57 protein-coding genes and 1 tRNA gene (1 of these 58 cut by a window edge) are annotated in these 54,697 nt (G+C 67.5%); 22 read left to right on the forward strand and 36 right to left on the reverse strand.

The features are described 5' to 3' along the window. From DWF00_RS00005 to rimP, 7 genes are all read right to left on the reverse strand, one after another. On the reverse strand, positions 1-1,432 hold a 1,432-nt coding region (locus DWF00_RS00005; protein WP_114852983.1), incomplete at its 3' end, for a HAMP domain-containing protein. Positions 1,433-1,569: 137 nt separating this feature from the next. Then, entirely contained in the window at positions 1,570-2,517 is a 948-nt protein-coding gene (gene truB, locus DWF00_RS00010; RefSeq protein WP_245973679.1) for a tRNA pseudouridine(55) synthase TruB, read from the reverse strand. Further along, complete coding sequence (gene rbfA / locus DWF00_RS00015; protein WP_114828491.1) at positions 2,510-2,938, reverse strand: 30S ribosome-binding factor RbfA; 429 nt, start codon at positions 2,936-2,938, stop codon at positions 2,510-2,512. The genes truB and rbfA overlap by 8 nt, the downstream gene beginning before the upstream one ends. A gap of 218 nt (positions 2,939-3,156) precedes the next feature. Next, positions 3,157-6,048, reverse strand: coding sequence for a translation initiation factor IF-2 (gene infB, locus DWF00_RS00020; protein WP_114828492.1), 2,892 nt, complete (start codon positions 6,046-6,048; stop codon positions 3,157-3,159). After that, positions 6,045-6,788: an RNA-binding protein gene (locus tag DWF00_RS00025; RefSeq protein WP_114828493.1), complete on the reverse strand. Its 744-nt coding sequence runs from the start codon at positions 6,786-6,788 to the stop codon at positions 6,045-6,047. The genes infB and DWF00_RS00025 overlap by 4 nt, the downstream gene beginning before the upstream one ends. Positions 6,789-6,808: 20 nt before the next feature. Continuing rightward, positions 6,809-8,401, reverse strand: coding sequence for a transcription termination factor NusA (nusA, locus tag DWF00_RS00030; RefSeq protein ID WP_114828494.1), 1,593 nt, complete (start codon positions 8,399-8,401; stop codon positions 6,809-6,811). Between the two features lie 5 nt (positions 8,402-8,406). After that, entirely contained in the window at positions 8,407-9,087 is a 681-nt protein-coding gene (rimP, locus tag DWF00_RS00035; protein ID WP_181832559.1) for a ribosome maturation factor RimP, read from the reverse strand. 239 nt (positions 9,088-9,326) lie between these two features. Between rimP and DWF00_RS00040 the strand changes: the two genes are divergently transcribed. Beyond that, positions 9,327-10,418, forward strand: a complete 1,092-nt coding sequence (locus tag DWF00_RS00040) for a DUF2336 domain-containing protein (RefSeq protein ID WP_114828495.1) — start codon at positions 9,327-9,329, stop codon at positions 10,416-10,418. On the opposite strand, the gene trmB is transcribed toward DWF00_RS00040, so the two are convergent. The 13 genes from trmB to DWF00_RS00100 form a co-directional block, all read right to left on the reverse strand. Next, entirely contained in the window at positions 10,390-11,085 is a 696-nt protein-coding gene (gene trmB, locus DWF00_RS00045; RefSeq protein ID WP_114828496.1) for a tRNA (guanine(46)-N(7))-methyltransferase TrmB, read from the reverse strand. The genes DWF00_RS00040 and trmB overlap by 29 nt on opposite strands. 151 nt (positions 11,086-11,236) lie before the next feature. Further along, complete coding sequence (gene metK, locus DWF00_RS00050) at positions 11,237-12,442, reverse strand: methionine adenosyltransferase (RefSeq protein WP_114828497.1); 1,206 nt, start codon at positions 12,440-12,442, stop codon at positions 11,237-11,239. A 160-nt stretch (positions 12,443-12,602) separates the two neighbouring features. Then, entirely contained in the window at positions 12,603-13,016 is a 414-nt protein-coding gene (locus tag DWF00_RS00055; protein WP_181832594.1) for a helix-turn-helix domain-containing protein, read from the reverse strand. A gap of 145 nt (positions 13,017-13,161) precedes the next feature. Continuing rightward, entirely contained in the window at positions 13,162-14,754 is a 1,593-nt protein-coding gene (gene lnt / locus DWF00_RS00060; RefSeq protein ID WP_114828499.1) for an apolipoprotein N-acyltransferase, read from the reverse strand. Then, positions 14,754-15,728 (reverse strand): hemolysin family protein, encoded by a 975-nt coding sequence (locus DWF00_RS00065; RefSeq protein ID WP_114828500.1) that lies wholly within the window; start codon positions 15,726-15,728, stop codon positions 14,754-14,756. The genes lnt and DWF00_RS00065 overlap by 1 nt, the downstream gene beginning before the upstream one ends. After that, a complete protein-coding gene (gene ybeY / locus DWF00_RS00070; RefSeq protein WP_114828501.1) occupies positions 15,725-16,294 on the reverse strand; it encodes an rRNA maturation RNase YbeY in 570 nt (189 codons plus the stop codon). Before ybeY ends, DWF00_RS00065 begins: the two co-directional genes overlap by 4 nt. Further along, positions 16,291-17,439, reverse strand: a complete 1,149-nt coding sequence (locus DWF00_RS00075) for a PhoH family protein (RefSeq protein ID WP_114828502.1) — start codon at positions 17,437-17,439, stop codon at positions 16,291-16,293. Before DWF00_RS00075 ends, ybeY begins: the two co-directional genes overlap by 4 nt. Positions 17,440-17,443: 4 nt before the next feature. Further along, a complete protein-coding gene (locus DWF00_RS29260; RefSeq protein ID WP_181832560.1) occupies positions 17,444-17,596 on the reverse strand; it encodes a hypothetical protein in 153 nt (50 codons plus the stop codon). Then, the gene (gene miaB, locus DWF00_RS00080) at positions 17,593-18,948 is read right to left on the reverse strand and encodes a tRNA (N6-isopentenyl adenosine(37)-C2)-methylthiotransferase MiaB (RefSeq protein ID WP_114828503.1); all 1,356 of its coding nucleotides are present in this window, start codon (positions 18,946-18,948) and stop codon (positions 17,593-17,595) included. Before miaB ends, DWF00_RS29260 begins: the two co-directional genes overlap by 4 nt. Positions 18,949-19,065: 117 nt before the next feature. Continuing rightward, positions 19,066-19,872, reverse strand: coding sequence for a lysophospholipid acyltransferase family protein (locus tag DWF00_RS00085; protein ID WP_114828504.1), 807 nt, complete (start codon positions 19,870-19,872; stop codon positions 19,066-19,068). A 54-nt stretch (positions 19,873-19,926) separates the two neighbouring features. Continuing rightward, positions 19,927-20,424, reverse strand: coding sequence for a GNAT family N-acetyltransferase (locus DWF00_RS00090; RefSeq protein WP_114828505.1), 498 nt, complete (start codon positions 20,422-20,424; stop codon positions 19,927-19,929). A gap of 54 nt (positions 20,425-20,478) precedes the next feature. Next, complete coding sequence (tsaB, locus tag DWF00_RS00095) at positions 20,479-21,162, reverse strand: tRNA (adenosine(37)-N6)-threonylcarbamoyltransferase complex dimerization subunit type 1 TsaB (protein ID WP_114828506.1); 684 nt, start codon at positions 21,160-21,162, stop codon at positions 20,479-20,481. A 16-nt stretch (positions 21,163-21,178) separates the two neighbouring features. Then, a complete protein-coding gene (locus tag DWF00_RS00100) occupies positions 21,179-21,739 on the reverse strand; it encodes a NifU family protein (protein ID WP_114828507.1) in 561 nt (186 codons plus the stop codon). A 152-nt stretch (positions 21,740-21,891) separates the two neighbouring features. On the opposite strand from DWF00_RS00100, the gene DWF00_RS00105 reads away from it, so the two are divergent. Then, positions 21,892-22,701 carry a DUF3800 domain-containing protein gene (locus tag DWF00_RS00105; protein ID WP_147283664.1) on the forward strand — a complete coding sequence of 270 codons (810 nt, stop codon included), beginning with the start codon at positions 21,892-21,894 and terminating at the stop codon, positions 22,699-22,701. A 203-nt stretch (positions 22,702-22,904) separates the two neighbouring features. Here the strand turns inward: DWF00_RS00105 and DWF00_RS00110 are convergent, their stop codons facing one another. From DWF00_RS00110 to hslV, 8 genes are all read right to left on the reverse strand, one after another. After that, a complete protein-coding gene (locus DWF00_RS00110) occupies positions 22,905-23,399 on the reverse strand; it encodes a universal stress protein (RefSeq protein WP_114828509.1) in 495 nt (164 codons plus the stop codon). Between the two features lie 84 nt (positions 23,400-23,483). Next, a complete protein-coding gene (trpS, locus tag DWF00_RS00115; RefSeq protein WP_114828510.1) occupies positions 23,484-24,545 on the reverse strand; it encodes a tryptophan--tRNA ligase in 1,062 nt (353 codons plus the stop codon). A gap of 50 nt (positions 24,546-24,595) precedes the next feature. Further along, the gene (gene murJ / locus DWF00_RS00120) at positions 24,596-26,164 is read right to left on the reverse strand and encodes a murein biosynthesis integral membrane protein MurJ (protein WP_181832561.1); all 1,569 of its coding nucleotides are present in this window, start codon (positions 26,162-26,164) and stop codon (positions 24,596-24,598) included. Positions 26,165-26,180: 16 nt separating this feature from the next. Then, on the reverse strand, positions 26,181-26,495 hold the full coding sequence (locus tag DWF00_RS00125) for a type II toxin-antitoxin system RelE/ParE family toxin (RefSeq protein ID WP_114828512.1): 315 nt from the start codon (positions 26,493-26,495) through the stop codon (positions 26,181-26,183). 7 nt (positions 26,496-26,502) lie between these two features. Continuing rightward, on the reverse strand, positions 26,503-26,757 hold the full coding sequence (locus tag DWF00_RS00130; protein WP_114828513.1) for a ribbon-helix-helix domain-containing protein: 255 nt from the start codon (positions 26,755-26,757) through the stop codon (positions 26,503-26,505). 253 nt (positions 26,758-27,010) lie between these two features. Next, positions 27,011-28,318, reverse strand: coding sequence for an ATP-dependent protease ATPase subunit HslU (gene hslU, locus DWF00_RS00135; RefSeq protein WP_114828514.1), 1,308 nt, complete (start codon positions 28,316-28,318; stop codon positions 27,011-27,013). 118 nt (positions 28,319-28,436) lie between these two features. Continuing rightward, positions 28,437-29,543: a hypothetical protein gene (locus tag DWF00_RS00140; protein WP_114828515.1), complete on the reverse strand. Its 1,107-nt coding sequence runs from the start codon at positions 29,541-29,543 to the stop codon at positions 28,437-28,439. Further along, the gene (hslV, locus tag DWF00_RS00145) at positions 29,543-30,112 is read right to left on the reverse strand and encodes an ATP-dependent protease subunit HslV (protein ID WP_181832562.1); all 570 of its coding nucleotides are present in this window, start codon (positions 30,110-30,112) and stop codon (positions 29,543-29,545) included. The genes DWF00_RS00140 and hslV overlap by 1 nt, the downstream gene beginning before the upstream one ends. 34 nt (positions 30,113-30,146) lie before the next feature. On the opposite strand from hslV, the gene DWF00_RS00150 reads away from it, so the two are divergent. From DWF00_RS00150 to hisA, 5 genes are all read left to right on the forward strand, one after another. After that, positions 30,147-30,662 (forward strand): hypothetical protein, encoded by a 516-nt coding sequence (locus DWF00_RS00150; RefSeq protein WP_210207870.1) that lies wholly within the window; start codon positions 30,147-30,149, stop codon positions 30,660-30,662. A gap of 157 nt (positions 30,663-30,819) precedes the next feature. Beyond that, positions 30,820-31,407 (forward strand): imidazoleglycerol-phosphate dehydratase HisB, encoded by a 588-nt coding sequence (gene hisB / locus DWF00_RS00155; protein WP_114828517.1) that lies wholly within the window; start codon positions 30,820-30,822, stop codon positions 31,405-31,407. Positions 31,408-31,419: 12 nt separating this feature from the next. Then, complete coding sequence (locus DWF00_RS00160; protein WP_114828518.1) at positions 31,420-31,908, forward strand: DUF2628 domain-containing protein; 489 nt, start codon at positions 31,420-31,422, stop codon at positions 31,906-31,908. After that, on the forward strand, positions 31,905-32,561 hold the full coding sequence (gene hisH / locus DWF00_RS00165) for an imidazole glycerol phosphate synthase subunit HisH (protein ID WP_114828519.1): 657 nt from the start codon (positions 31,905-31,907) through the stop codon (positions 32,559-32,561). Before DWF00_RS00160 ends, hisH begins: the two co-directional genes overlap by 4 nt. Continuing rightward, positions 32,549-33,304, forward strand: a complete 756-nt coding sequence (gene hisA, locus DWF00_RS00170; RefSeq protein WP_114828520.1) for a 1-(5-phosphoribosyl)-5-[(5-phosphoribosylamino)methylideneamino]imidazole-4-carboxamide isomerase — start codon at positions 32,549-32,551, stop codon at positions 33,302-33,304. The genes hisH and hisA overlap by 13 nt, the downstream gene beginning before the upstream one ends. On the opposite strand, the gene DWF00_RS00175 is transcribed toward hisA, so the two are convergent. Continuing rightward, a complete protein-coding gene (locus DWF00_RS00175) occupies positions 33,305-34,102 on the reverse strand; it encodes a transporter substrate-binding domain-containing protein (RefSeq protein WP_114828521.1) in 798 nt (265 codons plus the stop codon). A gap of 109 nt (positions 34,103-34,211) precedes the next feature. Further along, positions 34,212-35,009 carry a transporter substrate-binding domain-containing protein gene (locus tag DWF00_RS00180; protein WP_114828522.1) on the reverse strand — a complete coding sequence of 266 codons (798 nt, stop codon included), beginning with the start codon at positions 35,007-35,009 and terminating at the stop codon, positions 34,212-34,214. 153 nt (positions 35,010-35,162) lie between these two features. Between DWF00_RS00180 and hisF the strand changes: the two genes are divergently transcribed. From hisF to DWF00_RS00210, 6 genes are read left to right on the forward strand one after another with little or no spacing between them, the layout of a single operon-like run. Continuing rightward, a complete protein-coding gene (gene hisF / locus DWF00_RS00185) occupies positions 35,163-35,927 on the forward strand; it encodes an imidazole glycerol phosphate synthase subunit HisF (protein ID WP_114828523.1) in 765 nt (254 codons plus the stop codon). A 3-nt stretch (positions 35,928-35,930) separates the two neighbouring features. Further along, on the forward strand, positions 35,931-36,251 hold the full coding sequence (locus DWF00_RS00190; RefSeq protein WP_114828524.1) for a phosphoribosyl-ATP diphosphatase: 321 nt from the start codon (positions 35,931-35,933) through the stop codon (positions 36,249-36,251). Positions 36,252-36,301: 50 nt separating this feature from the next. Then, positions 36,302-37,276 carry a type I pantothenate kinase gene (gene coaA / locus DWF00_RS00195; RefSeq protein WP_114828850.1) on the forward strand — a complete coding sequence of 325 codons (975 nt, stop codon included), beginning with the start codon at positions 36,302-36,304 and terminating at the stop codon, positions 37,274-37,276. Next, complete coding sequence (locus tag DWF00_RS00200; RefSeq protein WP_114828525.1) at positions 37,277-37,723, forward strand: YqaA family protein; 447 nt, start codon at positions 37,277-37,279, stop codon at positions 37,721-37,723. Between the two features lie 60 nt (positions 37,724-37,783). Beyond that, complete coding sequence (locus DWF00_RS00205; protein WP_114828526.1) at positions 37,784-38,134, forward strand: RidA family protein; 351 nt, start codon at positions 37,784-37,786, stop codon at positions 38,132-38,134. Positions 38,135-38,181: 47 nt separating this feature from the next. Further along, complete coding sequence (locus DWF00_RS00210; protein WP_114828527.1) at positions 38,182-39,537, forward strand: coiled-coil domain-containing protein; 1,356 nt, start codon at positions 38,182-38,184, stop codon at positions 39,535-39,537. Between the two features lie 156 nt (positions 39,538-39,693). On the opposite strand, the gene DWF00_RS00215 is transcribed toward DWF00_RS00210, so the two are convergent. Continuing rightward, the gene (locus DWF00_RS00215) at positions 39,694-40,845 is read right to left on the reverse strand and encodes an aminotransferase (RefSeq protein ID WP_114828528.1); all 1,152 of its coding nucleotides are present in this window, start codon (positions 40,843-40,845) and stop codon (positions 39,694-39,696) included. A gap of 424 nt (positions 40,846-41,269) precedes the next feature. On the opposite strand from DWF00_RS00215, the gene DWF00_RS00220 reads away from it, so the two are divergent. From DWF00_RS00220 to DWF00_RS00230, 3 genes are all read left to right on the forward strand, one after another. Beyond that, complete coding sequence (locus tag DWF00_RS00220) at positions 41,270-42,751, forward strand: cobyric acid synthase (RefSeq protein ID WP_210207871.1); 1,482 nt, start codon at positions 41,270-41,272, stop codon at positions 42,749-42,751. Between the two features lie 228 nt (positions 42,752-42,979). Further along, complete coding sequence (locus tag DWF00_RS00225) at positions 42,980-43,588, forward strand: TetR family transcriptional regulator (RefSeq protein ID WP_245973680.1); 609 nt, start codon at positions 42,980-42,982, stop codon at positions 43,586-43,588. Positions 43,589-43,647: 59 nt separating this feature from the next. Next, positions 43,648-45,612, forward strand: a complete 1,965-nt coding sequence (locus DWF00_RS00230) for a nucleoside-diphosphate sugar epimerase/dehydratase (protein ID WP_114828531.1) — start codon at positions 43,648-43,650, stop codon at positions 45,610-45,612. Here DWF00_RS00230 and DWF00_RS00235 read toward each other — a convergent pair. Both DWF00_RS00235 and DWF00_RS00240 read right to left on the reverse strand, forming a co-directional pair. Then, positions 45,536-46,465, reverse strand: coding sequence for an NAD-dependent epimerase/dehydratase family protein (locus DWF00_RS00235; RefSeq protein ID WP_114828532.1), 930 nt, complete (start codon positions 46,463-46,465; stop codon positions 45,536-45,538). The genes DWF00_RS00230 and DWF00_RS00235 overlap by 77 nt on opposite strands. After that, the gene (locus tag DWF00_RS00240) at positions 46,455-47,480 is read right to left on the reverse strand and encodes an MraY family glycosyltransferase (protein ID WP_245973681.1); all 1,026 of its coding nucleotides are present in this window, start codon (positions 47,478-47,480) and stop codon (positions 46,455-46,457) included. Before DWF00_RS00240 ends, DWF00_RS00235 begins: the two co-directional genes overlap by 11 nt. Before the next feature lie 168 nt (positions 47,481-47,648). Between DWF00_RS00240 and mmcB the strand changes: the two genes are divergently transcribed. Further along, positions 47,649-48,110, forward strand: a complete 462-nt coding sequence (gene mmcB / locus DWF00_RS00245) for a DNA repair putative endonuclease MmcB (RefSeq protein WP_114828533.1) — start codon at positions 47,649-47,651, stop codon at positions 48,108-48,110. Between the two features lie 48 nt (positions 48,111-48,158). Here mmcB and argE read toward each other — a convergent pair whose 3' ends face one another. Beyond that, on the reverse strand, positions 48,159-49,289 hold the full coding sequence (argE, locus tag DWF00_RS00250; protein ID WP_114828852.1) for an acetylornithine deacetylase: 1,131 nt from the start codon (positions 49,287-49,289) through the stop codon (positions 48,159-48,161). Between the two features lie 44 nt (positions 49,290-49,333). After that, positions 49,334-49,726 (reverse strand): Co2+/Mg2+ efflux protein ApaG, encoded by a 393-nt coding sequence (apaG, locus tag DWF00_RS00255; RefSeq protein WP_114828534.1) that lies wholly within the window; start codon positions 49,724-49,726, stop codon positions 49,334-49,336. 284 nt (positions 49,727-50,010) lie between these two features. Between apaG and DWF00_RS00260 the strand changes: the two genes are divergently transcribed. The 5 genes from DWF00_RS00260 (at position 50,011) to DWF00_RS00280 (ending at position 53,447) form a co-directional block, all read left to right on the forward strand. Next, positions 50,011-51,099, forward strand: coding sequence for a 2'-deoxycytidine 5'-triphosphate deaminase (locus DWF00_RS00260; protein ID WP_114828535.1), 1,089 nt, complete (start codon positions 50,011-50,013; stop codon positions 51,097-51,099). 164 nt (positions 51,100-51,263) lie between these two features. After that, positions 51,264-51,338, forward strand: a tRNA-Gly gene (locus tag DWF00_RS00265). Positions 51,339-51,521: 183 nt separating this feature from the next. Next, on the forward strand, positions 51,522-52,574 hold the full coding sequence (gene rhuM / locus DWF00_RS00270; protein ID WP_114828536.1) for a RhuM family protein: 1,053 nt from the start codon (positions 51,522-51,524) through the stop codon (positions 52,572-52,574). Positions 52,575-52,644: 70 nt separating this feature from the next. After that, positions 52,645-52,821 (forward strand): hypothetical protein, encoded by a 177-nt coding sequence (locus tag DWF00_RS29265; protein WP_181832563.1) that lies wholly within the window; start codon positions 52,645-52,647, stop codon positions 52,819-52,821. A 35-nt stretch (positions 52,822-52,856) separates the two neighbouring features. After that, positions 52,857-53,447, forward strand: coding sequence for an SCO family protein (locus tag DWF00_RS00280; RefSeq protein ID WP_114828853.1), 591 nt, complete (start codon positions 52,857-52,859; stop codon positions 53,445-53,447). A gap of 9 nt (positions 53,448-53,456) precedes the next feature. Here DWF00_RS00280 and DWF00_RS00285 read toward each other — a convergent pair whose 3' ends face one another. Beyond that, positions 53,457-54,697, reverse strand: the 3' portion of a protein-coding gene (locus tag DWF00_RS00285) for a glycosyltransferase family 2 protein (RefSeq protein ID WP_181832564.1). It continues 571 nt past the right edge of the window; only the last 1,241 of its 1,812 coding nucleotides appear in the window; the start codon falls outside the window, past its right edge; it ends in the stop codon at positions 53,457-53,459.

The raw sequence follows: 54,697 nt of genomic DNA on the forward strand, positions 1-54,697 counted from the left end.
CGAACTCGGTCGTGGCCGAATCGACCACGGCGTTGATCTCGTTGATGCCGGCGATGAGCTGCTGCATCTGCGCGTCGGCGTCCTCGATCTGCAGCCGCGCCGAGAAGTCGCCCGCCGCAGCAGCCGCGACCACCGCGCCCACATCCGTCACGACCAAAGCCATCGATTCGGCCCGCGCCAGCCTGGCAGCGGCCTCGGCCCGCTCCTTCTCTTCAAGGGCGCGGACGCGCAACCCGTTCTCCTTGAAGATGTTGAGCGCGCCGGCCATGCCGCCGATCTCGTCGCGCCGCTCGCCATAGGGGATCTCGAGCGCGAGGTCGCCCTCGGCGAGCTTGCGCATCGCCACCGTCATCACGCCGATCGGCCCGGTGACCCGCGACTGCACGACGACATAGCCGGCGATCGCGACGATCAGCCCGCCGGCGAACAGGGCGGCGTACTGGATCAGCGTCCAGGTCAGGTCGCTCGCGGCCTGATCGGCCTTGAGGTTGAGCTCGGTGATCGCAGCGTTGGAGACCTCGCTGATCGTGTCCAGCGCCGGAATGACGGTTTCACGCCATTTATCGGTGCTCAGGTTGATCTTGCCGGTGGTCGTCATCGCCTTGACGACGTCTTCCTTGAGGTCGGTGAACTGGCCGGAGAAATAGGTCCGCTCGGCCTTGCGGATCGCGTTGCGGATCGCGGGCGGGGCCTGCTCGCCACCGCCGACGGCCCGCAGCATCTGCCAGCCATAGGCGGCCTGGGCGTCGGCGAGCTTCAGCGAATCGGCTTCGGACGTCGTGAACGGGCGCGCCTGCGCCAGGATCGAGCTGATCATCTGGCCGGACGTGCCGGCTTGCGCACGCACCGACCAGGCCATCGAGCGGGTGATGATCAGTTCCGACAGGCGCGGGCTGAGATTGCGGATCTCGTTCTCGACCACGGCCGAGGTCGTCTCCAGGCTCTGCAGGAAGCGGTCGCCGATGGTCAGGACGTTCTGCGGCAGGCCGGGCGTGCGGGCGGTGACCGCGAGCTTCGATTCGGCGTCGACGGTTTCGCGCAGCTTCTTGTTGGCGTCGAAATTGGCATTGAGGCTGCGGCCCGCATCCGATACGGCGGCGATGCCGCTGCCGTTGATCGCGGCCTGCGCCTGCACCATCGCGTCGTCGACCTCCTTGCGGCGGGTCATGTAGCTCGCGATCGAGGACTGGTTCTTGTCGGTCGCCAGGATGACGGCGGTTTGCAGCGAAGCGCGCTCGTAGCGCGAGCTCACCAGCGCATCGAACAGGTTCTCGTTCAGCTTGGAGAGCTGGGCGACCTGCACGGCAGCCTCGTGCCGCCAATAGGTCGACCACAGCTCCTGGCCGCAGATCCCGGCGATAAGCAGCCCCATCATGCCGATGATGCAGGCCAGCGTCGTCCGGATCGACATGCCGGACATCAGTTTCTTCATGGAAGGCAGCCCCCGCTCAGCCCAGGCAGGTCGCGCGGGCGTAGATGCGAGGCCTAAGTAGCGGGTAAAGAATTGATATTGGGTTTACCTAACGTAATTTGGCCGCATTCCCGCCCAAACCGTTAGGATCGTTGCGCCTAAAGGTTGAAAACCCGGTGCGGGATCAACTCCCCGTTCTCGATCGAGCCCGTCGCGATCAGGACGCCGCCGCTCGTCGCATAGACCGCTTCGGCCTCGATCGGCGCGTCGCGCCCGCGCAGCAGCACGCTCTGGCCGCGCTTGAGGCGCAGCGCGGCGTCGCGATGGACCACGATCTGCGGGATCAGGCTGAGCGCCGTCTCGACCGGTCGGAGCGCTGCCTCAGTGCCCCCGGCACCGTCCCGCAGCGTCTCGACCGTGGTCGCTTCGGTGACGGCGAAGGGCCCGACCCGCGTGCGCCGGAGATGCGCGACATGGCCGAGGCAGCCGAGCGCGATGCCGAGGTCGCGCGCGATGGCGCGGACATAGGTGCCCTTGCCGCATTCGGCCTCGAAGGTCGTGGCATCGGCCGTGTGCGTCACGATCCTGAGCGCGTCGATCTCGACCGGGCGCGGCTCGAGCTGCACCTCCTCGCCGTCGCGGGCGAGGTCGTAGGCGCGCTCGCCGGCGATCTTGATCGCCGAGAATTTTGGCGGCACCTGCAGGATCGTGCCGGTGAAGCGCGGCAGCAGGGCTGCGATCGCCGCCTCGTCCGGCCGCGTCTCCGAGGTCGCGACGACGCTGCCCTCGGTATCGTCGGTATTGGTCTGGGAGCCCCAGGCGACGGTGAATTCGTAGGCCTTGCGCCCGTCCATGACGAAGGGGACGGTCTTGGTCGCCTCTCCCAGCGCGATCGGCAGCAGGCCCGACGCGAGCGGGTCGAGCGTGCCGGCATGGCCGGCCTTCTTGGCCGAGTAGGCGCGCTTGACCACGCTGACCGCATGGGTCGAGGTCATGCCGATCGGCTTGTCGAGCACGACCCAGCCATGCACGTCGCGCTTCTTGGGGCGCGGCAGCGGGCCGGGCTTCTGCGGCTCCGTTCCCTCCGGGGCGGTGGCGTCAGTCATCGTCATGGTCGTCCGGATTGATCTTGAGCGGCGGCTTGAGGATGTCCGGCAGCACCTTCTCGGAATAGAGCAGCGCGTCGATGCGCTCGGCCTCCGCGAAGCTCTCATCCTGCAGGAAGCGGATATTGGGCGCGTATTTCAGGTTGACCCGGTGCGCGATCTCGCCGCGGATATAGCGGGTATGGCCGCCCAGCGCCTTCAGCACCGGCTTCACGTCCAGCCCGCCGAGCGGCATGATATAGGCCGTCGCCAGCTTGAGATCGGGCGAAAGCCGGACCTCCGGCACGGTGATGACGTATTTCGCCAGCACGTCGTCATGGATGTCGCCGCGCGCCAGCATCTCCGCCAGGGCGTGGCGGATCAGTTCGCCGACGCGGAGCTGCCGCTGGGATGGGCCTGAGGTTTTAACTGGTTTTGCCATGGTTCTCGTTCTCCGGGATCGGACCGGATGAGCGTGGATCGTAGAAACGTCATGGCCGGGCTTGACCCGGCCATCTCGTGACGTGATCTTCATCAAAAGTCAGAGCATGGCTTCCGCGAAAAACCGGTGCCCACTTTTTCGCGCCATGCTCTGGGAGCGCCTTATTCGGACGGGGATGGCCGGGTCAAGCCCGGCCATGACGCGCGACAAGCGAAGCCTCACAGCGTCCGCTTGATCTCCTCGACGCGGAAGCACTCGATCACGTCGCCAGGGCGCATGTCCTGGTAGCTCTCGAAGGACATGCCGCATTCCTGGCCGGCGACCACTTCCTTGGCGTCGTCCTTGAAACGCTTGAGCTGGGACAGCTTGCCCTCGTGGACCACGACGTTGTCGCGGATCAGGCGGACATTGGCGCCGCGCTCGATCGTGCCGTCGGTGACGCGGCAGCCGGCGATCTTGCCGACCTTCGAGACGTTGAAGATCTCGAGGATCTGCGCGTTGCCGAGCATTGTCTCGCGCAGGGTCGGCGCCAGCAGGCCCGACATCGCCGCCTTCACGTCATCCACGAGGTTGTAGATGATGCTGTAGTAGCGGATCTCGACGCCGGCCCGTTCGGCCGCCTCGCGCGCTTCCTTGTGGGCACGCACGTTGAAGCCGATCACCGCCGCGCCCGATGCCTGGGCCAGGGTGATGTCGGATTCGGTGATGCCGCCGACGCCGGACGAGAGCACGCGGGCGCGCACCTCGTCGTTGCCGACCTTCTCGAGCGTCCCGACGATGGCCTCGACCGAGCCCTGCACGTCGCCCTTGACGACGAGCGGGAACTCCTTGCGGCCGGCGCCCTCCTTGAGGTCGCGCATCATCTCGGCGAGCGAGCGGCCCGCGCCCGATCCGCCGCCGCGGGCGGCGATGCGGTCGCGCTTCTGGCGCTCGCGGTAATCGGTGATCTCGCGGGCGCGCGCCTCGGACTCGACCACCGCGACGCGGTCGCCGGCCTCGGGCGTGCCGTTGAAGCCGAGCACCTCGACCGGGAGCGACGGAGGCGCTTCCTTGATCTGGGCGCCGGTATCGCCGATCAGGGCACGCACGCGGCCCCATTCGGAGCCGGCGACGACGATGTCGCCGGTGCGCAAGGTGCCGCGCTGGACGAGGACGGTCGCGACCGGGCCGCGGCCGCGGTCGAGCTTGGCCTCGATCACGGTGCCTTCGGCCGGGCGCTCCGGGTTGGCCCTGAGATCAAGCAGTTCGGCCTGCAGAGCGATCGCCTCGAGCAGCTTGTCGAGGTTCTGGCCGGTCTTGGCCGAGACCTCGATTTCCAGCGTCTCGCCGCCGAGCGACTCGACCTGGATCTCGTATTGCAGCAGCTCCGAGCGGACCCGGTCGGGATTGGCGTCGGCCTTGTCGATCTTGTTGATCGCCACGATCAGCGGCACCTTGGCCGCCTTGGCGTGGTTGATGGCCTCGACCGTCTGCGGCATGACGCCGTCATCGGCCGCGACCACGAGCACGACCACGTCCGTCACCTTGGCGCCGCGGGCGCGCATCGCCGTGAAGGCGGCGTGGCCGGGCGTGTCGATGAAGGTCACCTTCGAGCCCAGCGGCGTCGTCACCTGATAGGCGCCGATATGCTGGGTGATGCCGCCGGCCTCGCCGGAGACGACGTGAGTCTTGCGGATCGCGTCGAGCAGCGAGGTCTTGCCGTGGTCGACATGGCCCATGATGGTCACGACCGCGGGGCGCGGCGTCAGCGTGTCGTCGGTGTCGGGCGTGTCGAACAGGCCCTCCTCGACGTCGGATTCGGCGACGCGCTTGACGGTATGGCCCATTTCCTCGGCCACGAGCTGGGCGGTGTCGGCGTCGATCACGTCGGTGATCTTGTGCATCGCGCCCTGCTTCATCAGCAGGCGGATGACGTCGACGCCCCGCTCGGTCATGCGGTTGGCGAGTTCCTGGATGGTGATCGTCTCCGGGATGATCACCTCGCGCATCACGCGCTCTTTGGCGACGTCGGAGGCGCGATGGCCGGTCATGCGCTGCACGCGGCGGCGGAAGGCCGCGACGGAGCGCGTCCTCTCGTCGTCGCCGCCGGTGGCGGTCGACAGCGTCAGGCGGCCGCGCGGCTTCTCGCCGACCTTGGGGGTCTTGGGCGCAGGCGCCGGAGCGCCACGGGGCGCGCCGGGAGCGCCACCGGGACGGCGGAACGCGGGACGCGCCTCGCCATCATCGGGACGGCTGCGCGGGGCGCCGGCCGAAGGGGCCTGGCGGGCCGGCCGCACCACGGCCGGCTCGGCCGCGGCTGCCGCCGCATCGGGGCGGGGCGGACGCGGCGAATCGATCCGCGGCGGCCGGGAATCGATCCGTGGCGGCCGGGCGCCGACATCGCGCATCGGCGGACGTCCGGCGAAATCGCCGCGTGGGGCAAAGTCGCCGCGCGGGCTGGATGCCGGACGGGGAGCGGGAGAATAGGGCGCGGCAGCGGCAGCAGGAGCGCTCGCAGAGGCCGACGGGGCGTCCGAAATCGGCTGTTGCTGCTGTGGCGGCGGCGTGAACTCGCGCGGAGGCTGCGGGCGCGGGGCCTGCTGCTCTTCGTTCATGCGCTGACGCGCAGCGCTCTCGGCGCGGCGCTTGTGCTCGTCTTCCTGGCGGCGGCGGTCTTCCTCCTCGCGCTGACGCGCCAGGGCGGCTTCGCGCTCGGCCCGCTCGCGCTCTTCGCGCTGGGACCGCTGACGCGCCTCTTCCTCGGCGCGCTGGCGCTGCTCGAATTCCCGGGCGCGGGAATCGGAGAGGGCGCGCTGGCGCGCATCCTTCTCGTCGGTCGAGAGCGTGCGCAGCAGCATGCCGCCGGGCTTGGGCGCGGCGGGAGCCGGCTGCGGCACCACTGGACGCGGTTGGGCGGGTTGGACCGCCGGCTGGGGCGCGCGGGCGACCGGCGCTTCCTTGCCGACCTCGGGCCCACCGACGCGGCGCTTAACCTCGACGACAACCTGCTTCGAGCGCCCATGCGAGAAGCTCTGCCGAACAGTGCTCTGCTCGACAGGACGCTTCAGCGTCAGGGTTTTCGGGGGGCTGACGGTCAAAGTCTTGTCGCCCGGGGTCTTGGTATCGCTCATTCTTCGCTCGGTCCTGCCGCTTTCGGTCGTGCCGGTTCGGTCGTCAATTCGTCTGTATCGTCGATGTCAGCCGGGCTTTCTGGGCCCAATGCACCGGCATCACCCGTCCTGTAGCGAACGAGTCGACGCCAGCGGGAGAGGAAACCCTCGGCCGCCGGTCCCGGAGCAAGGGCCGCATGTATCACATGTGCCCGCCCTAACGCCAATTCCAAATCAGCCGCCGTGAATTGCGTCACGACGGGGATCTCCCTCGCCTTCAATCCGGCCTCGCTTCGCTCAGCCGCTGCGCGCCTGAGCGCCTGGCCGATCTTGCGCTTGCCGTCCTCGGCGCCGTCGCTCGCCTCGATCGCGGCGGCGACGCGCCCGGAGCCGATCACCGCCTCGACCTTGGCGAAGCCGGTCGAGACCAGCCCCGCCTTGTTGGCCATGGCCAGCGCCTGCACCGCATCGCGCTGCATCAGCCCTTCGATCAGCCCGACCAGATCGGCGGGCACGACGACCTTGGTCTTGAGCGAGCGCTCGAAGGCCTTGCGCTTGATCGCCTCCTGCACCGTCGCGGCGCTGACGCTCACCCAGACGCCGCGGCCCGGAAGCTTGCGGCGCAGGTCGGGCGTCAGAACCTCGTCGGGCCCGACCACGAAGCGGATCAGATCCTCGGGCGCCTTGACCGTGCGGGTCACGACGCAGCTGCGTTCCGGGCCGTCCTTGCGCGCGAGCCGCGCCGCCTCCGGCCGTTTCATGTCTGGCGTCCTGGCCTTGCTCAGGCTTCGGCCGCTTCGTCGCTGGCCTCGGTCTCGTCTTCGACGGGGGCCTCGACCCAGCCCGCCTTGACGCGGGCGGCCATGATGATCGCCTCCGCATCCTGGCGCGACAGGTCGAACCCGTCGAGATACCCGGCATGGCGGGTGCTCTCGCCATCCTTGCGCTCGGTCCAGCCGACCAGGTCGTCAGTGGCGCAGCCGGCGAGGTCCTCAACGTTCTTCACGTCGTTCTCGCCCAGCGCCACCATCATGGATGTGGTGACGCCCTCGACTTCGCGCAACTCGTCCTCGACGCCGAGCGCCCGGCGCTTCTCGTCGAGCTCGGCCTCGACCCCGGCGAGATATTCCTGGGCGCGCGACTGGATCTCGGCCGCGGTGTCGTCGTCGAAGCCCTCGATCGAGGCGAGCTCGGACGGCTCGACATAGGCGACCTCCTCGACGTTGCGGAAGCCTTCCGAGGCGAGCAGCTGGCCGACCGTCTCGTCGACGTTCAGCGCGTTCATGAAGATCTCGGTGCGGGCCAGGAACTCCTTCTGGCGGCGCTCCGATTCCTCGGCCTCGGTCAGGATGTCGATGTCCCAGCCGGTGAGCTGCGAGGCGAGGCGCACGTTCTGGCCGCGGCGGCCGATGGCGAGCGAGAGCTGCTCGTCGGGCACCACGACTTCGATCTTGTCGGCCTCCTCGTCGAGCACGACCTTGGCGACCTCGGCCGGCTGCAGCGCGTTGACGACGAAGGTCGCGACGTCGGGCGACCACGGGATGATGTCGATCTTCTCGCCCTGCAGCTCGCCGACGACGGCCTGCACGCGCGAGCCGCGCATGCCGACGCAGGCGCCGACCGGGTCGATCGAGGAATCGCGGCTGATCACGGCGATCTTGGCGCGCGAGCCCGGATCGCGGGCGACGGCCTTGACCTCGACGATGCCGTCATAGATCTCCGGCACTTCCTGGCCGAAGAGCTTGGCCATGAACTGCGGATGGGTGCGCGACAGGAAGATCTGCGGGCCGCGCGGCTCGCGGCGCACGTCGTAAACATAGGCGCGGGCGCGGTCGCCGACCTTGAAGGTCTCGCGCGGGATCATCTCGTCGCGGCGGATGATCGCCTCGCCGCGGCCGAGATCGACGAAGACGTTGCCGTACTCGACGCGCTTGACCGCGCCGTTGACGATCTCGCCGATGCGGTCCTTGTACTCGTCGTACTGGCGGTCGCGCTCGGCCTCGCGCACCTTCTGCACGATGACCTGCTTGGCCGACTGCGCGGCGATGCGGCCGAAATCGAAGGGCGGCAGCGGATCGGCGATGACGTCGCCGACCTGGGCGGCCGGGTTGTGGCGCTTGGCCTCGGCCAGCGTGATCTCGACCGCGCCGTTCTCGACCTGGTCGACCACCTGGAGGTGGCGCGCCAGCCGGAGCTCGCCCGACTTGGTGTTGATCTCGGCATGGACGTCGGTTTCGGCGCCGTAGCGCGAGCGCGCCGCCTTGGCGATGGCGTCCTGCATCGCGTCGATGACGATCTGCCGGTCGATCGACTTCTCGCGGGCAACCGCGTCGGCGATCTGCAGCAGTTCGAGCCTGTTGGCGCTGACAACCATGGCGCTCACTCCTCTTCGGTGTCGTTTTCAGGGGCAGCGCGGGCCTTGCCCGGGCGCGGTCCCAGTGATTTTCCCCGGCCCTTCTTCGGGCTGGCGATCTCGTCGGCGGCGGGCATCTCCGGCGGCAGGCCGGATTTGCCGCGCCTGAGCGATTCGATGATCAGCGCATCGGTCAGGACGAGGCGCGCGTCGTCGATCAGGTTCATCGGAATGGCGACGTCGCGCTCTTCCTCCGATTTGGCGTCGTCGCGCGACAGCAGGGCGTTCTGGCCCTCGAAGCCGCGCAGGATGCCGCGGAAGCGCTTGCGGCCAGCGACGATCTGGTCGGTGTCGATCTTGGCGAGATGCCCGGCCCAGCGCGCGAAATCGCTCGGGCGCACCAGCGGCCGGTCGATCCCCGGCGACGAGACCTCGAGATGGTAGGGCACCTTGATCGGGTCGTCGACGTCGAGCGCCGGCGACACCGCCTGGCTCACCGCCTCGCAGCCCTCGACGTTCATCGTCCCGTCAGGCAGCTCGGCCATGATCTGCACGGTGCAGCCATTCTGGCCGGTAACGCGCACGCGCACCAGGCGATAGCCGAGGTCGACGATCGCCGGCTCGATGATCGCCGCGACGCGCGCGGCCACGCCGCTTTCGGTGACGACGCGCCTGTCCTGATCTGCTGTTGCTGTCGGTTCGCTCATGCCTGGCCGCCCGGATGCTCCGGCAGGGCCTGCGGCCAACAAAAAAGAGCGGGCCGGCAGGCCCGCTCTTGATCATCGGCTTACACCGAAACCAGAGCTGTTAAGCCGCTATCTAATCCGCATCGGCCTGCCATGCAAGGTCAAACACGGCGCAGGGCCTCGCAGCAAGTTGCCGTTACGCTAACCGGCTGGTCACTCTTCTGGCTTAGCTTAGCCGGAGTTGCGTGGAGTTTTATCGGATGAGTTCTGTCAGCGCTTTGCTGCGCGACCTTGAGACGACGATGGCGCGCGGGTCCGGCGACGACCGCGCCCAGATCCTGTCGCGCCTGACCGACCTGTTCGTCAGCACCGCCCGCGGCATGGGCGACGACCAGATCAGCGTATTCGACGTCGTGATCGGCCGGCTCGCCCGCGCCATCGAGATGCGCGCCCGCATCGAGCTGGCCGAGCGGCTCTCCGTCGTGCCGAATGCGCCGGGCGGCGTGATGCGCCAGCTCGCGCTCGACGAGATCGCGGTGGCCCGCCCGGTCCTGATCCACTCGCCGATGCTGACCGACCAGGACCTCGTCGCGATCTCCGCCGCCAAGGGCCGCGACCATATGCTCGCCATCACCGAGCGGCCCGATCTCGGCGAGCCCATCACCGATTTCCTGATCCTGCGCGGCGGCCGGGTCGTCACCCATGCCGTCGCGGCCAACCAGACGGCGCGCTTCTCGCGCCATGGCATGGGCGTGCTGGTGATGCGCGCGGTCCAGGACGATGCGCTGCAGACCATGCTCAGCACCCGCTCCGACGTCCCGCCCGAGCTCACCGAGCAGCTCATGCTCGCCGCCAAGAACTCCGCTCGCCGCCGGCTCACCGCCTCGCTCGAGCCCGGCCTGGCCGGGGCCGTCGAGAGCGCGGTCGAGCGCGGCGCCGAGGCCGTCTCGGCGCAGGGCCATATCCATGACGAGCTCGGCCGCTTCAGCGCCGCGCTCACCGAGATCAAGCGGCTCGACGATGCCGGCAGGCTCGACGAGGCCAAGGTCGCCGAATTCGCCGCCGCCGGCGACAGCGAGCGCGCGATCTGCGGCATCGCCGTGCTGGCCCGCCTCGGCCTGCCCGCGACCGAGCAGATCATCCTGGGGCCCGATCGCGATGCCGTCCTGCTCGTCGGCCGCGGCCTCGGCTGGTCCTGGGAGACGACGCGCGCGCTGATTGGCCTGCGCAAGACCGACGGCACCTCGCTGCCCGCGGTCGAGCGTGCCCGCCAGAGCTTCCGCAACCTGACGCCGGTCACCGCCCAGCGCGTGCTCGGCTTCCTCAGGATGCGCGACGGCGTACAGCAGTGAGGTAGCTCGGCACCCGCCCGGCCTTGACCGCCTTGGCCTCGTAGCGGGTGCGCACCCAGCCCGGATAGGGCTTGCGCCAATCGTCGGCGCGCTCGTCGCTCCAGTCGAAATCGGGCGAGCGCAGCAGGCGCGCCAGCGTCCAGCCGACATAATCGTCGATGTCGCTGGCGAAGCGGAAGCGCCCGCCCTCGCGCAGCGCCCGCGCGAACAGCCCGATCGTCCGGTCGGAGACGAAGCGGCGCTTGCGCTGCCGGCGCTTCGGCCAGGGATCGGGATAGAGCAGGTCGATCGCGTCGAGCGCGCCGGCCGGCAGGCGCGGCAGCAGCAGCGCCGCGTCGCCATCCCAGAGCCGGACGTTCTTCAGGCCCTCATGCTCGACCACGGCCAGGAACTTCGCCATGCCGTTGACGAAGGGCTCGCAGCCGATGAAGCCGATCTGCGGGCTCTCGCGCATCCGCGACAGCAGGTGCTCGCCGCCGCCGAAGCCGATCTCGAGCCTGACGGCCTCGACCGGGACCGGAAACAACGCCTCGAGGTCGGCGATCTCGCCTTCGGGCAGCCGCAGCGCCGGCAGCAGTCCCTCGATGCGCGCGGCCTGGCCCTCGCGCAGGGCCTTGCCCTTGCGCCGGCCGAAAAAGGCCCGTTCCGTGTCGTGTTCGTCGCTCATGATGGCAGGTCTTTAGAGCATCGGCCCGAAAAGTGGCATGCGGTTTTCGGAAAAAGCCGATGCTAAATCAAAGAGCTATGGGATCGCCGCAAAAGCAAAGGCCGGAGCGCTGCCACTCCGGCCTTCGATATCCGGGCTACCGGGCGTTGGATCAGGCGACGGCCTTCTTCAGCGCGTCGATGAGGTCGGTCTTCTCCCAGGAGAAGCTGCCGTCGCGGCCGGCCTTGCGGCCGAAATGCCCGTAAGCCGCCGACTTGGCGTAGATCGCCTTGTTGAGGCCGAGATGGTTGCGGATGCCGTTCGGGGTCAGGTCCATGACCTCGCCCAGCGCGACCTCGAGCTTGGCCTCGTCGACCTTGCCGGTGCCGTGCAGGTCGACATAGATCGACAGCGGCTTGGCGACGCCGATGGCGTAGGAGAGCTGGATCGTGCAGCGGTCGGCGAGCTTGGCGGCGACCACGTTCTTGGCGAGGTAGCGCGCGGCGTAGGCGGCCGAGCGGTCGACCTTGGTCGGGTCCTTGCCCGAGAAGGCGCCGCCGCCATGCGGGGCCGCGCCGCCATAGGTGTCGACGATGATCTTGCGGCCGGTCAGGCCGGAATCGCCATCGGGACCGCCGATCACGAACTTGCCGGTCGGGTTGACGTGCCAGACCGTCTCCTTCGAGATCCAGCCGTCGGGCAGGGTCTCGCGGATGAAGGGCTCGACGATCTTGCGGACGTCGGCCGAGGTCAGCTTCTCGTCGAGATGCTGGGTCGAGAGCACGATCTGGGTGACGCCGACCGGCTTGCCGTTCTCGTACTTGATCGTGATCTGGCTCTTGGCGTCGGGGCCGAGCTTGGCGGCCGGGCCTTCGCCGGAATGGCGGGCCTTGGCCAGCACTTCCAGGATCTTGTGGGCGTAGTAGAGCGGGGCCGGCATCAGCTCCGGCGTCTCGCGGCAGGCATAGCCGAACATGATGCCCTGGTCGCCGGCGCCGACATCCTTGTTGCCGGCCTCGTCGACGCCCTGCGCGATATCCGCCGATTGCGGGTGCAGCAGCACGTCGATCTTGGCCTTCTTCCAGTGGAAGCCGTCCTGCTCGTAGCCGATCGCCTTGATCGCCTTGCGGGCGGCGGACTTCACCTTCGACTTGATCTGCTTCTCGTCGAGATGGGTGCGGACCTCGCCGGCGATGACGACGCGGTTGGTCGTCGCCAGGGTCTCGGCCGCGACGCGCACCTTCGAGGGCTCGTAGCCGGCCTTGATGGCCTCCTTGAAGAACAGGTCGACGATCTCGTCGGAGATCCGGTCACAGACCTTGTCGGGGTGGCCTTCGGACACGGATTCGCTGGTGAACAGATAGTTCTGACGGGACACGGCCGCTGGATCCTTCATGCAGGAAAGAACAAAGGCCAGTCGAACGGAGGCCGACCGACTGGCAGCACGCGCTTCTTGCAGCCGCCCGCGTTCGCCGTCAAGCACCGAAATCCGTTAAACGGTAGGAATGTTCGGCAGGAAGAACGTAGAAGACCAAAAATCAGGCTTTTTGGTCATCTTCCTCGGCAAGTGCCTCGACGAGGTCGACGATGCGGCGGCGGACGCGGCCGCTCTTGATGCGCACGAAGGCCTTGGTGAGCTGCACGCCCTCGCTGGTCGCGAGGAAGTCGGAGATATAGGCCGTCGAGCTGGAATCGGCGAAGCCGCCGTCTGGCGTGGCGTCGCCGTTCGGCGCGCCGTCGAAGAAGAACGAGACGGGCACCTCGAGCTTCTTGGCGATCTGCTGCAGGCGGCTGGCGCTGATGCGGTTCGCGCCCTTCTCGTATTTCTGGATCTGCTGGAAGGTCAGGCTCAGGGCTTCGCCGAGCTTTTCCTGGCTGATTCCGGCGAGCATCCGGCGCATGCGTACACGGCTGCCGACATGGCGGTCGATCGGATTGGGCACTTTTTTGATCATGGATCGAGGCCTTAGATCACGTCGTCGCCGCAGGGCCGCGGGTCGCGGTAGACGTCATAGAGTGTCAATGAGACTTAAGTCTATTAGCGCTACGTTTATGCCTGATGCCGCCTCCCATGTAAACTGGTTCCAAATGGGATGATCAAACGCCTCGCAACCGTGACAGAAGCAGGAATGCTATGACGAGCCCTGCAAAAATGACATCCCCGAGTTGCGAATAAAGCGTAGCAGATCCACTTCGCGGCAGGCCGACATCAAGCACGCCTTCGGTTCCGAGCGGCAGGCTTGCAATCACCCGCCCATAGGAATCGACGACGCCCGAGATCCCGGTATTGGCGACGCGGACGAGTGGCAGGCCCTCCTCGATCGTGCGCAGGCGCGCCTGGGCGAAATGCTGGTAGGGCCCGCTCGTCTGGCCGAACCAGCCGTCATTGGTCAGGTTCAGGATGAAGCCTGGCCGCGGCCCCTGCGGCACCACCGCGCCGGGAAACACAATTTCGTAACATATCACGGCTGCGGCGGGGGGCAATCCACGCACGATCAGCGGCATATGGCGCTCTCCGGCGGCGAATCCGCCGGGCACGGAGACGAATTCCGAGAGCCCGACGCTGCGGATCAACGTCTCGAGAATCGGCGGCAGATACTCCCCGAAGGGCACGAGATGGACCTTGTCGTAGCTCGCGACGATCACGCCCTCGTCGTTGACGACCTGCACCGAGTTGAAGATCGGCGGCCGGCTCTCGCCGGGCAGCATCTCGCCCGCCCGTGCCGCGCCGGTGATCAGCGTCGCGTTCGGCGGCAATAGCGCGGCGATGCGCGAGAGTGCCTGCGGCGTGCGGCCGAGCAGGAAGGGGAAGGCCGATTCCGGCCAGATCAGATGGGTGACGTCCTGCACGCCGAGCGTCGCCGGGCTCGTCGCCCGGTCGCTGAGCTTCAGGTAGTGCGCCAGGATCGGCTCGGCGTTCTGCGGGCTGAACTTGGCGTCCTGCGGCAGGTTGGGCTGCATCAGCCGCAGCTTGACGCCGCTGACCATGGCCGCGGGCTGCGCGGGAATGCGCCAGGCGCCGAAGCCGATCAGACCGCAGAGCGCGGCGAGCGCCAGAGCCGGCATGCGCCAGCGCGCCGCGCCGGGCTTGGCGGTGCCGATGACCGCCGGCGCGGCGCCGATCGCAACCGCGACCAGCGTCAGCCCGTAGAGGCCGGCGATCGCCGCGAATTGCGCGATCCAGGCCTGGCCGGCCAGCATCATGCCGTAGACGTTCCAGGGAAAGCCGGTGAAGACGTGGCCGCGCAGGTATTCGCTCAGCGTCAACGCGACCGCGAGCATGAGGATGCGGCCGCCGCCATGGGGCCAGATCAGCCTGGCAAGGCCGAAGCCCAGCGCCGGGAAAAAGGCAAGGAAGGCCGGCAGCGCGACGACGCCGAGCGGCATCGCCCAGGCGAACTTGTCGGCCTCGACCAGGAAGGCGGCCCCCAGCCACCATAGCCCGGCCAGGAAGAAGCCGAAGCCCCACCACCAGCCCGCCGCTGCGGCCGACAGAAACCGCGCCCGCCAGCTCGCGCCGACGGCGCCGTCGACCAGCCAGACCGCCACGGTCATCGGGATGACGATGAGGGGCCAGAGGTCGAGCGGCGGCAGGGCGAGCGCGCCGCTCGCGCCGGCGACGAGCGCGATCAGGCGCTTCGGCCAACCCCAGGCGAGGATGACCTTGTCGGCCAGAGCTGAGAATGGCATCAGCCCGATTCCGCCGGCGCCGGAGTTTCGAGCGTCGCTGTAAGGCCACAATGGATGCGCAGGCGCTTGATCCGGCGCGGATCGGCGTCGAGGATCTCGAATTCGAGCCCTTCCGGCCCCTGGATCAGCTCGCCGCGGGCCGGGACATGGCCGGCGAGCGTCACGATCAGCCCGCCCAGCGTGTCGACGTCCTCGGCGACCTCGGCCTGCGACAGGTCGATGCCGGTCGCGTCCTTGAGGTCTTCCAGCGTGGCGCGGGCGTCGGCGGTGAAGATGTTCTCGCCCGCCGGCGCGATCGTCGGGGCTTCGTCGAGGTCGTGCTCGTCCTCGATGTCGCCGACGACGATCTCGACCAGGTCCTCGATCGAGACCAGCCCGTCGGTGCCGCCATATTCGTCGATTACGAGCGCGATATGGGTGCGCGTCGCCTGCATCCGGACCAGGAGGTCGACGGCCGGCATCGAGGGCGGCACGTAGAGCACCGGCCGCAGGATCTTGGCCGAGTGCAGCGTCACCGAGAGGTCGACGGCGCCGAGGATCGGCCCGCTCGCCTCGGTCTCGGCCATCGGCCGCGCCTTGGCGGCGATGAAGTCGACGAAGTCGCGGATGTGGATCATGCCGCGCGGATCGTCGAGCGTGTCGCCATAAACCGGCAGACGCGAATGGCCGGCCCGGCTGAACAGGCCGAGCAGGTCGCCCAGCGTCGTCTCGGCCGAGACGGCGATGATGTCGGCGCGCGGCACCATCACGTCGGCGATGCGGCGCTCGCGCAGGCTGAGCACGTTGGAGAGCATCGCGCGCTCCTGCGCGCTCAGGTCGGCGAGCTGCCCGCTATCCTGCGCCAGCGCCTCCGTGATGTCCTCGCGGATGCTGCCGCCGTTGCGCAGGCCGAGCCGGTCGAGGAACAGGCCGAGCCAGCCGGCCGGGCCGCGTCCGGCAGATTCGCTCTGGGTTGATCGACTGTCGTCGCTCATGGTGTGGGGCGGTCGATTCTGGGTTGGTTCGAAGAGGCGGTGTCGAGTTCGGCGCCGGCATAGGGATCGGCGATACCGAGCCGCGCAAGCGCGGCGATTTCGAGGCCTTCCATGCGGATGGCCTCGCTTTCGGTCTCGTGATCCTCGCCGAGCAGGTGCAGCAGGCCGTGGACGACGAGATGGCTGAGATGGTCGCCGGGGCTCTTGCCCTCGTCCTCGGCCTCGCGCAGCACGGTCTCAAAGGCCAGCACGATGTCGCCGAGCACGGGGCTCGCCGTGATCCGCTCCGGCGGCGCGGCCGGGAAGGAGAGCACGTTCGTCGCCTTGTCGAGGCCGCGCCAGTCGCGGTTGACGCTGCGGATGCGCTTGTCGTCGGTCATCAGCAGGCTGAGCTCCGCCCCGGGCAGGGGCTTAACCTCGCTGACGGCCAGGGCGGCCTCTGTGGCCTGGCTCACACGCTCGCGCAGGTCGCCGAGCTCGCGCCAGCGGCGCGATTGCAGGCGGATCGAGATCGTGAGTCTGTCCGGTCGCGGCGCCTGGCGCCGCGTGGGAGGTCGGTCGTTCATCGCGGTCGCTCCCGCGACAGCGTGCGCTTCAGGCCCTCGGTGTCGCCCTCGACCGGCGTGGGCGGCAGCGGCTGGCGCGTACGCTCTTCCCATTCGGCCCGCTCGCGCCGCGCGGCGCTCTCATAGGCCATGACGATGCGGCGCACGAGGTCGTGGCGGACGACGTCGCCCTCCTCGAACTTGGCATGGCCGACGCCCTCGACGCCGGAGAGCAGCCTGACGGCCTCGATCAGCCCCGAGCGCTGGCCCGGCGGCAGGTCGATCTGGGTGGGATCGCCGGTGATGATCATGCGCGAGCCCTCGCCGAGGCGGGTCAGGAACATCTTCATCTGCACGGAGGTCGCGTTCTGCGCCTCGTCGAGCAGCACGACCGCGTTGGTCAGCGTCCGGCCGCGCATGAAGGCGAGCGGCGCGATCTCGATCATGCCGGTCTGCAGGGCGCGCTCGACATGGCGCGCCTCCATGAAGTCGTTCAGCGCATCGTAGATCGGGCGCAGATAGGGGTCGACCTTCTCGCGCATGTCGCCGGGCAGGAAGCCGAGCCGCTCGCCGGCCTCGACTGCCGGGCGCGACAGCACCATGCGCTCGACCACGCCCTGCTCGATCAGCGAGACGGCGTGCCCGACCGCGAGCCAGGTCTTGCCGGTGCCGGCCGGGCCTTCGGCGAGCACGAGCTCGTTGCGCTTGAGCTGGCGCAGATAGGCGTCCTGCGCCGCGTTGCGGGCCCTGACCGGGCCGCGCTTGCGCGTGACGATCGCGTCGAACGAGGCCTTGCCGGCATTGTCGGACGGGAACAGCGAACGCTGCACGTTGCTTTCCTCGATCGCGCCGTCGACCTCGCCGAGCGTGACGGAGGCGCCGGCCTTGGCGCGGGAATAGAGCGTCTTCAGCACGCGCCCGGCCTGTTCGGCTGTTTCGCGCGGGCCTTTGATGGTGGCGTGGTTGCCGTTCGGGCTGATCACGACGCCGAGCCTGCGCTCGAGATGCGCGAGGTTCTGGTCGTAATGTCCGAAGACGAGGCTGGCGAGGCCGTTATCCTCGAAGGACAACACGATTTCGGTGGCTGGGAGCCCATCCCGCGTCAGGTTCTCGACGCGTTGCGGCGCGCTCTCGCGCCTGGGGCCTCGGTCCGGTCGTGGGGTCATCGAGTCAGCCTGTGCCAAAAGCGTCGTCTCCCTCAAGCGCATGCCGGCGGGACAGGAGCGTCGGGCCGGGTGTTTCGATAGCATAACCGAGCGCGACGGTTTCATCCTGATGACAGGAGAGCGCGGTCGCCCGGGAGCTGGCGGCAAGCAGGTTCAAGCGGCGATGTCCTCGGGGGCGGCGAGCCGCCCGAACAGGGAATTCGAGCCGGTACGCTCGATCACCACCTTCACCATGTCGCCGATCTGATTCGCCTTGGTTTCGATCTGCACAGCCTGAAGGTAGGGCGACTTCCCCGCAAGCTGGCCGGGATGGCGCCCTGTGCGTTCGAGCAGAACCTCAATGGTGCGGCCGACCATGGCGTGGTTGAAAGCCTGGCGGTGGTGCTCGATGCGCTCCTGCAGGCGGTGCAGGCGCTCGTTCATCACCTCGGGCGCGACCTGCACCGTGAGCTCGGCCGCCGGCGTGCCCGGGCGCGGCGAATATTTGAAGGAATAGCTCGAGGCGAAGCCGATATCCTCGACCAGCCGCAGCGTCTCCGCGAAATCCGCCTCGCTCTCGCCGGGGAAGCCGACGATGAAGTCCGAGGACAGCGCGATGTCGGGCCGCGCCGTGCGGACGCGCTCGATCAGGCGGCGGTACTCGTCGGCGGTGTGCTTGCGGTTCATCGCCGAAAGGATGCGGTCGGAGCCCGCCTGCACCGGCAGGTGCAGGAAGGGCATCACCTGCGGCAGGTCGCGATGGGCGGCGATCAGGTCGTCGTCCATGTCGCGCGGATGGCTCGTGGTGTAGCGGATGCGGGCGATGCCCGGCACCTCGGCGACGCGGTGCATCAGTCTCGCCAGGCCCCAGGCGCGCCCGTCCGGCCCCTCGCCATGATAGGCGTTGACGTTCTGGCCGATCAGCGTGACGTCCTGCACGCCGGCGTCAGCGAGCCGCTCGATCTCGGCGAGAACCTGCGCGACGGGCCGCGAGAACTCGGTGCCGCGCGTATAAGGCACGACGCAGAAGGCGCAGAACTTGTCGCAGCCTTCCTGCACCGTGACGAAGGCCGAGATGCCGCGGCTGCGGATCGCGGCGGGCTTCGGCGCCGGCAGATAGCCGAACTTGTCGTCGGCCGGCAGGTCGGTATCGACCACGCGCGTGCGCTGGGCCTCTGCCAGCAGCGAGGGCAGGCGGTGATAGGCCTGCGGCCCGACGACGAGGTCGACGGCCGGCTGGCGGCGCTGGATCTCGGCGCCTTCGGCCTGGGCGACGCAGCCTGCGACGACGATCCTCGTCTCCTGGCCGTTCGCCTTCTGCTCGTTCTTGAGGTCGCGCAGCTTGCCGAGCTCGGTATAGACCTTCTGCACGGCGCGGTCGCGGATATGGCAGGTGTTGAGCAGGATCAGGTCGGCGCCCTCGGGCGCAGCAACCTCCTCGTAGCCCTGTCCGGCCAGGATATCGGCCATGCGCTGCCCGTCATAGACGTTCATCTGGCAGCCGAAGGACTTGATGTGGACTTTCTTCATCGTTGCGGATCGGGTCTCCAAACCGTTTCCTTACTCCGGATTCTGCACCGTGGAAATGATCCCGCATTCACAATTGCAGGCGAAGCAACATCCGAGCCAAACGCGGGCAGCATTAGCCTAGGACAATGACCGGCCCGTGACCGCCTCGTTCCTGGCCGTGCGGATCGCCGCCTCGGCGAGCCGCGTCGCCTCCTTGCGCGAGGTCTTGCGGCCCATCCGGATCGGCTCGCCCCAGGTGAGCTCGACATCGATCGCACCGGCCTCGAACATCGCCTTGAGATGGGGTGCGAGTTCGGTATCGCCATACCAGGCCAGCGCCGAGCGCTCGACGCGGCCGCCGGCCATGCCGTGGAAGCCAGTATAGGTGATGGTGAGCGGGTAGACCGTGACGTCGTTGTCCTCGCCGCTGCGGCCGATGGCTTCATGCACCGCGCCGAGCAGCGAGGAGCGCAGCGGCAGGATGCGCGTGCCGTCGCCGGTCGTGCCCTCGGCGAAGAGCACGACCGATTGCCCGTCGGCGAGCCTCTGCCCCATCTCGGCCGTCATGCCGGCCGTGGCCGAGCGGCGGGTACGGTCGATGAAGAGCGTGCGCTGGACCTTGGCGAGGAAGCCGATCACCGGCCAGCCCGAGACCTCGGCCTTGGCGACGAAGGAGAGCGGCCGTTCGGCCCCGATCACGCAGATGTCGAGCCAGGAGACGTGGTTGGCGACGATCAGCCCGCCCTCGCCCTTCGGCGGCGGCGTGCCGCGCTCCGTCCGGCGCACGCCGAGGCAGAGGCAGACCAGGCGGTGGAACGTCAGCGGCAGCCGCCAGCCATGGTGCGGGCCGAGCCTGAGCATGACGAGCTGCACCGGCAGCAGCGCGAGCGTGCAGAGCGCGAGCACGACAAGCCGCAGGATCGCGCCGGGGCGTAGGCCATTCATGCGTGAATCACAGCTCCAGTCCGGAGCGCTACATGAACGAGGCGGCAGTCGCTGTCACGCGAGATCGAGCCGCATCGTCACCGCCGTGGCCTTGCTGCCGTCCGGCTTGGGATAATAGCCCTTGCGCCGGCCGACCTCGCGGAAGCCGAAATGCCGGTAGAGCCGGTCGGCCGCGACATTGCCGTCCTCGACCTCGAGGAAGACGCAGGTGACGCCCATCGCCGCGAGCTGGCCGAGATGGGCGGCGAGCAGGGCGCGGCCGAGGCCGCTGCCGCGCTGGCCCGTCGCCACCACGATGCTGAGGATCTCGGCCTCGTCGGCCGCCTTGCGCGACATCGCGAATCCGGACGGGGTCGAGGCCTTGCCCGCGAAGACGCCGTCGGTGACGACGCTCGCATCCGCGATCAGCGCAGCGCATTCGCCCGGATCCCAACCGCGTGCGAAGCCGCCGAGATGGTGCAGGGCCGCGACATCGCGGGCCTGGCGCGCGTCGAGCGGGCCGGTGCGGGCCGGGCCGGCCGTCGGGTGCAGCAGTTTACGCAGCCAATCCATGCCGCTTGATGGCACAGCCAGCCGCGCTGGCAAGTCATTCGGATAGAGGATTTGTTAACGACGCGGCAGGCGGGCGCGATCCTGCGGCGTCGTCTCTGGCGCTTTCAGGTAGAGCGGCCGCGGCGGGGCGGCCTCGGGATCGGCGATCAGGCCGAGCCGCGCCACCCAGGTCACGTCGGGCGCCTTGCTCTCGTCGAGCACGAGCGCGTCGAGCCCGATCGCCCAGGCCTCGTTTGCCACCGCCATCGCGGCCGAGCCGACGAGGCTGACCGGCCCGGCGCCGATGGCGCGGGCGGCGTCGCGATGATTGACCTGGCGGATCGAGACGAGCTGCTTGCCCTGCCCGTTCAGTGCCTGGAACCAGACCTGGCCGTGCTTGGCGTCTAGCGCCGCCGCGATGACCCGGCCGGGCTCGCGGCCGATCAGGGGCGCGGCGGTGGCGGCCAGCGTGGTCACGCCGATGGCCGGAATCCCGGCTGCGAAGGCGATGGCGCGGGCTGCGCTGATGCCGACGCGCAGGCCGGTATAGCTACCGGGGCCGATCGTGACCGCGACGCGGTCCAGCGAGGCGAAGCCGCCGTCGACGGCGTTCATCACGCGCTCGATCATCGGCATCAGCGCCTCGGCGTGGCCGCGCTCCATCGCGACCTGCTCGCGCACGCTCGGCGTGGCCTCGCCCGCGTCGAGCACGCAGGCCGAGCAGGCGCCGAGCGCGGTGTCGATCGCGAGGATGCGCATGTATTCTCTTGCTAGATCAGACGGCTTCGACTTCGCGCACGTCCGGCAGGAAGTGGCGCAGCAGGTTCTGGATGCCGTGCTTCAGCGTCGCGGTCGAGGACGGGCAGCCCGAGCAGGAGCCCTTCATCGCGAGGTAGACCGTGCCGTCCTTGTAGCCGCGGAAGGTGATGTCGCCGCCATCGCCGGCGACCGCTGGGCGGATGCGGGTCTCGAGCAGGTCCTTGATGGTCTCGACCGTCGCGGCATCCTCGGGCGCGAAGAACTCGCCCTCCTCGATCACGTCGGCCTGCGAGCCGTCCGAGAGGACCGGCGCGCCCGACATGAAATGCTCCATGATCGCGCCGAGGATCGCGGGCTTGAGATGCGGCCACTCGCCGGTCGCCTTGGTCACGGTGATGAAGTCCGAGCCCAGGAACACGCCGGAGACGCCGTTGACGGCGAAGAGCCGCGAGGCCAGCGGCGAGCGGTCGGCCTGGTCGGCATCGCGCAGCTCGAGCGTGCCGTCCGGCATCACGGTGCGGCCGGGCAGGAACTTCAGGGTCGCGGGGTTGGGTGTCGCTTCGGTCTGGATGAACATGGTCGCCTCCGGTTACGGACGGTTCAAGGCCGCCGCTCCTGTTCCCGATATAGGCTCTTACCTAGACTCATTCCAGCGTCAAAACAGCCGCTTGAGACCCTAGCTTTGATCCGCACAGCTAGCTATTTGATGTATCGCTCAAGAGCTATTTTTTGGATTTGAAGGAAATGCAGCATAGCTTCGTTGCGTACATTGATGAGTCTGGAGACGATGGATTCAAACGATTCCGCCAGCCTGGAGATCGCGGCGGGTCGTCAAAATGGCTGATCATTTCTGCATGCGTCTTTAGGAAAACGCATTCACTAGAAGCAGTTGGTTGGAGGGACGGCATTTCTAATCGGATGCCCGAACGAAAAAGCAGAATTTTGCATTTTGCTGAACTTAATCATAACCAAAAGCTAGTAGTAGTACAGGATATAGCATCAAGGCCGTTGCGGGCGATTAGCATAATTGCAGCGAAGGAACCCATTCCAGACAGTGTATATACAGAAAAGAATCAGCTCTATTTTTATATGACACGCTATCTGAGCGAGAGAATATCGTGGCTCTGCCGAGATATGAGGCCGATTGTGCCGGAAGGGAATGGTAAGGTTGCAATCACCTTCTCAAGACGTGGCGGTATGTCATACAGCGATTTCAAGAGTTATATGCAAAAATTAAAAGCATCAGAGGATCAAGATGTCAGAATTCACTGGCCCGTTATCGACATAGATTCGATTGACGCACAGGATCACAAGGCCAATGCAAGCTTACAGATTGCCGACGCAATAGCATCATCATTTGCCGCTGGATTTGAACCAGATCGCTATGGAAACTGTGAAAGCAGGTACGCACAAATTCTTAAACCTATCACCTTCCATCGTAACAAGAATTATTTCAGTTACGGAGTAAAAATCGTTCCGAAACATGAAGAGATTGCTCTTAATGAGCAGCAGCTTCAAATGATCGGTCTGTGGAAATAAGAGCGGCAGCCCCCCGGCCCATGATTGCGATCTCTCGCCTGCAATCTTTCGAATGCTCTGGGTTGTTCCGGCGCATGGCTGCCTGAAACAAACATAAGCGACTCGTCGGTGAGAATCAAGAATCGATTTCTGTCAAGGAGCAAACTTTCAGTGCCGGAAGGAATCGAAGTGATTAGAGTTATCCAATCGTAAAAAGCCTTACCTCACGCGAGCGCGTCGATTTCCTCGTCTTCCAGGTGCCCGGGCACGATCGCCACGGGAATCGGGAAGGTCCCGGCCGACTTGCCGGCAAGCGCGCTGACCAGCGGGCCCGGCCCGTCGCGGCCGATGCCGGCGGCGAGCACGAGCAGCGAGATGTCCTCGTCGGCCTCGATCAGCTTGACCAGCTCGTCGGCCTTGACGCCGGTGCGCACGACCTTCTCCGGCTCCAGGCCGGCCAGCGCGCGCACGGAGGCCGCGGCCTCGTCGAGCAGTTTCTCGGCCTCGGCTTCAGCCTCGGCCTGCATGACCTCGCCGACGCCGAGCCAGGTCTCGTGCTCGGGCGGGGTGACGACGCCGAGCAGCACGATCGAGGCGCCGATGCGCGCGCAGCGCCGCGCCGCGAAGCGCACGGCCTTGGCGCATTCGTCGCTGTCATCGACCACCGCGAGGAATTTCGGGCGATGGCCCGCCTCGTAGGACCGCCGTCGCTTGACCATCGTCATGATCCTGCCGCCGCTTCAGGAGCCGTCATCGTGGCCCGTGCCTCAAGGGTAGCGCAAGCCCGCAGCGTCGCACGCCGCTCAGCGCCGCCGCACGAAACCGACGATGTCCTTGACATCGTTCATGATCGGCGCCGCGATCTCCTCGGCGCGCCCTGCACCCTCAGCGAGAATCGCGTCGATATGCGAGACGTCGGCGAGCAGCCGGCGCATCTCTTCGGCGATCGGCGAGAGCTTGGCGACCGCGAGATCGACCAGCGCGCCCTTGAAGCCGGAGAACTGTCCGCCGCCGAACTGGCTGAGCACTTCGGCCTTGGTCGCGCCGCTCAGGCCGGCATAGATGCCGACGAGGTTCTCGGCCTCCGGACGGCCCTCCAGCCCCTTCTCCTCGGAGGGCAGCGCCTCCGGGTCGGTCTTCGCCTTGCGGACCTTCTGGGCGATGGTCTCGGCGTCGTCCGTGAGGTTGATGCGCGAATAATCGGACGGGTCCGATTTCGACATCTTCTTGGTGCCGTCGCGCAGGCTCATCACGCGCGGCGCCGGGCCCTGGATCATCGGCTCCGGCAGCGGGAAGAAGCCGAGATCGCCGGTGCCGAGCGCCCTGGCCGCGACCTGGTCGCCAAAATCGTTGTTGAACTTCTGGGCGATGTCGCGGGCGAGCTCGAGATGCTGCTTCTGGTCCTCGCCCACAGGCACATGCGTCGCCTTGTAGAGCAGGATGTCGGCAGCCATCAGCACGGGGTAGTCGTAGAGGCCGACCGAGGCGTTCTCGCGGTCCTTGCCGGCCTTCTCCTTGAACTGGGTCATGCGGTTCAGCCAGCCGAGGCGGGCGACCGTGTTGAACACCCAGGCGAGCTCGGCATGCTGATGCACCTGGCTCTGGTTGAAGATGATGCTGGCCTTCGGGTCGACGCCGGCCGCGATATAGGCGGCCGCGACCTCGCGCGTGGCGCGCGTCAGCTCGGCCGGCCCGCCCCAGACGTCGAGGCCCTGCGTGATCGCATGCATGTCGACGACGCAATAGATGCACTCATGCGTCTTCTGCATCGCGACCCAGTTGATCAGCGCGCCCAGGTAGTTGCCGAGATGGAGCGTCGAGGTCGGCTGCATGCCGGAGAAGACGCGCTGGTGAAAGGCCGCCATCGGGGCGCTCCGTCGTCACGAGTCAGGGAACGGGAAGGCGGCCTTCTGGCTCATACCTGCCGGCGGCGCAAGTGCCGCGGGCCGAAGGCGCCGAGAACCAAGCCGGCGAGACCATAGACCAGAAGCCCCGCGAGACATAAGCCCGCAAGCGCCGCGATCCGATGAAGGGTGGGCTGTTCGAGCCCGAGCGGTCCGCTCACAACAGGCAGGATCAGGATCAGGGCGGCCAGCATCGCCGCGCTGGCGACGAATACGGCGAGGATCGGCCGCAGATTGCCGGCGCTCGGCCGCCACAGCCCGTCGCGCCGCAGGAAGTAGGCGGTGAGTCCCGCCTGCACCAGGAAGGCGAAGCTCGCGGCGAGCGCCGCGACCTCCGCTGCGTTTCCGCGACTGCCGGCAATGAGGCCGACGACCACGGCGATCAGCACCGCCGCCAATCCCGCGATCAGCGCCGGACGCGGCGTCTGCCGAGCGAAATAGACCTGCCCCAGCACCTTCGCGACCACCGCGAAGGGCAGGCCATAGGCGAAGGCCCGCAGCGCCGCCTCGGTGCGGTCGCGATCCTCCGCACCGAAGCGGCCATGCTCGAACAGCACGGAGACGATCGGCCCCGCCAGCGCCGCCAATGCCGTCGCCGCCGGAACGCCGAGCGCTAGTCCCAGCGCCAGCGCCCGCCCGAGCATCGCGTCATGTTCGGCCGTGGTCGCCTGCGCGGCCGCCATGTCGGATAGCACCACGGTCCCCATCGCCACGCCGACGAAGCCGAGCGGCAACTGGAAGACGCGGTCGGCATAATAAAGAGCTGCGACCGAGCCGGGCTCGGCCGAGGCGATCTGCGTCGCGACGAGCAGCACGAGCTGCGCTGCCGAGGCGGCCAGCAAGGTCGCGCCGCCGGTGCGGATCAGCCGGGTCATGTCGGGCGACCAGCGCAGGCTGAGCCGGGGCAGGCCGGTGCTGCGCAGCCGGATCACGATCATCGCGAGATGCGCAAGCCCGGTCAGGCTGACGCTGGCAGCAAGCACGCTCGCTCCAGTCTCGGGCGGCGAGCCGGTCCACAGCATCGTCAGGAGCACGCCGAGCAGGATCGCGTTCATCAGCGCCGGCGCGATCGCGGCGATGGCAAAGTGCTTTTCGGCATTGAGCAGGGCGGCGAGCAGCGCCGCCATCGTCGTCAGCAGCAGGAAGGGCAGCATCAGCCGCGTATACTGCGCCGCCAGCGCCAGGGTCGCCGGTTCGTCGGCAAAGCCGCCGGCCAGCCCAAGCACGAGCCAGGGCGCGAACAGCTCGCCGAGCCCGACGAGGACGATCAGCAGCACGCCGAGCTGCGCGCTCGCCTCGCCGGCAAAGCGCCTCGCCGCCTCCTCGTCGCGCTCTGCCTTGATCTCGAGATAGAGCGGCACGAAGGGCGCGTTCAGCCCGCCCTCGCCAAGCACGCGCCTGACCAGGTTCGGCAGCCTCAGCGCCGCCAGGAACGCATCCGCCACCGGCCCGGCGCCGAGCAGCCTCGCGATCAGCACGTCGCGCGCGAAGCCGAGCAGCCGAGACAGGATGGTGGCCGCGCCGACGACGGCGGAATCGCGGACGAGGCGGGAGGAGGGCTGCGCCGCCTTGTCGCTCACGGCCGGTATCTCCGCGTCACGGTTTGGCATCGTCGCGGAAGCGATCGATCTGGTGCATGCGCTCATGCAGGATCGTCACGGTGCCGATGTCGCCATTGTCGAGCCGGCGCCAGTAGACGAAATGGCGCTCGTAGCGAAACACGTAGCCATCGACGCCGAACTCGGCCGGCACCGGCTTTGAGGCGACGCCATGCGTATGGATCCGCTCGAACGCCTGGAACAGCCCGGTGATATAGCGGGTGGCCTGATCCTTGCCCCGATGCTCGCGCGCGTATCGGTAGATCTCGTCGAGGCGATGCGAGGCCGCTTCCTGGATGCGGATGGCGGCCATACCAGGATCAAGCCTCGTTGCGCGCGATCACGTCGGCGGCCGTCAGCGGCTGGTAGGACGTGTCGGGAGCCGCGAAGGCGTGCGTCAGTTCAGCCTTCAGCCGCTCGAACGCCTCGCGCTCGGCGCGCTCTCTGTCGCGGCGGATCAGGTCGCGGACATATTCGCTGATGTTTTCATAAGCGCCGTCGGGGCCGACATTGGCGGCGACGAAATCGCTGAGCGGACCGCTCAGCCGCACAGTCATCGTCGTGGTGCGGGACATTGTCTCATCTCCCATTCGTCTTCAATATGAACAAGAATGAAGACGGATGCTAGGTCGCCTCGCGCTGTCAGCGGCTCGGCCATAAGAACATGCTGCGATCTTTCAGAATCAAGCGCCGTCATCCCGGACGGAGCGCAGCGGAGCTCCGGGATCCATCGTAAAGCGCAGTTCCCTACGATGGATCCCGGAGCGGCGGCGCTGCGCGTCTTGTCCGGGATGACGCGGAGAGGTTTCCGCGTAGTCACGACATGCTTCAGAGAATGAACCGGCTCAAATCCGCATTCTTCGCCAGGTCGCCGATCCGCGCCTCGACATAGGCCGCGTCGATCGTGACGCTCTCGCCCGAGCGGTCGGTCGCGGTGAAGGAGATATCGTCCAGAATGCGCTCGATTACGGTCTGGAGCCGGCGCGCGCCGATATTCTCGACCGTCGAGTTCACGGAGACGGCGATGCGCGCGATCGCGTCGATCGCGTCCGGGGTGAAGTCGATCGTGACCTCCTCGGTCGCCAGCAGCGCCACCGACTGCTTGATCAGGCTGGCCTCGGTTTCGGTCAGGATGCGCTTGAAGTCCTCGATGTCGAGCGGCTGCAGTTCGACGCGGATCGGCAGGCGCCCCTGCAGCTCCGGCAGCAGGTCGGACGGCTTCGAGACGTGGAAGGCGCCGGACGCGATGAACAGGATGTGGTCGCTCTTCACCGGCCCGTGCTTGGTCGCGACTGTCGTGCCCTCGATCAGCGGCAAGAGGTCGCGCTGCACGCCCTCGCGCGAGACGTCGGCCCCGGAACGGCCTTCCCGGCCGCAGATCTTGTCGATCTCGTCGAGGAAGACGATGCCGTTATTCTCGACCTCGCGGATCGCGGCATGGACGATCGCCTCCTGGTCGATCAGCTTGTCGCTCTCCTCGGTCAGCAGCGGGCCATAGGCCTCCTTGACCAGCACGCGCTTGGGCTTGCCCTTTTGGCCGAAGGCCTTGCCGAACATGTCGCCGAGATTGATCGCGCCGATCGTGGCGCCGGGCATGCCCGGCAGCTCGAACATCGGTGCGCCCGCTGCGCCGGATGCGATCTCGACCTCGATCTCTTTGTCGTCGAGCTCGCCGGCCCTGAGCTTGCGGCGGAAGGAATCGCGCGTGCCGGGGCTCGCTGTGGCGCCGACCAGCGCGTCGAGCACGCGCTCCTCGGCGGCGACATGGGCCTTGGCCTGGACGTCCTTGCGGCGGCTCTCGCGCACCAGCCCGATCCCGACCTCGACGAGGTCGCGGATGATCGATTCGACGTCGCGGCCGACATACCCGACCTCGGTGAACTTGGTCGCCTCGACCTTCATGAAGGGCGCGTTGGCAAGCTTGGCGAGGCGGCGCGCGATCTCGGTCTTGCCGCAGCCGGTCGGCCCGATCATCAGGATGTTCTTGGGTGCGACCTCCTCGCGCAGCGGCCCTTCCAGCTGCTGCCGGCGCCAGCGGTTGCGCAGGGCGATGGCGACGGCGCGCTTGGCGTCGTTCTGGCCGACGATGAAGCGGTCGAGTTCCGAGACGATCTCGCGGGGGGAAAACGAAGTCACTGACGGAGCCTTCTATTTGCTTTCATCGTCGGCATTTGGGTTGAGACGGCTTCGCTGCCGCTCGCCCTTGCGATGAAGCGGTCGAGCGCGGAGACGATCTCGCGGGGGGAAAAAGAGGTCATCTTGCGTCCGGTAAGGCGATGGGAGGAAGGTTGTCGGTGAGCCTGCCAAGGGGAAGGAGCGGCACGAGCCAGGCGCGCAAGCTGCGCCAGCCAGCGGAGAGGCCCAGCACGACGATGGCGAGCCCGAGCAAGGCGAGCGGCAGGCCGAGCCCGTCGGAGACCTTCTGCGCGACGAGATAGGCGATGGCGATGCCGGCATAGCTCAGGCCGGAGACGAGCAATGCGCGCCGGTCGATCACCAGCGCGATCAGCCCGAGCAGGACGAAGAGCACCAGGATGATCAGCGCCTGCAAGGTCGAGAGCTGGCCGAGGCCGCCGGTCGCGAGCTGGATCACCGGGTGCACGATCAGCGGCGCGGCGAGCAGGTGCAGCCAGAAGGCACTGTCCGAGCGCCTGGTCAGGCGGCGCGGATCGCCCATGTCGGCGCGCATCGCGACGGCGAAGACGATCAGTCCGGCGATGAAGGCGATCCAGTTCAGATGGTTGCGGACGAGGTCCGGCGCGGCGACCAGCAGGAGCCCGATGATGGTGGCGATGCCGCCCGCTGCCGTAATCGCGCTGTTGATCGGCACGCCGAAGCGCCAGCGATGCAGCCGCGACGCCAGCATGACGGCGATCCCGATCGCGACGAAGGTCCAGTCCTCGCCCGACGAGCGCGTGATCAGCCCGCGCCTCACGGCGGCATCCACGCCGATGCCGGCGAGCAGGCCCGCCGAACCGGCGAACATCACGGCGAGCGCGATTGAGGGCAGCGCCAGCCGCATCCGGCGCGAGAACCATTCGGCCAGGCCCCAGGCCACGATGAGGCCGACCAGCGCGAAGGCCTCGTCGAGGCCCAGCACCCGCGCCAGCCCGAGCAGCGCACCGGCGAGCAGGCAGACGCCGATCGTCACGAAGACGTCGTTGAAGCCGCCGATCAGCCGGAAGCGCTCGTCATCGGGGTCGACCGGGCGCGAATCCTCGGCCGCGAAGGTCGGCGGCAGCGCCGCGCCGGAGGCTTTTTCGGCGATCCGCCTGGTATCGGCCAGATGGCGCAGGCGGATCGCCTGGGCGCGGTCGATGATGCCCTCCGCGACGGCGGCGTCGAGGTCGTCCTCGCGCATCAGGCGCTCTCCAGCGTCTCGATGACGAGGTTGTGGTTGGTGTAGACGCAGATGTCGCCGGCGATCTTCATCGCCTTGCGCACGATCGTCTCGGCGTCGGCCTCGATGTCGACCAGCGCGCGGGCCGCAGCCAGCGCGTAGTTGCCGCCGGAGCCGATCGCCATCACCGCGCCATGCTCGCTCGCCTCCGGCTCCAGCACGTCGCCGGTGCCGGAGATCAGCAGCGAGACCTCCTTGTCGGCGACGAGGAGCATCGCCTCCAGCCGGCGCAGGTAGCGGTCGGTGCGCCAGTCCTTGGCGAGTTCGACGCAGGCGCGCAGCAGCTGCGTCGGATATTGCTCGAGCTTGGCCTCCAGCCGCTCGAACAGCGTGAAGGCGTCGGCCGTCGCGCCGGCAAAGCCGGCGATCACCGCGCCCTTGGCGAGGCGACGCACCTTCTTGGCATTGCCCTTCATGATGGTCGGGCCGAGCGAGACCTGCCCGTCGCCGCCGATCACGACGCGCCCGCCCTTGCGCACCATCAGGATGGTGGTGGCGTGCATCACGGGGGCGGCGTTACTCTCTGACATGCGATCGGCCTTGGTCGGAACAGGTGCTGCCAACATGTTCAGGCTGAAGCCCGGTATCAAGAGCAACCCGGTCAAACGCTGGAATCTGCCCGAACGCGTCTTCTTCGCCTGCGGCGCCTGCCACATCCTGGCCTATGCCTTCCTTGAAGCCTATCCGGAGGCGGGTTTCCATGCGGTCTGGATCAGGCCGGCCGAGGGTTTCACGGGAAACCATATCTTCGTCACCAATGGCCGGGCGGCATTCGACTATCATGGCTATCGCTGTGAAGACGCCCTTCTCGCCCATTACTGGGCCAAGGGGCGGCGCTGGTGGCCCGGCTGGGATGCGACGCTGGTGCTGCTGCCGCAGGACGTGCTGATCTCGGAGCCGAAGTCGAAGACCTATGACGGGCTCTGGCTGCGCGAGCCCGGCCAGTTCCTGCATGACGCGCTGCCGCGTGCCAAGGCTTACCTCGGGCGCTTCCAGCCGCCGGATGAGATTGTCGATCGCTGCCAAACCTCACGCCGTCATCCCGGACGCAGCGAAGCGGAGTTCCGGGATCCATCGTAGGGCGCGGCGCTCTATGATGGATCCCAGGCCGACCTACGGTCGTCCGGGATGACGGCGCGAGGACGGAAAGACGTCAGGCCCGCGCTTGGAGCGCCATGGTCTTCCCGCTTCGCGCCTGCTAAAGCCACGCCGAATTCCTCAGATCACAGAGGCCAGCATGCGTTCGGGCGAAGTGAAGCGCCGCACCAATGAGACCGATATTTCGGTGAAGCTCGGGCTCGACGGCGCCGGCAAGGCCGAGATTTCGACTGGAATCGGCTTCTTCGACCATATGCTCGACCTCTTCGCCCGCCATTCGCTGATCGACCTGGCCGTCACCGTGAAGGGCGACACCCATATCGACGACCATCATTCGGTCGAGGATGCCGGCATCGCGCTGGGCGAGGCCGTGAGGCAGGCGCTCGGCGACAAGAAGGGCATCCGCCGCTATGCCGACGTCCACCTGCCGATGGACGAGACGCTGACCCGCGTCGCCATCGATGTCTCCGGCCGGCCCTTCCTGGTGTTCCGCACCAGCTTCAAGGCCGAGAAGATCGGCACGTTCGACACCGAGCTGGTGCGCGAGTTCTTCCAGGCCTTCGCGATGAATGCGGGCATCACGCTGCACGTCGAGACGCTCTACGGCGACAACGCCCATCATATCGCCGAGAGCTGCTTCAAGGGCCTGGCGCGCGCCTTGCGCCACGCTCTGGAAGTCGATCCGCGCGAGGGCGGCCGCGTGCCCTCGACCAAGGGCGCGCTCTGAGGGAGCCGGACAATGGCATTCTACACGGTCATGATCCCGCCGCCGGGCGCCGGCGGCGAACGCGAGGAGATCGAGCGGGCTCAGGTGCTGCCGGAGAGCTTCACCTGGTCGGCCTTCGTCTTCACCGGGCTCTGGCTGCTCTCGAAGCGGCTCTGGCTGGCGACCATCCTGTTCGCGCTGGTCTGGGGCGCGCTCTACTACGCCCGCACTCAGCTCGGCCTCACCACGGGTGCCGCGCTGCTGGCGCAGTTCGCGATCGGGCTCTTCCTGGGCCTTGAGGGCCAGAACCTGATCGCCCGCAAGCTCCAGCGCCAGGGCTGGCGCCTCGCCGACGTGGTCGAGGCGCCCGATCTCGGCAGCGCCGAGCGCCGCTTCTTCGAGCGCGCACTCGAAACCCGGCCGACCCAGCCGGCGCATGATCCGCTGCCGCCTGCCACACGCTACGCCAATACCGGCCCGCTGCCGGTGATCGGCCTCTTCCCGGAGGCGCGCGGCCGATGAGCCAAAGCGTTGCGATCATCGATTACGGCTCGGGCAACCTGCACTCGGCCGCAAAGGCCTTCGAGCGCGCCGCGACTGAATCCGGCATCGCCTCGACGATTCACGTCACCAGCGACCCGAACGTCGTGCGCGCCGCCGACCGCATCGTGCTGCCGGGCGTCGGCGCCTTCGCCGATTGCCGGCGCGGGCTCGATGCCGTGCCCGGCATGGTCGATGTGCTTGAGGAGGTCGTGCGCGGTAAGGGTCGCCCCTTCCTCGGCATCTGCGTCGGCATGCAGCTCCTGGCGAGCCGCGGGCTGGAATATAAGATTACCGACGGCCTCGGCTGGATTCCAGGCGACGTCGCGCTGATCCGGCCGAGTGATGACAGCCTGAAGATCCCGCACATGGGCTGGAACAACCTGCACGCCCAGGACGAGCACGCGCTGCTTGACGGCATCGAGACCGGCCCTGCCGGGCTGCACGCCTATTTCGTCCATTCCTACGCGCTGACGCCGCAGCGGCCGCAGGATGTGCTGGCGCTGACCGACTACGGCGGGCCGGTCACTGCGATCGTCGCGCGCGACAACATCGTCGGCACCCAGTTCCACCCCGAGAAGAGCCAGAAGCTAGGCTTGAAGCTGATCAGCAATTTCCTCGGATGGAAGCCGTGATCCTCTTCCCCGCGATCGATCTCAAGGAAGGCCGCTGCGTTCGCCTCAAGCAGGGCGACATGGCGCAGGCCACCATCTTCAACGACGATCCCGCCGCCCAGGCCGCCGAATTCGAGGCGCAGGGCTTCAAATGGCTGCATGTCGTCGATCTCGACGGCGCCTTCGCCGGCAAGCCGATGAATGCGGCTGCGGTCGAGGCCATTCTTGGCCGCGTCGCCTTCCCCGTGCAGCTTGGCGGCGGCATCCGCGACATGGCGACGGTCGAGGGCTGGCTCAGGAAGGGCGTGCGCCGCGTCATCATCGGCACGGCGGCGGTGCGCGATCCCGGCTTCGTCCGCGCGGCGGCAAAAGCCTTTCCGGGCCAGGTCGCGGTCGGCATCGATGCGCGCGACGGCTATGTCGCGGTCGAGGGTTGGGCCGAGACCTCGGCGCTTGCAGCGGACGATCTCGGCCGCCGCTTCGAGGATGCCGGCGTCGCCGCGATCGTCTACACCGACATCGCCCGCGACGGCATGCTCCAGGGCATCAACTGGGACGGCACGATCGCGCTGGCGAACGCGCTGAGCATCCCGGTCATCGCGTCTGGCGGGCTCGCTTCGATGGCCGATATCGAGCGGCTCTGCGCAGCCGATGCGGCGATCCTGGAGGGCGCCATCACCGGCCGGGCGCTCTACGACGGGCGGATTGACCCGGCGGCGGCGCTGGCGCGGGTCGCCGGCGCGACGGTCGGGTCTGCCGGCTGATCAGCGCAGGAAGCTGTCATAGGTCCGCGCGTATTCCCCGGTCGACTTGGCGATATGCAGCCATTGGTCGACGAACGCCTTGAAGACGACGTCGCCGCGCGGCAGCAGGTAGCCCATCTCGATGAAGGTCAGGGGAGCGTCGGGGTTGATGGCGCACAGGCCGGGCTTCAGCTTTTCCTGCACCTTGGTCTCGATCGCCTCCGTGACCATGACATCGGCCCGGCCGGCCAGGATCTCGTCGAAAATCGTGACGTTGTCCGCGTGGACCTCGATCTTGGCCTGCTTGAAGCTGGTCCGCGCGAAGCGCTCGTTGGTTCCACCCGGATTGACCACGACCCGGACGTCCGGCTTGTCGATGTCAGCGACCGTCTGGAATTTCGTTTTATCGGCGCAGCGCGCGATCGGCGCCTTTCCGGTGACCAGCGAGGGCGCCGAGTAGAAGACGCGCTTCTGGCGCTCCAGCGTCACGCCGATCCCGCCCATGGCGATGTCGCATTTGCCTGCGGTGAAATCGGTCATCAGTTCGGCCCATTTGGTCCGCACGAAGCGCGGCTCGACGCCGATCGCCTTGGCCAGCGACTTGGCCATGTCGATGTCGATGCCTTCGTAGCCGTCGCCGACCGCCAGGGTGAACGGCTTGTAGTCGCCCGTCGTGCAGATGCGCAGGGCGCCGTTCTTCTGCACGGCGTCGAGCTGGCTGGTCGGCTCCTGCGCGAGCGCCCCGCCGGCCAGGGCGAGGCCTGCCGCGGCTGCGGCGAGCGTGTTGACGAGTGAGTGAAACATTGGCTTGAGCGCCATGGGGCCTCCGGTGGTCGGCTGAACTGGGTGTCGAACAGGCCAGGCCGACCCGCTCCCGCTATGCGAAAGGGCCGGCGCGCCATGGCGGCGTACCGGCCCGGGTCAAGGCTCAGCGCACGAACTGGTCGTAGATCTTGGCGAACTCGCCGGTCGCCTTGGCGAGGTGCAGCCACTGGTCGACGAAGGCCTTGAAGGTCACGTCGCCGCGCGGCAGCAGGTAGCCCATCTCGCCATATTGCAGCGGCTCGTCCGGATTGATCGCGCACAGGCCCGGATTGAGCTTCTCCTGCACCTTGGTCTCGATCGACTCGGCCACCATGATGTCGGCCTTCCCCGCCAGGATCTGCGCGAAGATCGTGACGTTGTCGGGATAGAGCTCGATCTTGGCCTGCTTGAAATTGGCCCGCGCGAAGCGCTCGTTGGTGCCGCCGGGATTGACGATGACCGTCACGCCCGGCTTGTCGATGTCTGCGACGGTCTGGAACTTGTCCTTGTCGGCGCAGCGCGCGATCGGCGCCTTGCCGTTGACCATGTAGGGCGTCGAGAAGAAGGCGCGCTTCTGCCGGTCGAGCGTCACCGAGATGCCGCCCATGGCGATGTCGCATTTGCCCGAGGTGAAGTCGTTCAGCAGGTCGCCCCACTTGGTCGCGACGAAGCGCGGCTCGACGCCGATCGCCTTGGCGAGCGATTTTGCCAGCTCGATGTCGATGCCCTCGTAGCTGCCGTCCTTGGCCAGCGTGAACGGCTTGTAGTCGCCGGTCGTGCAGATTTGCAGGTTGCCGCGGCTCTGGATCGCGTCGAGTTGGCTCGTCGGAGCCTGGGCGAGTGCGGCAGCGCTCAGGCCAAGCCCAGCGGCGAGGCTCAGCGCCGCCAGCTTCAGGCCCTTGAATGTCGTTGTGGTCGTCATGGAAATCCCCTCGGCTTTTTGCCTATGGCGGGCAGGAGAGCAGGGAATGCGCCGCCGATCAATCCGGCCGTTTTGTGCCCGCGTTTGCGTGTCGGGCGGCTGCGGCGCTATATGCGCTCGCTTTTTCCGACTTCGCCCTGGCCAGCAGCACCGATGACCCTCAAGACCCGCATCATCCCCTGCCTCGACGTCAAGGACGGCCGTGTCGTCAAGGGCGTGAAGTTCCTCGACCTCGTCGATGCCGGCGATCCCGTCGAGGCCGCCAAGGCCTATGACATCGCCGGCGCGGACGAGCTCTGCTTCCTCGACATCACCGCGAGCCACGAGGATCGCGGCATTCTGTTCGATGTCGTCACCCGCACGGCCGAGGCCTGCTTCATGCCGCTCACGGTCGGCGGCGGCGTCCGCAAGGTCGAGGACATCCGCGCGCTCTTGCTCGCGGGGGCCGACAAGGTCTCGATCAACACGGCTGCCGTCACCAATCGCGGCTTCGTCAAGGAAGCGGCGGAAAAATTCGGCGACCAGTGCATCGTCGTCGCCATCGACGCCAAGCAGGTCACATCAGGCCATTGGGAGATCTTCACCCATGGCGGCCGCAACGCCACCGGCATCGACGCCATCGCCTTTGCCCGCGAGGTCGTCTCGCTTGGCGCCGGCGAATTGCTGGTCACCTCGATGGACCGCGACGGCACCAAGTCGGGCTATGATCTCGGCCTGACCCAGCGCATCGCCGATGCCGTCTCGGTGCCGGTGATCGCGTCCGGCGGCGTCGGCGATCTCGACGACCTCGTCGCCGGCGTGCGCGAGGGCCGGGCCAGCGCCGTTCTCGCCGCCTCGATCTTCCATTTCGGCACCTACACGATCGCCGAGGCCAAGGCCCACATGGCGGCGGCCGGCCTTGCGATGCGGCTGGACTGAGCCATGAGCAGCTTCACCCTCGCCGATCTCGAACAGATCGTCGCCGCGCGTGCGAAAGCCTCGCCCGAGGAATCCTGGACGGCCAGGCTCATCGCCGCCGGTCCCGAGCGCGCCGCCAAGAAGCTCGGCGAGGAGGCGGTGGAGGCCGTCATCGCTGCCGTGAAGGGCGATCGCGACGAGCTGATCGCCGAAAGCGCCGACCTGCTTTATCATCTCTTGGTCGTGCTTTTATCGCGCGATGTTGCATTGCACGATGTGATGAGCCAGCTTGAGGCACGCACTGTGCGGTCGGGATTGGCCGAAAAAGCGGCGCGGCCCGGTTAACTCGAGCGAGTAGCGCGTTGAATCTCGAAGCCTGGAATGCGGGCCACCTCATGGACCAGCGTCTCATCCCGGCCCCGGCCGATCCGGATCTGGTCTCGCCCTACCGGACCTTCACCCGGGACGAATGGGCGCATCTGCGCGCCGATGCGCCGCTGACGCTCTCCGTCGACGACCTGACGCGGCTGCAATCGATCAACGATCCGATCTCGATCGACGAGATCGTGGCGATCTACCTGCCGCTCTCGCGCCTGCTCTCGCTCTACGTCGCCGCGACGCAGGGCCTGTTCAAGGCGACGCAGCGCTTCCTCCTCGCCGAGGCGGAGGTGAAGGTGCCCTATGTCATCGGCGTCGCCGGCTCGGTCGCGGTCGGCAAGTCGACCACGGCGCGCGTGCTGAAGGCGCTGCTCTCGCGCTGGCCGAACACGCCGAAGGTCGAGCTCGTCACCACGGACGGCTTCCTGCTGCCCAATTCCGAACTCGAGCGGCGTGGCCTGATGCAGCGCAAGGGCTTTCCGGAGAGCTATGACGGCGCGGCGATCCTGCGCTTCCTCTCCGACGTGAAGGCCGGCAAGCCGGCGGTCAGCGCCCCCGTCTACTCGCACCTGGTCTATGACGTCGTGCCCGGCGAGCAGGTCACAGTCGAGCGCCCCGACATCCTGATCCTGGAAGGGCTCAACGTCCTGCAGCCGAACCGGATGCCGCGCGACGGCAAGGCCATCCCCTTCGTCTCCGACTATTTCGACTTCTCGGTCTATCTCGACGCGCATGAGGACGACCTGCACCGCTGGTACGTCAATCGCTTCATGACGCTGCGCCAGACCGCCTTCCGCGATCCGCGCTCCTTCTTCCGCAAATATGCCGAGATCGGCGAGGAGGAGGCGCTCGCCATCGCGCAGAACCTCTGGACCGGCATCAACCTGCCGAACCTGCGCGAGAACATCCTGCCGACGCGCCAGCGCGCCAGCCTGATCCTGACCAAGGGTGCGAGCCATCGCATCCAGCAGGTCGCGCTGCGGCGCCTCTGAATGGAGGCGTTCGGCTCGCTCGCCCTGATGGCGGGCGCGGCTTTCGTGGCGGCGACGATCCTGCCGGCGCAGTCGGAGGCGGTCTTCCTCGGCCTGCTCATGGCCGGGAGCGTGGATCCGCTGGCGCTGTTCGTCACCGCCAGCCTCGCCAACACGGCCGGCTCCGTCCTCAACTGGTGGATCGGCCGGCTGATCGCGCGAGGCGGGCTCGACCGGCTGCCGGCAAGGTGGCGGCCCGACCCCGACAAACTCGCCAAGGCGCAGGCCTGGTTCGGCCGCTTCGGCTGGCCGTCGCTGCTCTTCGCCTGGTTGCCGGTCGGCGGCGATCCGCTGACCGTGGTCGCGGGCACGCTGAACTATCCGCTTGGCCGCTTCGTCCTGCTGGTGCTGATCGGCAAGGCGGCGCGCTACGCCTTGCTTTGGGCTGGGTGGGCGGTCGCTGCGTAAGCGTTTGCACCTGAGCGCGGGCCACGCTACCAGCAAATCCCTTCTTCAGGAGACTTGATCATGAGCATTCAGCGCATCGGTGTCGGCCCCCGCATGTCCAAGGCCGTCGTTCACGGCGACACCGTCTATCTCGCCGGTCAGGTCGCCGATAAGGCGGCGGGTAAGAGCGTCGCCGAGCAGACCGCCGACATTCTCGGCATCATCGACGGCCTCCTGACTGAAGCCGGCACCGACAAGACCAAGCTCCTGATGGTCAACATCTGGCTGTCCGACATCTCGACCTTCGCCGAGATGAACGGCGTCTGGGACAAGTGGATCGTCGAGGGCCAGACCCCGGGCCGCGCCACGGTCGAGGCCAAGCTCGCTGCGCCGCAATTCACGGTAGAGATCGCGGTCGTCGCTGCGAAGTGATCATTCGGTAGGGCATGAACCCGGAACTCTCCAGCATATTGGCCCGAGTGGTCCAGAACGGGGGCGCGCCCCCCGCTCTGCTGCTCGGCGTGCTGGCCTCGATGGGCGAGGCGTCCGGGAAGCCGGATTTCAGCCGCATCGAGCATGATCTCCTGCGCAAGGCCGACGACTTCCGGGCCTTGCGCGCACGCCTGCTGACGCCGCTGGGACTTGATTCCGAGTTCGACCGGCTGCGGGCCGAGGCGGTGCGCGCGCTGGCGGAAGGCCGGCTCGCGGAGGCCGATCGCACCCTCGCCCAGGCCGAGCAGCGCAATCTCGACGGCGTGAGCGCGGCCGACAAGATGTCGAAGGAGCGGCTGCTCATCGCCGCCAGGGGCCGCGCCGACCGCGGCGCGACCGCTCTGCTCCAGCTCAATCCGAAGGCCTATCGCGACGCGGCCGAGCGCTTTGCCGAGGCTGCCCTCATCGCCGAATCGGCGGAAGCCGAGCGCGGCCGCGCCTATGCGCTGATGCAGGCCGACGCGCTGGCGCGGATCGGCGCGGATTTCCGCGACAGGAGCGGCTTCGCCGCCTCGATCACCCATCTGCGCAGCATGCTCGCCAAGCTCGACAATTTCGAGCAGACGGTGGCCTGGGCCGAGGCCCAGATGCGCCTGGCGCGCTCGCTGACCGGATTGGCCTATCTCGAGCCCGAAACGTCGGCCCTGCGTGAAGCCGCCGACATTTATCGGACGACGCTGGAGGATCTCCGCGAGAAGCAGGCGCCGAGGCTATGGCTGACGTTCCATAGCCGTTTGGGCGAGGTTCTGGCGCGGCTCGGCGAGCGTGAGGACGATGCGGTGCTGCTCGCGGAGGGCGTCGATGCCTTCCGCACCGCGCTGGCGGGGACGACCCAGGCCGATGCGCCGCGCGAATGGACCCGCCTCCAGTTCGAGTTCGGCAAGGCGCTGGTGTCGCTGGGGCTTCGGGCCAGTGGAGCCTCCGCGCTTGAGGCGGCGGTGAACTGCTTCAAGCTGGTGCTCGACCAGCGCAGGCGCGACAGCGCTCCGCTCGACTGGGCCGAGGTGCAGGATCGCATCGGCTTCGCGCTCGCCAGCCTATCGGCGCACTACCGCGAAGACGTGGTGCTGGAGGAAGCCATCGCCGCCTACGACGCTGCGCTCGAGGAGCGGCGGCGCGAGACGGTGCCGGCCTTGTGGGCGCAGAGCGCCGGCGGCCGTGCCGAGGCGCGGCTGCAACTTGCCAGGAGATTGTCCGACCGCGCCCTGGCCGAGCAGGCCGCCGGCGAATTGATGGGCGTCATCGAGACTTTGCGCGGCCTTGACCACGCAGCGGACGCCAAGCGCTTCGAGCCACGGCTGGTCGAGGCCGGCGCGCTGATCCAGCAGCTGCGCAAGGGCTGAAAGCAGGAACCTCAGCCCTCATCCTGAGGAGCGCCGAAGGCGCGTCTCGAAGGATACTCCAGAGGGCGCTGTGACCGCGAACTGGATCATCCTTCGAGACGCCGCTTTGCGGCTCCTCAGGATGAGGGCTGAAAAACTTCGATCAAGCCTTTGGACTCAGGCGGCTTTCTTCCAAGCCGCCAGCCGCTCCAGCGCCGCATCCAGCGTCGCGTCGTGCTTGGCGAAGCAGAAGCGCACCACGTTTTTCACGGCGCCCTCGGCATAGAAGGCGCTGACCGGGATCGCCGCGACGCCGTTCTCCGTCACCAGCCGCTGGCAGAAGGCGACGTCGTCGCTCTCGCCGAGCGGGGCGATGTCGACATTGAGGAAATAGGTGCCGACGCTCGGCAGCACGCTGAAGCCGAGCCCCTTCAGCCCATCGGCGAAGCGGTCGCGCGAGCGCTGGAAATCGGCGCGCATGCCCTCGAAATACGAATCGTCCTTGCCGAGCCCGTAGGCGACGGCGGCCTGCAGGTTCGGCGGCGTGGTGAAGGTGACGTATTGATGCGCCTTTGACAGCACCCGCATCAGCTTGGGCGCCGCCATCACCATCCCGACCTTCCAGCCGGTCAGCGAGAAGATCTTGCCGGCCGAGGAGATCTTCACCGTGCGCTCGCGCATGCCGGGTCGGGCCAGCATCGGCTTGTGGCGGTGGCCGTCGAAGACGACGTGCTCCCAGACCTCGTCGCAGATCGCGACGGCGTCGTGGCGGATGCAGAAATCGGCGAGCAGGTCGAGATCGGCCTCGCTGAAGATCGTCGCGGTCGGGTTCAGCGGGTTGTTGAACAGCACGACCTTGGTCTTCGGCGAGAAGGCCCTGGCGAGCGCCTCTTCTGTCAACCCGAAGGCCGGCGGGGTCAGCGTCACGAATTTCGGGATGCCGCCGGCCCGGCGCACCAGCGGCAGGTAGGCGTCGTACATCGGCTCGAACAGCACGACCTCGTCGCCCGGCGTGATCAGCGCCATCAGTGCTCCCGCGATCGCCTCGGTCGCGCCCGAGGTGACCATGACTTCGCTGTCGGCATCGAGGTCGAGCCCCTGCCAGTGCTTGAAATGGGTCGCGGCCGCCTGACGCAGCTCGGGGATGCCCATCATCGGCGGATACTGGTTCCAGCCGTTGACCACGGCGTCGGCGGCCTTCTGCCGCACGTCGAGCGGGCCGGGATCGTCGGGAAAGCCTTGGCCGAGATTGACCGCGCCGGTCTCGCGCGCGAGGCGCGACATCACTTCGAAGACGCTGGTCTGCAGGGCGGAGAAGATCGGGTTCATCGCAATTACGTCTGGTTCGGCTGCGAAAGAGGCCGCGCCCCTAGCACGTCCTGCGCCGCCGCGCACGCTTTCCGGACATGGCGTACCCGCCAAAACATACTGACTGATGAATGTTGACATTCATCAGCGATCAATGTTTATCTCTCGTCAGCCGGTTCACGGACGTGCCTGCGGTTTCTTCGCCCCTTTGGAACTGCAGGTCACACCGTGAGCCGGTGAACCTCCCTTCGCCCGCCGCATCGCTTGCCTGCGCCCAAGGCGCAGCCTAAGAGGCTGGCCGGAACACCCTGAGCCCTCATCCTGAGGAGCGGACTTTAGTCCGCGTCTCGAAGGATGTTTCGGAGGGCGCTGGATCATCCTTCGAGACGCGCTTCGCGCTCCTCAGGATGAGGGCTGAGATTCCAGACGGCTCCGGGCAAGCTGCATGGCCGAGCGCAGACCCACCCCCGCCCTGATGATCCTCGGCACCGGCTCGAATGTCGGCAAGTCGCTGATCGTGGCCGGGCTCTGCCGGCTCTTCGCCGATCGCGGGCTCAAGGTGCGCCCGTTCAAGCCGCAGAACATGTCGAACAACGCCGCCGCGACCGCGCATGGCGAGATCGGCCGCGCCCAAGCCTTGCAGGCGCGCGCCGCCCGCGTCGCCCCGCATGTCGACATGAACCCGGTCCTGCTCAAGCCGGAGAGCGACACCGGCAGCCAGATCATCCTGCAAGGCCGCGTCGCCGGCCATCTTTCCTCCGGCGACTTCACCCGGCGTGGCGATTTCCTGCCCAAGGTGCTGGAGAGCTTCGAGCGGCTCTCGGCTGAGGCCGATCTCGTGCTGGTCGAGGGCGCCGGCTCGCCGGCCGAGACCAACCTGCGCGCCCGCGACATCGCCAATCTCGGCTTCGCCCGCGCGGCCAACGTGCCGGCCGTGCTCGTCGGTGACATCGACCGCGGCGGCGTCATCGCCAGCCTGGTCGGCAGTCATGCCGTGCTCGACGAGGCCGATCGCGCGATGATTCGCGCCTTCGCCATCAACCGCTTCCGCGGCGACGTCTCGCTCTTCCGCGATGGCGTGACGACGATCTCGCGGGCGACCGGCTGGCCCTGCCTCGGCGTCGTGCCCTGGTTCAACGAAGCCGTCCACCTGCCGGCCGAGGACGGGCTCGACCTCAGCGCCGGCGCGCCCAAGCGGGGAGCGGTGCTCAAGGTCGCCGTCCCCGTCCTGCCCGGCATCGCCAATTTCGACGATCTCGACCCGCTGAAGCAGGAGGACAAGGTCGAACTCGTCATGGTCCGGCGTGGCACGGCGCTGCCGGGAGACGCCGATCTCGTCATCCTGCCGGGATCGAAGACGACCATGCGCGATCTCGCCATGCTGCGGGCCGAAGGCTGGGACATCGACATAGCAGCCCATCATCGCCGCGGCGGCCATGTCCTCGGCCTCTGCGGCGGCTACCAGATTTTGGGCCGCGTCGTGCGCGATCCGCTTGGGCTGGAGGGCCCGCCCGGCGAGGCCGATGGCCTCGGCCTGCTCGACGTCGAGACTGTGCTGGAGCAGGCTAAGACCGTGCGCGAGGTCGCCTTCAGCCATGCTGCGAGCGGTGCCGAGGGGCGAGCCTACGAGATTCATCTCGGTCGCAGCGAGGGGCCCGACACTGCCCGCGCGCCGTTCCGCGTCGGTGAGCGGGCAGAAGGAGCGGTCAGCGCCGATGGCCGCGTTACCGGCACCTATCTGCACGGCGTCTTCAGCTCCGATGCCGTCCGCGCCGCCTGCCTGGCGCAACTTGCCGGCCGGGCGCTGAATTCAGGTCTGAACTATGAAGCACAAGTCGACGCGGTGCTCGACCGTCTCGCCGCTCATCTTGGGCGTTACCTCGATATCGAGGCGATCCTGGCGCTAGCCCATGCGCGTTCGTTCTGAAGCGCGCCGTCTCTTCACTTCACTATACCCTGGACGCGGGTCCAATATCACGGGAACGACATTGCCCGCTGCGGGTTGACGTAGTACTCAGCAAGCGATCTCCCGACAGGAATTGGCAGCAGCGCCCGGATAAAGCCTTTATTCGCCATGGCGTTGACGATTGATGAAATTCGTCATACTGATCAATTCCCGCCCGTCACCGCCGACCAACCGAACGGGAAACCCGAGTTGAGCATCCCCGAGCGCGACACGCGGCAGAGCATCGTCGATACGGCAGAGCGCTTCTTCCGCGACATCGGCTACCAGAAGACGACGGTGGCCGACATCGCCAAGTCGCTGCGGATGAGCCCGGCCAACGTCTATCGCTTCTTCGACTCGAAGAAGTCGATCAACGAAGCCGTGCTGGCGCGCTTCAAGGGCGAGCTCGAAGAGGCCATGGCGGCGATCGCCTCCGAGCCGCGCTCGGCCGGCGGCCGCCTGCGCGACATCCTCGCCCTAGTCTACCGCGTCAATTCCGCCCGCTTCGCCGACCAGCTGCGCATGCAGGAGATGGTCTGCGCCGCGATGGAGGAGAGCTGGGACGCCATCCTCGGCCATATCGCCCGCTTCGACGCGCTGCTGCGCCGGGTCATCGCCGAAGGCGTCGACAATGGCGAGTTCCGCAAGATCGATCCGGACCAGGCGACGAGCTGCGTCCGCACCGCCCTGATCCGCTTCCATCACCCGCTGCTGATCCTGCAATGCGAGCGCGTTCCCGGCCCGACGCTCGAGGAATTCATCGAGTTCGTCATGGCCGCGTTGGAGCAGCCGGCGGCCAAGGCCAAAGAGTCCGCCTGAGAATTCGCAGACGGGCTTGCGTTGACAAGCTGCTTGGGGAGCGGGATACCCCCGCGGGCATGGCCATCAACAGCAAGCAGAACCTGAAGAAGCTCGCCGTCATCGCCCATGACCTCGTGGTCACGGCGCTGGCGATCCCGCTCGTCTTCTTCGTGCGCTTCGAGGGCCTGCTGCTCGATGAGCGCATGCGCTATTTGCCGAGCTTCCTGCCCTTCTTCGTGGCCTATGCCGGGGCGGTCTACTGGTTCTTCTCGCTCTACCGCTCGAAATGGCGCTTCGCCTCGCTGCCGGACCTGTCCAACATCGTCAAGGCGGTCTCGATCCTGTCGCTGACGCTGCTGGTCATCGACTACGTCCTGATCGCGCCGAACATCTACGGTGCGTTCTATTTCGGCAAGATCACCATCGCGCTCTACTGGCTGGTCCAGATCGCGCTGCTCGGCGGCCCGCGGCTGGCCTATCGCTACTTCAAGTACTCGCGCTCGAAGCACCAGGCGCAGCGCGACGCGGCCCTGCCGGCGCTGATCCTCGGCCGCGGCGTCGAGGTCGAGATGGTCATCCGTGCCATGGAATCGGGCACGATGCGCCGGCTGCGCCCGGCCGGCATCCTCTCGCCGCGCTCCGACGACCTCGGACAGTCGATCCGCGGCGTGCCGGTGCTCGGCCTCCTCTCGCAGATCGAGACCGTGGCGACCGACGCGGCCGAGCGCGGCGAAGCCTTCCGCCGCATCGTCGCGACCTCCAGCGCGCTCGCGCCGGAGGCCGAGCCGGACAAGTGGCTGGCGCGCACGCGCAAGCTGGCGCTGCCGATCTCGCGGCTGGACACCTTTGGCGAGGGCGCGCGCGATAACGAGCTCGCGCCACTCGAGATCGAGGACTTGCTGGTCCGCCCCTCGGTCAAGATCGACCGCGAGCGCCTCGGCAACTTCCTGAAGGGCAAGCGCGTCATCGTCACCGGCGGCGGCGGCTCGATCGGCTCCGAGATCTGCCTGCGCTGCGCCGCCTTCGGCGCGGCCGAGCTGCTCGTGGTCGAAAGCTCGGAGCCTGCGCTCTTCCAGGTCACCGAGGAGCTGGCGGCGGCGAAATACGACATGGTCGTCTCCGGCGCGCTCGCCGATGTCCGCGACCGTGCCCGGCTGAATCCGCTCTTCCTGGGCTTCGCGCCCGACATCGTCATTCACGCCGCGGCGCTGAAGCACGTGCCCTATCTCGAGGCCGACTGGGCCGAGGGCATCAAGACCAACATCTTCGGCTCGATCAACGTCACCGACGCGGCCATCGCCGCCGGCGCCAAGATCTTCGTGATGATCTCGACCGACAAGGCGATCGAGCCCGTCTCGATGCTGGGCGCGACCAAGCGCTTCGCCGAGATGTACGCCCAATCGCGCGATGCGGAGTTCGTCGCAGCCGCCGCCGGCATGCGGCTCGTCGCCGTGCGCTTCGGCAATGTGCTGGGCTCGGTCGGCTCGGTCGTGCCCAAGTTCAAGGCGCAGATCGAGCGCGGCGGGCCGGTCACCGTGACCGATCCGGAGATGATCCGCTACTTCATGACGATCCGCGAGGCCTGCGACCTCGTGCTCACGGCTGCATCGCACGCCCGGGCCGATGGGCCGGAGGCCGAGCGCGCCGCCGTCTACGTGCTGAAGATGGGCCAGCCGGTGAAGATCATGGACCTGGCCGAGCGCATGATCCGCCTCGCCGGCTATGAGCCCAATGTCGATATCGAGATCGCCATCACCGGCGTGCGGCCTGGCGAGCGGCTGAACGAGATCCTCTTCGCCCGCGACGAGCCGATGGCCGAGACCGGCCTCGACGGCGTCATGGCGGCCAAGCCGATCTTCGCGGCGCGTGCCCGCATGCAGGGCTGGCAGTCGCGGCTGGAGGCAGCGGTGAAGGCCGATGACCGCGCCATGGCCGAGGCGGTGCTCGACGAGGCGATCCCCGATTTCAGCCGGCGCGAGCAGAAGCGGCCAGCCGCGCCAGCGCCTGCCTTGTCCCTGCCGGCGGCTGCCAGCCAGCCCTGAGCAGGGCATCCGGCCGCGCAACCAGCCCGCCGCTGAGCTTGGCGAAGGCGTCGCTTTTCCCGACGATCTGTGCTGCCAGCCTGAGCAGGCCGGCCGGCACCGGCACGAGGCTAGGCTTGCGCCCCAGACCTTGCCGCATCGCCGCGATCATCTCGGCCACGCTGATCGGCTCCGGATCGGAGACGATGTAGCTCCGCCGCGCCGGGCAGGGAGGCGTCAGCGCAAAGGCGACTGCTTCCGCGAGATTCTCGACGGCGACCAGCGAGCGCGGTGCCTTGAGATCGCCGAGCGGCAAGGGCACCGGCAGCCGCGCCAGCTTCAGCAGCGCCGCCATGTTGGCCTTCACGCCGGGACCATAGACCAGCACCGGCCGCAGCGAGACCCAGTCGAGATCGAGTGCCGCTAGTCCCTGCTCGGCTGCGAGCTTCGAGCGGCCATAGGCATCGTCGGGCCGGGGCTCGTCTGTTTCGCTGATCTCGGCGCTGTCGACATTGCCGATCTGCGCCTTGATCGAGGAGAGATAGACGAAGCGGGCTATACCCGCCTCCCGCGCCGCCTCGGCCAGTTCGAGCGTCGCCTCAGCGTTGATGCGCTGGTAGAGCGCCTCAATGAGCCCGGGTCCGGCATGGGCGAGGCCGGCGAGATGCACGACATGGCTGACGCCGGCGAGGGCGGGACGCCAATCTATGGGCTGGGCGAGATCGCCGGTGACGATGGCCTCGACGCCATCGGCGACAGGAGCGGCGTTTCGCTGCGTGATACGAACCAGATAACCTGCCGCTTGTAGCCGCGCGACGACATGCGGCCCGATGAAGCCGCTGGCGCCGGTGACGAGGACGCGCTCAGCCGGCAAGGCTGAACCGTTTCCGGGAGAAGCGGCGCAGCAGGATGCCCGTCAGCAGCAGCGCGGCGAACAATCCGGCGAACTGCACCCAGAAATTCGGGAAGGCGATGGTCATCGCCCCCAGCACGATCAGCCCAAGGTTGAGCAGCGCCACCTGCGCCACGATCTCGCTGACCGCGTAGCCGTTATTGGTCGCCTGCTGATAGAAATGCGAGCGATGCGCCTCCCAGACCTTCTCGCCCCGCGCCAGCCGGCGCAGCAGCGTGATCGTCGAATCCAGCACATGGTAGAGCGGCAGGATCAGCGCCGCAGTTAAGGCGCCGGTGCCCGCGAGGCGATAGAGCAGGTAGGCGGTCAGGAGGCCGATCGGCAGCGAACCGACATCGCCGAGGAAGAGCCGCGCCGAGGGTTTGTTGAAGGGTGCAAAGCCGACGAGCCCGCCGAGCAGCGCTGCGGCAAGCAGGCCGCTGCCTTGGTCAAGCGGCCCGAGGATGCCGCAAAGCGCCAGCGCGCCGCAGAGCGGCACGATGCCCATCACGGTGATCCAGTCGATCCCGTCCATGAAGTTGGTGAGGTTGACGAACCAGACGCCGGCGAACAACGCCAGTGCCCGCTCCAGCGGCAAGGGCAGGGCCGGGAACAGCCGGACATCCGGCGCGGCGTAGAGCAGCACCAGCCCGACGCAGAGCGCCTGTAGGATCAGCCGCAGCCAGGCCGGCAGCGGCTTGATATCGTCCCAGGCGCCGACGATCGCCAGCAGGACGGATGCTGCCATCACCAGCAGCAGGGTGTCGCGCGCGCCAGCCGGGAGCGGCATGAACAGCAGCACGAGCCCCAGCGCCAGGAAGGCGCCGGCCAGCACGGCGATGCCGCCGCCCTGCGGCGTCGGGATGCGGTGGCTTGAGCGCGCGTTGGGCCGCGCCAACGCATAGCGCACCAGCAATGGCCGCAGCAGCACGCAGAGCCGTCCGGCCGCGGCGGCGGCGGCGACGGCGATCAGGAGGGGGGCGAAATAGGGTTCCAAGGCGGCGGCACCATAGTCGAGCGGGGCGAAATGCCTAGTGCCGATTGTCGTCTCGAGTCCGAAGAGGCTCAGCCCTCATCCTTCGGGACGCGCCTACGGCGCTCCTCAGGATGAGGGCTGTGGTTCGTTCGGCTTGCCAAGCAAGGCACAAAGAGTGAACATGAGCGAATGCCCGTTGCCAATCCCGCCCTGAATCCACCGCCTGCGCGGCCCGACATCACCCGCGCCGTCTGCCGCGGCGCTGGCCGTCATTTGCGCGAGCGCGGCTATGCCATCGTCAAGGAGATGACCTTCGCCAATGGCAGGCGCGGCGACATCGTCGCGCTCTCGCCTTCCGGCGAGTTGCTGGTGGTCGAGGTCAAATCCGGCATCGAGGACTATCGCGTCGACGGCAAATGGCCGGACTACCGCGAGTATTGCGACGGTTTCCTCTTTGCCGTGGCGCCGGAATTCCCGCGCGAAATCCTGCCTGACGATGTCGGGCTGATCGTCGCCGACGCCTATGGCGGCGAGCTGCTGCGCGATGCGCCGCGCCACCCGTTGGCGCCGGCCAGGCGCAAGATGCTGACCATCGCCTTCGCCAAGCTCGCGGCCGGCCGGCTGGCGCTGATCGAGGATCCGCAGGTCTAGGTTCTTCCCTCCTCCCTCGGGGGGGAAGGGAAACCGCGCCAGTACCAGCTATGCCCTGCAGCTCTCCAGCAGCCGTCGCATAAAGCCCTCGCCGGCGGCGATCTGCTCCAGCGTGATGTATTCATCCGGCTGGTGTGCCTGGTCAATCGAGCCGGGGCCGCAGACGATGGTCGGCAGGCCGGCGCGCTGGAAATGCCCGGCTTCGGTGGCATAGGCCACCGCGATGGTGCTGTTGCGCCCGGCGAGGCGCATGGCAAGTGCTTCGGCCTCCGAGCCGGGGTCGGGCGCAAGGCCGGGTACGTCCGAGGTCATCGCCGTCTCGATCGTAGACGAGGGCGCTGTCAGGCGCATGCGGGCGAGCACCGTCTCGGCGTAGGCCGCGAAGCGCCGCGGCACCTCGTCGGGGTCCGAGCCCGGCAGGCTGCGCACCTCCCAGGCGATCTCGCAGCGATCGGCCAGGATGTTGCGGGCGATGCCGCCATGCAGCTTGCCGACATGCACCGTGTCGTAGGGCGGGTCGAAGCGGCCGCTGGCATCGCGCCGCCCCTCGAACTCCACCGCCATCCGGTCGAGCTCGGCTGCGAGCAGAGCGCCGGCATGGACGGCGCTGGCGCCGAGCTGCGGCTTGGAGGAATGGGCGGCGAAGCCGGTGACGACCGTGTTGAAGGTGCGGATGCCCTTATGCGCGTCGGTGACGTCGAGCGAGGTCGGCTCGCCGACGATGACGGCGCGCGGGCGCGGCAGCTCATGACCCATCGCGGCGATGCCGTCGATGACGCCGAGGCAGGAGACCTCCTCGTCATAGGACAGGAAGAGGTGGATCGGCGTCTTGAGGTTCGCCGCCAGGAAATCCGGCACCAGCGCCAGCGCGAGCGCGACGAAGCCCTTCATGTCGACCGCGCCGCGGCCAAACGCCTTGCCATCGGCGACATGCAGGGTGAAGGGATCGCGCGACCAGTTTTGGCCCGCCACCGGCACGACATCGGTATGGCCGGAGAGCACGACGCCGCCGCGATCACTCGGGCCGATCGTGGCGAAGAGCGCCGCCTTGTCGCCCTCGGCATTGGGGAAGCGGTGATAGGGCACCCCGCAGCCGTCGAGGTAATCGGCGACGAAGGCGATCAGGTCGAGATTGGACTTGTGGCTGACGGTGTCGAACGCGACGAGGCGGGCGAGCATCTCGAGCGGCGCGTAACGCTGCGCGCTCGGCTTTGGCTGGGCAGTCAATGCAGGACCTTCTTCACATAGGGGGAATCGAGGGGAAACAGCGGCACCTCGACATCAAAGACCGTGCCATCCTCGCCGAGCATGGCATAGAAGCCCTGCATCGAGCCGTCCGGCGTCATCAGCGGGCAGCCGGAGGTGTAGCTGAAGCTCTCGCCGGGGCGCAGCACGGGCTGCTTGCCGATGACCCCCTCGCCGCGGACTTCATGGACCTCGCCCTTGCCGTCGGTGATGCGCCAATAGCGCGTCATCAGCTGGATCGTCTTCGGCGACAGGTTGATGATCTCGATGGTGTAGGCCCAGAAATAGCGGCCCTGCTGATGGGAGGATTCCTTCTCCATGAACTCGGGTACGGCGATGACGCGGACGTCATGGGTCTGTGCCTGGTACATGCTCGCTGCTCCACCCCTGAAGCGGGCGCCGGCCAGCCGCGCTCGGCCACCTGCGACGGCCTTGTTATGGGCCGGCTGCCGACAGCGTCAATCCCGTAGCGGCAGCGCGCCGCATCATTCTCGCGTGGACAACCGGCGCTGGGCGGGCATGAAGCGGGCGAGCGCGCTTGGCCTTTGCGCCCAGCTCTCATTAATAAGTGAGAGCATGATGTCGGCCGAAAATCGGTTTCCACTTTTCGGCATCATGCTCTAGCCGTGGTCCTTCTCACTGGTCCGACATCGCCTTGCAGCCCTTCTCGCCCGGCATCCAGCCCGACAGCCGCATCCGTGCCTTCATCGAGGAAGGCGTGATCGGATTGGCGCATCCGCCAGCCGAAGGCCAGATCCAGCCGGCGAGCCTCGACCTCCGGCTCGGCGAGAAGGCCTATCGCGTTCGCGCCAGCTTCCTGCCTGGACCCGGCCGGACCGTGCAGGAGCGGCTCGACAGCCTCGCCCTGCACGAGATCGACCTGACGCGCGGCGCGGTGCTGGAGACCGGCTGCGTCTATGTCGCGGAGCTGATGGAGAGCCTCGCCCTGCCCAAGGGCCTGCGCGCCGCCGCCAACCCGAAGAGCTCGACCGGTCGGCTCGACGTCTTCACCCGCGTCATCACCGACCGCGCCCGCGAGTTCGACCTGGTGGAAGAGGGCTATGAGGGCCCGCTCTTCATCGAGATTTCGCCGCGAACCTTCCCAGTGCTGGTGCGCTCCGGTTCCCGCCTGTCGCAGATCCGCTTCCGCGCCGGCGAGACCAGGCTCGACGACAAGGCGCTCGGCGAATTGCACGAGCGCGAGACCTTGGTCAGCTCGGCCACGCCCTCCTTCCAGAGCGGCGTCGCCGTCAGCGTCGACCTCGCGGGGTTCGACGGCCTGATCGGCTATCGCGGCAAGCACCACACCGCGCTGGTCGACGTCGACCGCCCCGGCGCCTATCGCGCCGCCGAGTTCTGGGAGCCGATTCCGTCCGACGGCTCGCGCGCGCTGATCCTCGATCCCGACCAGTTCTACATCCTCGCCTCCAAGGAAGCGGTGCACGTGCCGCCGGACTACGCGGCCGAGATGACGCCGTTCGACGCGCTCGTCGGCGAGTTCCGGGTGCATTATGCCGGCTTCTTCGACCCCGGCTTCGGCCATAGCGCCGCCGGCGGCACGGGCGCGCGCGCCGTGCTCGAAGTGCGCTCGCGCGACGTGCCCTTCATCATCGAGGACGGCCAGATCGTCGGCCGGCTGGTCTACGAGAAGATGGCTGCCCGGCCCGAGGCGCTCTACGGCGCCGACCTGAAGTCGAACTACCAGGGCCAGGCGCTCAAGCTCTCCAAGCACTTTCACGATTGAGCCAAGCGCGGCGTCCCGCACGAGTTGCCGGATGACACCGGCGCCGGAAGCCTTCGGCCGATTTTTTTGAGCACGCTCCCATCGAAAAGCGCATTCCACTTTCGCGGAACATGCTCTAAGAGAATCGCGTCCTCGCCGTTGATCAGCGGTCGCTGCGAGCGCATGCGGGCGTAGTTCAGTGGTAGAACGTCAGCTTCCCAAGCTGAATGTCGTCGGTTCGATCCCGATCGCCCGCTCCAACCCTCCTTCCTGCTTCTCCACTCAGGTTCGGTGCGCAACGGCTGCCGCACGCTGAATTGTACTCCGCGAGATGCCGGCCCGCTCGATTGATGCGCGTGCGGACCATGCGGAGGTTGCAATTGACGGCGAAATCCCGCTAGAAATGTTGCCATTATGTTCTCTCTCTTGGGCCGGGCGCACCTATGGCAGATGATCAGAACGAGCCGGTCCGGCTGGTCGAGGACGCTGAAACCGGCGACCGATTCCTCGTCTACGGAACCGACAGGGGCTTGCGCCTCGATATCCGCTACGAGGGTGAAGTCCTATGGATGACGCAGGGCCAGATTGGTCAGCTTTTTGGTGTCGATCGCTCGGTCATCACCAAACACATCGCCAATGTCTACGCTGAAGCGGAACTCAACGCTGAGGCAACAAGTGCAAAAATTGCACAAGTTCGGCAGGAGGGGGCTCGTCAGGTCAGCCGCCAAATCGAGCACTATAACCTTGATGTAGTGATATCGGTCGGCTACCGCGTCTCATCCGCCCAGGCGACTATCTTCCGCCGCTGGGCGACCGGCATCCTGGTCCAGTTCGCCAGGACGGGCTTCGTGGTCGATGCCCAGCGGCTCAAGCAGCCGGACAATACCGACCGGGTCGCCGAGCTGCGCGAGATCATCCGCGACATCCGGTCGGATGAAGCGAGTGTCTATCGCGAACTGCGCAAGATCTGCGCCCTGTGCCAGGACTATGATGGCAGCGCGGAAATCGCCCGTGCATTCTACCAGCGCACGCAGGCGAAGCTGGTTTACGCCGTAACCTCGCAGACTCCCGCGGAAATCATCGTCGGCCGGGCCGATCACACCGCCGAGAACATGGGCCTGCGGACGTGGCCGAACGACAACATTCGGAAGAGCGATGTCGGCGTCTCCAAGAACTACCTGTCGGACCGGGAGGTGAAGGAGCTGAACCGGCTCACCACGATCCTGCTCGACATCTTCGAAGACCAGCTGGATCTGGGCAGGCTGGTTGTCATGCAGGACGCTCAGACCCTGCTCGACCAGCAATTGCAGCAGCTTGGACGCGCCGTCCTTCGAACCGGTGGATCGGTGAAAGCCGAGGACGCCAAGCGGCTCGCTGAGCGGCACTACGAAAGCTTCGATCAGAGCCGCAAGCTGCAACGCCATGACGAGGCGGATCAGCAGATCGCGGCTTTGGCGGCAGAGGCAAAGGGATTGCCGAAGACGCCGCGTCGCTAGGTTCCGGCAAAGCCCCCTGCGTCACGGTTGCCGCTTTCGGCGGCAGCGCGCTGCGACTATGTTCACCGGCATGACGCAGCCTGATCATACGCAGGATGAGACGACCGCCCCAATCTCGCGGACCGGCATCCTGCTGCTCGGCGGCGGGGCCGGCAGCCTGCTGCTGACCGGGCTGCTGCTCTGGTGGCGCGAGGGCGACCGGCTCTTCACCGACGGGCTGATCGCCGCGCTCGTCGCCTGCTTCTGAGGCGCTCACCTTCAAACCCGCTGCCGCGCGAGGACATCTTGAACCGCCGCCTCATCCTGCCCCTCGTCGTCTTCCTGATCGGCGCGCTGGCGCTCGCCGCCGCCGCGATCGTCACCTTCAGCCCACGCCAGCAGGGCCAGAGCCTGGCCTCCAGCGTCGGCGGGCCGTTCACGCTGACCACGGCCGAGGGCAAGAGCCTGAGCGACAAGGAGCTGCGCGGCGCGCCCTTCCTGGTCTTCTTCGGCTTCACGCATTGCCCCGACGTCTGCCCGACCACGCTGTTCTCGATCTCGGAGATGATGCGGGCGGCGGGGACCAAGGGCGAGAAGCTGCGGGCGCTGTTCGTCAGCGTCGATCCCGAGCGCGACACGCCCGACGTGATGAAGAGCTATCTCGGCAGCTTCGACCCGCGCATCGTCGGCCTGACCGGCAGCCAGGCCGATATCGACGCGACGGTGAAGGCCTACCGCGCCTACGCCAAGAAGGTGCCGCAGAAGGATGGCGACTACACGATGGACCATACCGCGCTGGTCTATCTGATGGACAAGAACGGCGGCTTCGTCGGCAGCTTCAACATCGAGCAGCCGCCGGCACAGGCGGCGGCGGAACTGCTCCGGCACCTTTGAGGCAGGATCTTAAGGCGTCCCGGAATAGCGCGAGGTCCGCGCCATGCCGTGCTCGGTCTTGTTCCAGCGAAACGGCGCGCGGGCATATTCGACCAGCGCCAGCCAGGACGCGACGGAGACCAGCGCGTAGTAGACCGGCAGCAGCGGCAGGTATTTCAGCAGGCCGAAGGCGCGGCGCCGGACGGCGCCGAGCGTTGGCGCGGCCAGCAGCGCGAGCGATCCCGACAGGGTGACGGCTCCCGCCATGACGGTCGCGACATCGCCGAAGCTTTTGCCTGCAGCGAAGAGCGAGCCGTCGAGGGCGGCGGCGGCCACCGCGACGGCGAAGGCGGGATAGAGCAGCGAACTGACCATGCCGCCGAGCGCCAATGCCAGAAATGCGCAGGTCGGGCCCCGGCCGGCCTCGCGCAGCAGCGCGAGGGGATCCCTGAGATGACTGATCAGGGTCTGGACATAGCCCTTGTTCCAACGGATGCGCTGCTTCAGCCAGCTCGAGAAGCTGTCCGGTGCCTCCTCCAGCGTGCGCGAGGGCAGGTCGTCCATGCGATAGCCGGCGCGCAGCAGGCGCAGGCCGATATCGGCATCCTCGGTGACGTTCCAGGCGTCCCAGCCGCCGACCTCTCGCAGTGCCGACGTGCGGAAATGGTTCGAGGTGCCGCCGAGCATGATCGGCAGGCGCAGACGCAGCAGGCCCGGATTCAGCACGTCGAACAGCCCGGCATATTCGAGCGCGAACAGCGACTGGAGCCAGCCGTCGCCGCCATTATCGATGACGAGCCGGGCCTGGAGGCAGGCGAGGTCCTTCGGAGAGCGCAGGAACTGCGCCGCGGCCAGCCGCAATTGCAAGGGATCGGGCACGTCCTCGGCATCGTAGATGGTGAAGATCTCGCCGCGCGCCTCCAGCAGCGCGAGGTTGAGCGCGCGCGGCTTGGTCTGCGGCCGCCCGCGCGGCACGACCATGACCGCGACATTGGGCGGCAGGTCGCACCTGGCGAGCGCCTGCCGCAAGCCATGGTCGTGCTCCTCGACCAGCAGGCGGATGTCGAGCTTGGCGGCCGGGTAATCGAGCGCCGCCAGGGCCTTTATCAGCTTCGGGAGAACCTTCTCCTCGCGGAAGAGCGGCACCGCCACGGTGTAGACCGGCAGCCGGCCATCATCGACCTGCCAGGGGATTCTGCGCCAGGCCTCGACGGGAGGCGGCTCGAACACCGCCGCCAGCCGCAGGAAGATCACGGCCAGGAAGAAGGGCC

It is taken from the genome of Allobosea caraganae, assembly GCF_003351345.1.
Classification (GTDB): domain Bacteria; phylum Pseudomonadota; class Alphaproteobacteria; order Rhizobiales; family Beijerinckiaceae; genus Allobosea; species Allobosea caraganae.

What these genes read in the sequence shown, in the direction of transcription:
- DWF00_RS00205 (WP_114828526.1), top strand. Translation starts at nt 37,784, where the DNA reads ATGAGCATTCAGCGCATCGGTGTCGGCCCCCGCATGTCCAAGGCCGTC.
- infB (WP_114828492.1), bottom strand. Translation starts at nt 6,048, where the DNA reads ATGAGCGATACCAAGACCCCGGGCGACAAGACTTTGACCGTCAGCCCC.
- hisF (WP_114828523.1), top strand. Translation starts at nt 35,163, where the DNA reads ATGACCCTCAAGACCCGCATCATCCCCTGCCTCGACGTCAAGGACGGC.
- DWF00_RS00200 (WP_114828525.1), top strand. Translation starts at nt 37,277, where the DNA reads ATGGAGGCGTTCGGCTCGCTCGCCCTGATGGCGGGCGCGGCTTTCGTG.
- DWF00_RS00075 (WP_114828502.1), bottom strand. Translation starts at nt 17,439, where the DNA reads ATGACCCCACGACCGGACCGAGGCCCCAGGCGCGAGAGCGCGCCGCAA.
- argE (WP_114828852.1), bottom strand. Translation starts at nt 49,289, where the DNA reads ATGCTCGCCCGCCTCGTCGCGTTCGACACCGTCAGCCACAAGTCCAAT.
- rimP (WP_181832559.1), bottom strand. Translation starts at nt 9,087, where the DNA reads ATGAGCGAACCGACAGCAACAGCAGATCAGGACAGGCGCGTCGTCACC.
- hslV (WP_181832562.1), bottom strand. Translation starts at nt 30,112, where the DNA reads ATGTCAGAGAGTAACGCCGCCCCCGTGATGCACGCCACCACCATCCTG.
- DWF00_RS00125 (WP_114828512.1), bottom strand. Translation starts at nt 26,495, where the DNA reads ATGGCCGCCATCCGCATCCAGGAAGCGGCCTCGCATCGCCTCGACGAG.
- DWF00_RS00230 (WP_114828531.1), top strand. Translation starts at nt 43,648, where the DNA reads ATGGCCATCAACAGCAAGCAGAACCTGAAGAAGCTCGCCGTCATCGCC.
- hisH (WP_114828519.1), top strand. Translation starts at nt 31,905, where the DNA reads ATGAGCCAAAGCGTTGCGATCATCGATTACGGCTCGGGCAACCTGCAC.
- DWF00_RS00085 (WP_114828504.1), bottom strand. Translation starts at nt 19,872, where the DNA reads ATGAATGGCCTACGCCCCGGCGCGATCCTGCGGCTTGTCGTGCTCGCG.
- DWF00_RS00190 (WP_114828524.1), top strand. Translation starts at nt 35,931, where the DNA reads ATGAGCAGCTTCACCCTCGCCGATCTCGAACAGATCGTCGCCGCGCGT.
- miaB (WP_114828503.1), bottom strand. Translation starts at nt 18,948, where the DNA reads ATGAAGAAAGTCCACATCAAGTCCTTCGGCTGCCAGATGAACGTCTAT.
- DWF00_RS00100 (WP_114828507.1), bottom strand. Translation starts at nt 21,739, where the DNA reads ATGTTCATCCAGACCGAAGCGACACCCAACCCCGCGACCCTGAAGTTC.
- hisB (WP_114828517.1), top strand. Translation starts at nt 30,820, where the DNA reads ATGCGTTCGGGCGAAGTGAAGCGCCGCACCAATGAGACCGATATTTCG.
- DWF00_RS00130 (WP_114828513.1), bottom strand. Translation starts at nt 26,757, where the DNA reads ATGTCCCGCACCACGACGATGACTGTGCGGCTGAGCGGTCCGCTCAGC.
- DWF00_RS00215 (WP_114828528.1), bottom strand. Translation starts at nt 40,845, where the DNA reads ATGAACCCGATCTTCTCCGCCCTGCAGACCAGCGTCTTCGAAGTGATG.
- truB (WP_245973679.1), bottom strand. Translation starts at nt 2,517, where the DNA reads ATGACTGACGCCACCGCCCCGGAGGGAACGGAGCCGCAGAAGCCCGGC.
- trmB (WP_114828496.1), bottom strand. Translation starts at nt 11,085, where the DNA reads ATGAGCGACGAACACGACACGGAACGGGCCTTTTTCGGCCGGCGCAAG.
- tsaB (WP_114828506.1), bottom strand. Translation starts at nt 21,162, where the DNA reads ATGCGCATCCTCGCGATCGACACCGCGCTCGGCGCCTGCTCGGCCTGC.
- coaA (WP_114828850.1), top strand. Translation starts at nt 36,302, where the DNA reads ATGGACCAGCGTCTCATCCCGGCCCCGGCCGATCCGGATCTGGTCTCG.
- rhuM (WP_114828536.1), top strand. Translation starts at nt 51,522, where the DNA reads ATGGCAGATGATCAGAACGAGCCGGTCCGGCTGGTCGAGGACGCTGAA.
- lnt (WP_114828499.1), bottom strand. Translation starts at nt 14,754, where the DNA reads ATGCCATTCTCAGCTCTGGCCGACAAGGTCATCCTCGCCTGGGGTTGG.
- DWF00_RS00110 (WP_114828509.1), bottom strand. Translation starts at nt 23,399, where the DNA reads ATGGTCAAGCGACGGCGGTCCTACGAGGCGGGCCATCGCCCGAAATTC.
- apaG (WP_114828534.1), bottom strand. Translation starts at nt 49,726, where the DNA reads ATGTACCAGGCACAGACCCATGACGTCCGCGTCATCGCCGTACCCGAG.
- mmcB (WP_114828533.1), top strand. Translation starts at nt 47,649, where the DNA reads ATGCCCGTTGCCAATCCCGCCCTGAATCCACCGCCTGCGCGGCCCGAC.
- DWF00_RS00140 (WP_114828515.1), bottom strand. Translation starts at nt 29,543, where the DNA reads ATGCGCGAGGACGACCTCGACGCCGCCGTCGCGGAGGGCATCATCGAC.
- trpS (WP_114828510.1), bottom strand. Translation starts at nt 24,545, where the DNA reads ATGGCGGCCTTTCACCAGCGCGTCTTCTCCGGCATGCAGCCGACCTCG.
- DWF00_RS00090 (WP_114828505.1), bottom strand. Translation starts at nt 20,424, where the DNA reads ATGGATTGGCTGCGTAAACTGCTGCACCCGACGGCCGGCCCGGCCCGC.
- DWF00_RS00175 (WP_114828521.1), bottom strand. Translation starts at nt 34,102, where the DNA reads ATGGCGCTCAAGCCAATGTTTCACTCACTCGTCAACACGCTCGCCGCA.
- DWF00_RS00040 (WP_114828495.1), top strand. Translation starts at nt 9,327, where the DNA reads ATGAGTTCTGTCAGCGCTTTGCTGCGCGACCTTGAGACGACGATGGCG.
- DWF00_RS00065 (WP_114828500.1), bottom strand. Translation starts at nt 15,728, where the DNA reads ATGAGCGACGACAGTCGATCAACCCAGAGCGAATCTGCCGGACGCGGC.
- rbfA (WP_114828491.1), bottom strand. Translation starts at nt 2,938, where the DNA reads ATGGCAAAACCAGTTAAAACCTCAGGCCCATCCCAGCGGCAGCTCCGC.
- DWF00_RS00025 (WP_114828493.1), bottom strand. Translation starts at nt 6,788, where the DNA reads ATGAAACGGCCGGAGGCGGCGCGGCTCGCGCGCAAGGACGGCCCGGAA.
- DWF00_RS29265 (WP_181832563.1), top strand. Translation starts at nt 52,645, where the DNA reads ATGACGCAGCCTGATCATACGCAGGATGAGACGACCGCCCCAATCTCG.
- nusA (WP_114828494.1), bottom strand. Translation starts at nt 8,401, where the DNA reads ATGGTTGTCAGCGCCAACAGGCTCGAACTGCTGCAGATCGCCGACGCG.
- DWF00_RS00180 (WP_114828522.1), bottom strand. Translation starts at nt 35,009, where the DNA reads ATGACGACCACAACGACATTCAAGGGCCTGAAGCTGGCGGCGCTGAGC.
- DWF00_RS00220 (WP_210207871.1), top strand. Translation starts at nt 41,270, where the DNA reads ATGGCCGAGCGCAGACCCACCCCCGCCCTGATGATCCTCGGCACCGGC.
- DWF00_RS00150 (WP_210207870.1), top strand. Translation starts at nt 30,147, where the DNA reads ATGTTCAGGCTGAAGCCCGGTATCAAGAGCAACCCGGTCAAACGCTGG.
- ybeY (WP_114828501.1), bottom strand. Translation starts at nt 16,294, where the DNA reads ATGAACGACCGACCTCCCACGCGGCGCCAGGCGCCGCGACCGGACAGA.
- hisA (WP_114828520.1), top strand. Translation starts at nt 32,549, where the DNA reads ATGGAAGCCGTGATCCTCTTCCCCGCGATCGATCTCAAGGAAGGCCGC.
- DWF00_RS00160 (WP_114828518.1), top strand. Translation starts at nt 31,420, where the DNA reads ATGGCATTCTACACGGTCATGATCCCGCCGCCGGGCGCCGGCGGCGAA.